Below are 55,297 nucleotides of genomic sequence, written 5' to 3' on the forward strand. Positions count from 1 at the left end.
CGCGGTGGGCAGTGCGCTGCTGCAGCGCTACGGCGCCGGCTTCCCGTGGGGCACGCTGGCGGTGAACCTGGCCGGCGCCTTCGTCGGCGGTTTCCTGCTGGTGTGGATCGAGGGTCGCGGCGCCAGCGCGCCGTACTGGCGGGCGCTGCTGATCGTCGGCCTGGTCGGTGGGCTGACCACGTTCTCCTCGCTGATGATGGAAAGCATGGTGTTCGTGCGCAACGGCCGCCTCGGCATGGTGCCGCTGTACCTGGCGATCACCCTCGCGGCGGGGCTGGTGCTGGTGTTCGCCGGCGCGCGCACCGCCGCGGAACTGCGGGCACCGACGGTGACCGCCGACCGCTGAGTAAAGCGGGTGCCTAGCCCAGCAGGGCGGCGCCCACGCCCAGCGGCGGCGCCAGCAGCGCCAGCGGCACGATCAGCCGTGGCCGGTACGGCAACAGGCCCAGGGTCAGCAGCGCCGCGCTGGCGCTGAGCGAGCCCACCCACAGCACCGGGCCGATGCCCCAGCCGCGCGCGGCCACGCAGCAGGCGAACGCCGCGCCCAGCAGCAGCCAGCCCGCGGCCTGCAGTTGCCGCAGGCGCGGCGCGGATGCGCGCTGTGCGCCGTAAAGCTCGAGCTGGTGCTTCTCCATGCCCAGGCACAGCGCGACGAAGCCGGAGAAGGCCAGGCACAGGCCGAGCAAGGTCATGCGCCCTCCGTGGCCAGCACCGGCTTGCCCGATCCGCCGCGCTCGCGGGCGCGGCGTTCGGCCGCCGACAGCGGCGGTTGCCAGCGCTGCATGCGCCGCGCGGCCAGCGCCAGCGCGATACCGAGGAACAGGCAGACCAGGTCGAACCCGGCCAGTGCCCAGTCGCCGGCCAGCAGGCTCACGCCCAGGTGAGCCTCGGTGGTGAGGGCGTTGAGCAGCGGCAGCAGGCCGAACAGCGCCGCGCCCGCGTACAGTTGCCAGGCCCACATCGCGCGCTTCGGCCACACCTGCGCGGCGACCAGGGCCGCGGCCCAGGCCAGGAAGAACACCGCCGCTTCGCTTTCCGGGCGCGATTCCAGGTGCAGCGGCAGCAGCCGGTTGCCCCAGAAATAGGCGGCGAAGGCGATCGGCAGCCCGGCCACGGTGCCGATGTTGAGCGCGTCGACCAGGCGCAGGCCCAGACCGATGCGCCCGGCCTTGGCGTGCTTGGGCCGCTCCTTGACCGCCCACAGGATCGCGCCGCTGGCCACCATCAGGCAGCCGAGCAGGCCGCAGCCGAAGAACAGCCAGCGCAGCCAGGGACCGGCGAAGTGCGCCAGGTGCAGGCCGTACAGGGTGCTGCGGGTTTCCGCGGCGGCGCCGAGTTCGCCGCTGCGGCCCAGGATCTGCCCGCTGGCCGCGTCCAGCAGCAGCGAGGGCGTGGTGTAGCCCAGGCGCTGGCCGTCGCCCTGGCGGATCTGGATGGCGGCGGCAGCGTCGCCGGCGTTGTAGACAGTGAAGCCGGCGATCGGCGCCTGCGCGCCCCATTCGCGGCGGGCCACGTCCAGCAGTTGCGCGATCGGCAGCATGTGGCCGGGCGTGCCGCTGGCTTCGCGCAGGTTCTGCGGCTCCTGGAAGGCCTCGGCGTAGAACGCCTGCTCGGCGTCCGGATAGGCGGTCTGGATGCCCCAGGGCAGGTACATCAGCATCAGCGTGACCAGCCCGGTGTAGGTGATCATCGCGTGGTAGGGCAGGGCGAGCACCGCGCTGGCGTTATGGAAGTCCAGCCACGAGCGCTGGCCCTTGGCCGGGCGGAAGGTGAAGAAGTCCTTGAAGATCTTCTTGTGGGTGATCACGCCGCTGATGATCGCCACCAGCATGAACATCGCGCAGAAGCCGACGATGTAGCGCGCCCACAGCGCCGGCATGTAGTGCAGGTCGAAGTGCAGGCGGTAGAAGAAGTCGCCGCCGCGGGTCTCGCGGGTCTGGCTGGCCTCGCCGCTGACCGGGTCGAGCAGGGCGCTGCCGAACAGTTCCTTGCGACTCGGGCGGGTGCCGTCGGTCGGCGGCGGATTGCGCCAGAACAGGTCGGTGAACGGCGCGCGCGGGTTGGCCAGCGACACGAACCACTGCGGCGACCGTGGCGCCTCGCGCTGCAGCAGCGCCACCGCGCGTGCGGCCACCACGTCGGTGCTCGGCTGCGTACGCGGCAGTTCCGGACGCATCCACTGGCTGATCTCGTTGCGGAAATAGCTGGCGGTGCCGGCCATGAAGATCAGCAGCAGCACCCACGACACCAGCAGGCCGCTCCAGGTGTGCAGCCAGGCCATCGATTGGCGGAATCCCTGCTTCATGGCGCGTGCTGCTGCAGCCAGGCGATGGTCAGCGCCATAGGTGCCAGCAATGCCGCGATGCCCAGCCAGGCGCGCCCGGCACTACGGGCGGCGAACGCCCACAGCGCGGTGCAGGCGCAGACCAGGATGCCCAGCATCATGCCGCTCAACACCGCCTGCGCGCGCGCCGATGGCCACAGCATCGGCAGCAGCACGGAGGTGGCCGCGGCCAGCGCATAGCCGCCGACGATCGCGGCCAGGGTCCGCGCCAGCACGCCCAGCCAGGGCGGCAGCCCGCGCGAGGCGGCGGTGGGCGGCGTGGAGAGGCGCGGCGGCGCTGGCGGAACTGGATGCATGGGGGCCCGTCGGGAGAGGCACCGGCTTGGCGACAGGGCTAGGCGGAGCGGAATGGCAGCGAGAGCTACCGGTTAGTTAATGATACGCATTCCTATTTTCGGCGCAATGTGCAGGTGGATCGGCACTGCGGCGTCTGCAGGGCGAGCCCGGTATGCCCGGCTTGGTCGGTGGCATCGGGGGCAGGACTCCTGCACCATCGGTCCTGCCATCGGACTGCCTGGGGACGTCATGAAGATTCTGGTCGTCGACGACTACCGCACGATGCGGCGCGTCATCCGCATGCTGTTGGGCCAGCTCGGCTATGACGACGTTATCGAAGCAGCCGACGGCGAGGCGGCGCTGGCCGCGATGCGGGCGGAGAAGATCGGCCTGGTCATTTCCGACTGGAACATGGCGCCGATGACCGGGCTGGAGCTGCTGCGGGCGGTTCGCAGCGACGCGAAGCTGAAAAGCACGCCGTTCCTGATGACGGTCACCGAGGGGCGCAGCGACAAGGTGATCGAGATCCGCGAAGCCGGTGTCAGCGGCTACATCGTCAAGCCGTTCAATGCGGACATGCTGAAGGAGAAGATCGCGTCCGCGCTGTGAGTGGACCGCGGAGCGCAGGTGCGATCTGGTGCTCGCATCAGTGTGGCGTGGCGGCCGCTGCGCCTGTTTTTGCGACCATCGCCTCGGCGGCGGCGATCTTCTGCGTCACCGCCTCGCGCAGTGGCGACGACGCCGGCAGCAAGGTCGACAGATGGCGCCAGTCGCCGGCCGCATCGGCATAGCGCTGCTGCTGGAAGGCGGCGATGCCGTGCATCCACAGCGCCCGCTGGTTGTCCGGCTGCTGCGCCAGCACCCGGTCGAGCATGGCGCGGGCGGCGCTGCCGACGGTGAGATCGGCGCGTTGCGCCATGTCGGTCTCGGCCCAGCCGAGCAGGGCTTCGACATTGTCCGGAGCGATTCGCAGCGCCTGCGCATAGGCCTGCTGCGCTTCGTGCGGGCGCTGCGCCTGTTGCGCATCCCAGGCCTGCTGCAGCCAGCCTTGCAGCAGTTGCGCGGTCTGGTCCGGCGCGGGCGGCGGCAGCGGTTGCAGTGGGACGCCGGCCAGGGCCGCGGGTGTGCCGATGCGCCAGTACAGGCCGGCGCCCAGCAACGGCAGCAGCAGCGCAAGCAGCAGCGCGACGCCGCGTTGCCGACCTGCGCCGGAACGCTGGACGAGCAACGGGCGCAACACCGCGAACAGGGCAATGCCCAGCATCGCGGCGGCGGCGAGCAGAAAGCCGGGCGTCACCAGGCGTCCTCCGCTTCCACTCCCGCCGTCGCGGTGCCAAGGGCGCGGCGGCGTTGCCGCAGCGTCGCCAGCACCATCGCGGCGCCACCCAGCAGCAACAGCGCCGGCCCGAACCACAGCAGCCAGGTGCCCGGCGCCAGCGGCGGGTCGTACAGCACGAAGGCCGAGTAGCGATCGACCATGTATTGCTTGATCTGCGCATCGCTGCGCCCGGCCTGCAGTTGCGCGAACACCTGGTGGCGCAGGTCGCGCGCCAGCGTCGCGTCGGAATCGGCCAGGTTCTCGTTCTGGCACACCAGGCAGCGCAGCTGCGCGGTCAGGTGCTGGAAGCGCTGCTCCTGCGCGCGGTCCTTGAAGGGGAGTGGGTCCACTGCCTGGGCGAAGGCCGGCAATGCACCGCCCAATAGCCACAGCAGCACCAACAGCCGCCACCACGGCGTGCGCCTGCGCGTCCGTGCGACCAGCACGCTCATCGACGTGCTCCGTCGAGCGCGGCAATCGCCGGACGCAGTTCGTCGGCCAGCACCTGCGGCGTCAGTACGCCGACGTGCTTGTAGCGGACCACGCCGTCGGCATCGATCAGGAAGGTTTCCGGCGCACCGTACACGCCCAGGTCGATCGCCCGCTGGCCATCGGCGTCCACCAGCACCAGCGCATACGGATTGCCGCGCTGCGCCAGCCAGTCGGCGGTGTCGTGCGGCGCGTCGCGGTAGGCGTAGCCGACCAGGGGCACGCCCAGTTGCCGTGCCTGCGCCATCAGCAGCGGATGCTCCTCGCTGCAGGCCATGCACCAGCTGCCGAACACGTTGAGCAGATACGGGCGGCCGCGCAGTTCCTGGCTGCCGCTGCGCAGGTCCGGACGGTCCAGGCGCGGCAGCGCGAACGCCGGAACCGGCTTGCCCAGCAGCGGCGAAGGGACCTCGCGCGGGTCGTGGCTGCGGCTCCACCACAGGCCGAATCCGAATAGCGCGGCCAGCAGCGCGAACGCGGCCAGCGGCAGCAGCCGGCTCATGGTACGGCTCCGGCAAGCGCGGCCGGCGCGGTAGCGCTTGTCGCAGCCGGCTGCGCACGCAAGCGGCGCGCGCCGGCGCTGACGAAACCGCCGAGCATCATCAGCAGGCCGCCGGCCCAGATCCAGCGGATGAAGGGCTTGTCGTACAGGCGCAGAGTCCAGCCGTATTCGATGTGCTGGTCGTCGACCGGCTCGCCGAGCGCGACATACAGGTCGCGCAGCACGCCGGCGTCGATCGCCGCCTCGGTCTGGATCCGCTCGCTGCTGTACAGACGCTTCTGCGGATGCAGCACCGCCACGACGGCGCCGTCGCGCAGCACGCTCACCGTGCCTTGTTCGGCCTTCCAGTTGGGGCCATCGATCAACTGCACGCCATCGAAGCGAAAGCTGTGCGCGCCGATCTGCGCACTCTGACCGGGGTCCAGGCGCACATCGCGTTCCACCGACAGGCTTTCCGACAACAGCACGCCGGCCACGAACACCGCGACCCCGGCATGCGCCAGCAGCATGCCGGCCAGTTCGGCGGGGAAGCGCCGGCCACGCGGCGCGCTGCGCCAACGGGTCAGCGCATACAGGGCGGTGCCGACGCCGACCCAGGCCGCGGCGGCGACGCCGGCCACCGCACGCAGCGTGCCCGCGCTCAACAGCCATGCCAGCAGCGCGCAGCCGAGTGCGGCCAGCCCGGCGCGCGCGGCCACCGCGCGCAGTGCGCCGGGTTCGGTGCGGCCCCAGCGCAGGTACGGACCGAACGGCAACAGCAGCACCACCGGCAGCATCAGCAGCGGGAACAGCAGGCCGAAGTAGGGCGGCCCGACCGAGATCTTGCCCAGCCGCAGCGCATCGCCGAGCAGCGGGAACAGCGTGCCCAGCAGCACCATCGCCGCGGCCACGCTGAGCATCAGGTTGCCGACCAGGATCGCGGTCTCCCGCGACAGCGCGGCGAACGGCTTGCCCGCGGCCAGACGTGGCGCGCGCAGTGCGTACAGCAGCAGCGAGCCGCCGACCACCAGCACCAGGAAGCCGAGGATGTACAGGCCGCGGCGCGGGTCGGCGGCGAAGGCGTGTACCGAGGTCAGCACGCCCGAGCGCACCAGGAAGGTGCCCAGCAACGACAGCGAGAACGCCAGGATCGACAGCAGCAGGGTCCAGGCGCCGAGCGCGCCGCGCTTCTCGGTGACCGCCTGGGTGTGGATCAACGCCGCGCCGACCAGCCACGGCATGAAGCTGGCGTTCTCCACCGGATCCCAGAACCACCAGCCGCCCCAGCCCAACTCGGCATAGGCCCACCAGCTGCCGGCGACGATGCCGGCGCTGAGGAAGCCCCAGGCGACGTTGGTCCACGGCCGCGCCCAGCGCACCCAGGCCTGCTGTTGCTCGCCGCCGAGCAGGGCGGCGATGGCGAAGGCGAAGGCCACCGAGAAGCCGACATAGCCGGTGTACAGCACCGGCGGATGCAGCACCATGCCCGGGTCCTGCAGCACCGGATTGAGCTCGCTGCCGTCGCGCGGCATCGGTGAGAGCCGCACGAAGGGATTGGAGGTGAACAGGACGAAGGCCAGGAAGCCGCTGGAGATCAGCCCGAGCACGCCGAGTACGCGCGCGGCGAACGCCTCCGGCAGGTGCCGGCCGCTGCGCGCCAGCGCCACCGTCCACAGGTTGAGGATGGCGATCCACAGCAGCAGCGAGCCTTCGTGCGCGCCCCACACCGCGGCCAGCCGGTAGTACCAGGGTTGCGCCAGGTTGGCGTTGGCAGCGACATAGCGCACCGAGAAATCCAGTTGCAGCAACACGTAGCCGAGCAGGCCGAAGGCCAGCCAGGCGAAGCCGGCCTGGGCGTAGGCGGCCGGCCGCGCCACCGCCATCCAGGCGCGCTGGCCGCGCCAGGCGCCGAGCAGCGGCAATACGGCCTGCACCAATGCCAGCAGCAGGGCCAGGATCAGCGCGCACTGGCCGAGTTCGGCGCTCATCGCGCGTCGTTCCCGGCGCGGTGGGGCGCGATCGGCCTCATGGCCGTGCCGTCGCTGCAGCGGCCGCCGCGGTGTTGCCGACGTGGGCGCGCTCGGCATGCGCCTGCGCCATCGCGTCCTTCAGTTCCTGCGGCATATAGGTCTCGTCGTGCTTGGCCAGCACCTCGGTGGCGACGAAGCGCGCGCCCTGCATCGAGCCGGTGGCGATCACCGCCTGGTTGTCGCGGAACAGGTCGGGCAAGATGCCGGTGTAGGCGACCGCGGTGGCACCGGCCTTGTCGATCACGGTGAACTGCACCTGCAGCGCATCGGCGCTGCGCGTGATCGAGCCGGCCTTGACCATGCCACCGAGCCGGAACACCCGGTAGTCCCGGGCTGCGCCGGCCTGCACCTGGCTGGGCGTGAACAGGTAGCTGACGTTGTGCTGCAGGGCCAGCACGAACAGGCCGGTGGCCAGCGCCGCGGCGCCGAGCAACAGCAGCACCAGCAGCAGGCGGCGCTTACGGGTGGGATGCATCGTGTGCTCCGTTGGTCGCAACGTTGCCGCGGGCACGGCGTGCCTGTTCGCGCGTTACTTGCGCACGGATGTCGGCGAGCAGGCAGCGCTGGCGGCGGCGCGGCAGCAGGCTGTCCAGGAGCAGCACCAGCAAGGCCAGCGCGTACGCGCTCCACACGTAGACGGCGTAGCCGCCCATCGCCCAGAACCCGCTCATGCCGCGTGTTCCGCGGGCAGCGGCACGACATCGGCGGGCGCCGCCGGCACCGGCGCGGCCTGCAACGCGATCGCACGCACCCAGGCCTTGCCGCGCTCCAGCGCCAGCAGGTCGGTGCGCATGCGCCCGCACAGGCTGGCGACGTAGTAGCACTTGCTGGCGACCACGCCGGTCAGCAGCGGCCACAGCATCGACAGCGGCATCTTCGACGGGCCCAGCACGCGCACCGTGGAGCCCTGGTGCAGGGTGTTCCACCACACCACCGAGTAATGCACGATCGGCAAGTTGATCAGTCCGACCAGCGCCAGCAGCGCGGCGGCGCGCGCGCCCTGGCGCGGATCGTCGATGGCACGGTGCAGGCCGATCACGCCCAGATACAGGAACAGCAGCACCAGTTCCGAGGTCAGCCGCGCGTCCCAGGTCCACCAGGTGCCCCACATCGGCCGGCCCCACAGCGAGCCGGTGCACAGGGTGACGAAGGTGAAGGCCGCGCCGATCGGCGCCGAGGCCATGCAGGCGATTTCCGCCAGTTTCACCCGCCACACCAGCGCGACCAGGCCGGCCAGGCCCATCGCGGCGTAGACGAACAAGCTCATCCACGCGCACGGCACATGCACGAAGATGATGCGGTAGGCATCGTGCTGCTGGTAATCCGGCGGCGCCAGCACCAGCCCGCCGTAACCCGCCACGGCGCCGAGCAGCAAGGCCGCGGCCAGACTCCACGGGCGCACGGCGCCGGCCGCGCGGTAGAAGGTCGGCGGCGCGCCGAGCCGGTGCAACCAGAGCGGGATCCAGGAACGCATGGTGGCCTTCAGCGGGCGAGGGGCGCGCTGCGCGGCAACGCCTGTACCGCGGCGGCGGCGTCGACCTGCAGCAGGCCGTCGCGCGTGCGGCTGGTGCGCAGCAGCAGGTCGTGCACGCTGCGCGCGTCCAGTTGCGGCGCCAGTGCCAGCAGCAGCGCGACCACGCCGCTGACGTGGGCAGTGGCCATCGATGAGCCGGAAGTGAAGTCGTAGCCGCCGTTGGGCTGGGTGGTGAGGATGTCCTCGCCCGGCGCGCTGAGCACGCCCGCCGGCGCCGGGGCGGCGGCACTGCTGCGCACCACGATCACCCCGGGAATGCCGTCGGGAAACCCGTCCAGGCGGCCGTTGGGCGGCATCGCCGCGACCACGATGCGGCCCTCGCGCAGCAGCTGTTCCAGCAGCTTGCGCAGCAGCGGGTCGGCCGGGCCGCCGAGGCTGAGATTGATGATGCGGGTGCGGGTGTCGCCGATCGCCGCCAGCGCCTTGGCCAAGGTGAAGGAGTTGCAGCCGGCGCCGGCGCCGGGGCGCTGCGGATACCAGCAGGCCTTGTACACGTCGAGCATCGCCTTCGGCGCGATGCCGACGATGCCCAGGTGGTTGTTGCTGCCGGCGGCGATGATGCCGGCGACCTCGGTGCCGTGGTGGTCGCGGTTGAACGCGCCCGGGTCGGCGGCGACCAGGTCGCGGGTGTTGCGCAGGCGCCCGCGCAGGTCCGGGTGCGCGGTGTCCACGCCGGTGTCGACGATCGCCACGTCCACGCCCTGGCCCTGGCTAAGCGCCTGCGCGGTGGCCGCGTTGGTCGCGGCGAAGCCGCGCTGCATGTCCACGTAGGGATCGTTGTAGCGCAGCGGCTGCGCCGGTGCGGCCGCAGCCTGGCTGTCGGTCGAATAGGTGCCGAAGTCCTGCAGCGGCTGCGACAGCGCCACCCGGTCGTCCTTGGCCAGTTGCGCCAGCAGCGCGGCGCGGTCGCTGCCCGGCGCCGGCTCCAGCACCACGCAGTACAGCCCCAGCGCCTTGATCGGCCAGCCGGCGACCTGACGCAGGCCGTAGCGCTTGTTCAGCGCGTCCAGGGTGGCGACCGCCTGGGTGCCGGCGCCGTAGTAGCGGGCGGAGGCGTAGCCGAGCAGGTTGGAGCCGGCGTGGCGGCTCGGCGCGGCCATCGGGTTGGCCACGGCGAGGACGATCTGGCGCTGGCTGTCCAGCGCCGGCGACGGATCCAGGCTGGGCGCCTTGGCGTCCGTGGCGGGCGCCGGATCGGCGACGGCCGCCGGCGCGGCATGGGCGCAGGCGCCAAGGCCCAGGCAGGCGAGGAGCAGGCTGGCGAGACGCAGCTTCATGGCGCGGCGATCGGCTCCGCCAGGCGGATGCCGGCGGTGGCGCGCAACTGCTGCACGCTGCGCTGCGGCTGCGCCGGCGACCCGGCCTGGGTCGGCACCACGGTGTAGGCGCCGGCCGCGTTGGGGCCGCCGATCACCCGCAGCTGCAGCTTGCGCAACAGCGCGTCCCAGTCGGCCAGGGTCATGCGCGCGTCCGGCACCACCCGGATCGCGTCGGCCGCCAGCGGCTGCGCGGCATCGCTGAGGGTGCGGTAGGCGGTGCTGCGTTCGTGCTCGGCGGACAGGCGCATGCCCAGCACGCCCAGGCCAACCGCCTGCAGCAGCGCGGCGGCGACCAGCGCCCGCGTGGTCCAGCTGGCGCGGCCGCGCTGCGGCGGCGCCTGCGGAACCGGCGCGTCCAGGCGCTGCAGCAGGCGCTGCAGCCCGGCCTCGGCGTCCACCGGCACGTCGCTGGGCAGGGTCATGGCCATGCGCAGGCGGCTCTGCTGGGCGAACTCGGCGCTGCAGTGCCGGCATTTGGCCAGGTGCGCGACCAGCCACTCGTTTTCGGCTTCCGTGGCGCTGTCCTGCAGCACCCACGGCATCAGGTCCCAGGCATGCGCGCACTCGTTGCCCGGCTCGTTGAAGCCCGTTTTCATCACGCGCTCTCCGTCAGCGTGGACGCATCGCCGGCCAATCCCGGCAACACGTTGCGAAGTTTGACCCGGGCGTGGAACAACCGGGCTTTGATGGTGCCCACCGGGCACTGCATGATCGCGGCGACCTCTTCCAGCTTGTGGCCGAGGCCGTAGACCAGTTCCACCACCAGGCGCTGGTCGGCCGACAGGCGTTCCAGGCCCTTGCCCAGCCAGTCGCGCAGCTCGCGGTCCTCGTCCGGGTCGGCCGCCGCGGCGTGGTCCTCGGCGGCCACGCCGTCGTCGATGGCGTCGTCGCTGTGGTGGCGGATCGCCTTGAGCCCGCAGCGGTAGGCGATGCCCATGATCCAGGTCGAGACCTGCGAATCGCCGCGGAAGTCGCCGGCCTTCTGCCAGACGATCCAGAAGCAGTCGTTGATCGCTTCCTCGATGATGTCCGGGCGCCGGGTCAGCCGCGACAGGAACCGGCACAGGCGCCCGTGGTAGGCGCGGTACAGGCGGGTCAGCGCCTCGCGGTCGCTGGCGGCCATGCGCCGGAGCAGCATGCGGTCGGTGGCATCGCCGAGCAGGTCGGTGTCGTTCATGGGGGCAGGTGTGGCAACGGGCACCGGTATGTGCCGGGGCGGCACGGAAAGGTTGCGCTGGCCTCAGAAGCTGCGGGAGACGCTGGCCACCCAAGGCCACAGGCCGCGGTCGGCATAGCCGGTGCGGGCGTTGCTGAACACACGGTCCACCTCCAGGCTCCAGCGCCCGGCGTTCCAGATCAGCCCGGCGTGGCCGTAGCGATAGTGCGCCGTGTACTCCAGTCCGTACAGCGACGGCGGCGCCTGACTGACGCCGGCGCCCACCGACAGCGACAGCGGGCCGGTCAGCGGCTGGTGCGCGGTCAGGTCCAGCGCCCCGTACCAGCGCTGCTGCAGGCCGCTGTCGGGCATGCGGAAGGCGGCCAGCGACAGGCTCAGGCGGTCGCGGTAGCTCCAGCCCAGGCTGACCTCGTCGCGGTTGAACAGGCGGTTGGCGCGCGCGCCGGGGTAGCGGTACAGCAGCGCCTCGGCCTGCAGTTGCCAGCTGTCGGACACGGTCCAGCTGCGCGACAGGCCGAGGCTGCTCATCAGCACCGTGCCCGGCGCGTCCAGCGCCACGCTGGCCGAGCCGCTCAGCGACCAGCCCGGCGCCGGCAGCCAGAACAGCGCGCCCTGCAAGGTCGGGGTCGCGCGGGTCACGGCGATGCCGCGGTCGACCAGTTGCGAGCTGATCCCGGCGGCGCCGCCGATGTCGCCGGCCGTCGCCGCCGGGGCGTGCAGGGCGGCCAGCGCCAGGGCCAGCGCCGCGCCGGCGCACGGATGCACTGACCGCCGGGCCGCGGTGCCGGTCCTGCAACGCTGGGCGACGGCGGGTGGCCGGGACGAGGCACCGCGGACGGCAGGCAAAAAACGCACGGTGACTCGATGCTCGCAGGTCAGGAATCGGGCACGGGCGCGGCACGCTGGCCGGCCCGTCGGGCGCCGAATATGACCGGATCGGGCAGCGAGTTCAATGCAGGCTGTGCAGGTAGGCGATCAGGTCCTGCAACTGCTTGGCATCGTCCAGGCCGTCGTACTTCATCTTGCCGCCGGGCAGCGCCTTGGACGCCGGTTGCGAGAGGTAGCTGCGCAGCTTGTCGTCGCTCCAGGTCCACTGGCTCTGCTTCATCGCGTCGGAATAGGCGTAGTCCGGGACGCTGCCGGCGCGGCGCCCGGCCACGCCGAACAGGGTCGGGCCCTTCTTGTTCTTGGCCGGCGCGGCGCTGTGGCATTCGGCGCATTCGCTGGCGAACACGCCGGCGCCGGGCATGCCGCCGGCGGCCCGTGCGGACGGCGCCACCACGGCGGCCAGCGGCATCAGGCCGGCCAGCAGGGTGCACAGGGAGAGGGCATGGGTGCGTTTCATGGGGGAAGCTCCGTGCGGGGGAATCAGAAAGCGAGGCTCAGGCTCAGCGCGAACTGGTTGAGGTCGCGCGGGCGGGTGACCGGGGTGGCCCCGAACACGTTGCTGGTGCTGCCGTTGAACTTGCTGAAACGGAACCAGGTCGCGGACAGGCGCAGGTTGGAGATCGACGAGTAACTGTCGTCCTTGCCGAACGGTGCCCACGAGGCGCTGATCAGGTTGCTGGTGGTGTCCGGCGCACCGTACGGGCGGTAACGGAACGGATCGTCCGAGCCGGTGTTGATGAAGTGCGCCAGCAGCAGGCTGTAGCTCTGCTTGTAGGTGTAGTTGAGGCTGATCGACTGGTCGCGCACGCTGGCCCGGCGCGGGCCGGCCAGGGCCGGGTTGGTCGGGTCGATCAGTGCGCTGCCGTAGCGGCGGCGCTCGTAGATGTTGAGGTAGCCGAGCTTGAGGATGTGCTCGCGGGTGCCCAGGAACTGATAGTTGAGGTCGTAGCCGAGGTCGGTGAAGTCGTCGCGCGGGCCGGTGCTGCGCGGCAGCTGCCGGCGCGTGGTCAGCGCGACCACGCCGGCCGAGAAGAACTGCCGCTTGAGGTCCTTCATGTAGCTCAGGCGCAGGTAGCCGGTGTCGCTGAGCTTGCCGGGATCGCCGCCGATGGCGTAGCCGAGATCGTCCTGGGTCGACACCGGCAAGGCGGTGTAGGTGCCGACCTCGCCGTACCAGTTGCGGTCGTACAGGCCGTAGACGCTGGTGCCGATCACCCGGTTGGACAGCGACGACTGGTTGAGCAGGGTGGTCGAACTGGCATAGGCCGAGGCCGGACCCAGGCCGGAGGCGTTGGGCAGCATGCCGATCGGATCCTGGCTGCCGGGATTGTTGTTGACGCTGATGCCGAGCAGGGTGTCCTTGCCGCCGAGCTGGAAGCTCTTGACCACCGCGCGCAGGTCCACGTTGTCCAGGCGCGTGGTGTAGTCGTTCTTGCCGTTGTTGGTCCTGGCGACCTTGACGTAGCCGCCGACGTTGTCGGTGATGCGTCCGGCCAGGTACAGGTCGGCTTCGCTGAAGCGGGTGCGGCTCTCGCCGCGCGCCGGCACGCTGCGGGTGGCGGTGAGCTGGGCGGAGACCGGGATCTTGGTGCCGTTGCCGTCGCTGTCGGTGTAGCCGCCGAGCTTGAAGCGCATGCCGTACGGGGTCAGCGCCGGGCCGTAGGCGCCGATGTGGCAGTCGGCGCAGGACGAGCCGGTCTGCCGCGCGAATGCCGGCACCGCGGCCGCGCGCGGGCTCAGCACCAGCAGCAGCGAACCGAGCGCCGACCACAGCAGCGCCTGCTCAGCGCCGCGCGTCCTGTCGCTGCGGGAGAAGGTGGAGGGGGACGACGGGGCCTGGTGCATGCGGAAAGTCCTTTGGCGGGCGGGTGGGGGCGGCGACGGACGCAAACGGGGAAGGAAGACGCGGTTCAGCGGCGGCGCAGGAACGGCAGCATCCGTTGCAGCACCGCGTCGCGGCGGACGAGGTGGTGCCACAGCGCCGCGCCGATGTGCAGCAGGATCAGGCCGAGCAGCAGCCAGGCCGCATCCACGTGCCAGGCGCCCAGGGTGTCGGCGAGATCGGGATCGGGCGCGACCAGCTCCGGCAGCGTCGCGCCGAACAGGTGCACCGGCTTGCCCATCGATTGGCTGAGCGCCCAGCCCAGCACCGGCAGGGTCAGCAGCAGCGCGTACATCACCACGTGGGTGGCGCCGGCCAGCAGGCGCATCAGCGCCGAACCGGCCTCCGGGTCGTGGCGCTTGCCCAGGCGCATGCGCAGCACGACGCGCAGGCAGAACAGGCCGAGCACGAACAGACCGAAGTGGCGGTGGCCTTCCAGCAGCCACTGCCGCCACATGCGGCCTTCGACCTCTTCGCGCAGCAGGATCAGCCCCGCCGCCAGCACCAGGCACAGCACGGTGAGCCAGTGCAGCCACACCATCGGCCGCGGCAAGGCGGCCGGCGCGGCGGCATGGGACACAGGTGGTTTCGGAGCGGCCTGCGTGGGCGAGGTCATGGCGGTACGCGGTGTCCTTGGGGCAACGAAGTGGGGCGCAGCCCGATGCCGGCGGGGCATCGCGGCAGCGGTGGTCGTCGATGGGTGCCGGCGCTGCGGCGAAAGGTTGCGTCGCGCGGCGCGTCGGCCTCGCGCAACCTTTCCGCAGACCCGCGGCACTCAGCCTGGACACTCCGATGTGGAGCCCGGTCGGGCACTCTGATGGCAATCGAACGAATCCAGTTGCGGACGCACGGCGATGCGCGCGGGCAGCTCGTGGCGTTGGAACAACAGCGCGACGTGCCTTTCGACATCCGCCGCGTGTACTACCTGTTCGCCACCCGCAACGGCGTGCACCGCGGCCAGCATGCGCACCGCCATCTCAACCAGTTGGCGGTGGCGCTGCACGGTTCGGTGTCGTTCCTGCTCGACGACGGCAATGGCCCGATGCAAGTGGTGCTGGACGATCCGCGGCAGGGCCTGCTGCTCGGCAGCATGGTCTGGCGCGATCTCTACGACTTCAGCGAGGACTGCGTGCTGATGGTGCTCGCCGACCAGGCCTACGATCCCACCGACTACATCTTCGACTACGACGAGTTCCTGCGCGAAGCCGCGGGCCTGCGCCGGCAGGAGGCCTGAAGCCATGGCACGTCCCCTGGTCATCGTCGGCGCCGGCGAACTGGCGCAGATCGCCTGCGAATACTTCACCCACGACAGCGACTACGCCGTACTGGCCTTCAGCGTGGAGCGCGACTACCTGTCCACGCCGACCCTGGCCGGCCTGCCGGTGGTGGCCTACGAGGAACTCGAGCAATGCTATCCGCCGTCGCAGGTGGAGGTGTTCGTGGCGATTCCCGCCAGCGGCCTCAACCGGTTGCGCACGCGCTTCTACCTGGACGCCAAGCGCCGCGGCTACCGCATGGCCAGCTACGTCAGTTCGCAGGCCTTCGTCTGGCGCAACGTGGAACTGGGCGAGCACTGCTTCGTGTTCGAACACAACGTGCTGCAGCCGTTCACTCGCATCGGCGCCAACTGCATCCTGTGGAGCGGCAACCACGTCGGCCACCGCACGGTGATCCATGACCACGTGTTCGTGGCCTCGCATGCGGTGATTTCCGGCTACTGCGAGATCGGCGCGAGCAGCTTCGTCGGGGTCAACGCCACGCTGAGCGACCGGGTCAAGGTGGCCGCCGACAACGTGATCGGCGCCGGCGCGCTGCTGACCCGCGACACCGAGCCGGGACGCGTCTACGTCGGTGCGCCGGCGCGGGCGGTGGCCGGCAAGTCCAGCTTCGACGTGGACCTGTGAGGCACATGTTCGCCTGGCACAAACGTGGTCTTGTCTTCGATACCGCACGCGATGGCGTCGGCGGCTGGATGCGGCATTCGGCGCTGACGCCCACGCCGCTGCGCCTGGATGCCGAGCGTCTGCGCATCTACGCCGGCTTTCGCGACGACGCCGGCGTCAGTCGCATCGGCTACGTCGACGTGCGCGCCGACGATCCGACCCGGGTGCTGGGCGTCAGCGCAGCCCCCGTACTGGACATCGGCCGCGACGGCTGTTTCGACGACAACGGCATGATCCTCGGCGACGTGGTGCACGGGCCGGACGGTCTCTACATGTTCTACGTCGGCTTCCAGCAGGTGGCGAAGGCCAAGTTCCTGGCCTTCACCGGCCTGGCGGTGTCCACCGACGGCGGCGACACGTTCCAGCGCCGCCAGGACACGCCGCTGCTGGACCGCGCGCCGGGCCGCAGCACCATCGCCGCGGTGCATTCGGCGCGCTATCGCGCTGGCCGCTGGCAGCTCTGGTACGCGGTGGGCGACGACTGGGAATGGCTCGGTGGCACGCCGTATCCGCGCTACCACATTCGCTGCGTGGAGACCGACGATCTGCAGGCGATCCCGCGGCAGGACACGGTGTGCCTGCAGTCGCAGGGCGACGAGTACCGCATCGGCCGCCCGCGAGTGTACCGATGCGATGGCCGCTACCTGATGCTGTTCACCCACGGCAGCCGCGGCGGCGCCTATCTGCCGGGCATGGCAATCAGCGACGACGGCCGCCACTGGCAGCGCTGCGACGCGGCGCTGGGCCTGCCGCTGTCGGCCGATGGCTGGGATGCGCGCACGCTGTGCTATCCGGCACTGATCCGCCATGATGAGCGGCTGTTGCTGTTTTACAACGGCAACGACATGGGCCGCGACGGCTTCGGCGTGGCCGAGGCGGTGCTGCCCGCTGGCACCGTCTGGGAGGATGACGATGCTGTCGGTTAGGGCCTACACCGCGGCCGACGCACCGCTGTGGGATGCCGTGGTGGAGGCCTCGCGCAACGGCAATCTGCTGCACCGGCGCGGCTACATGGACTATCACGCGGCGCGCTTCGTCGATGCCTCCTTGCTGGTCGAGGACGCTGGCACGCCGGTGGCGGTGTTCCCGGCCAACCGCGACGGCGACGTGGTGACCAGCCATGCCGGACTCAGCTATGCCGGTCTGGTATCGACCCACGCGCTGCGCGCGACGGCGACGCTGGAAGTGTTCGAGCGCATCGCGGCGCATTACCGCGACGCCGGCGTGCGCACCCTGCTGTACAAGGCGGTGCCGCATCTGTTCCACCGCAGTCCGGCAGAAGAGGACCTGTACGCGCTGCATCGGTTCGGTGCGCATCTTGACCGTCGCGACCTGTCCTCGGCGGTGCCGCTGCGCGTGCCGCCGCGCTTCGCTGCCGCACGCAAGCGCTCGGTGGCCAAGGCGCGCCGCGCCGGGCTGCACGTGCAGCGCGTGGACGACCCGGCGCCGCTGCATGCGCTGCTGGGCCAGGTCCTGCAACGCCACGACGCGCGTCCGACCCACAGCCTGGACGAACTGCGCCTGCTGCGCGCGCGCTTCCCGGCGCAGATCGTGCCGTATGAAGTCCGCGACGGCGGCGAGCTGCTGGCCGCCACGCTGGTGTACGACTTCGGCCACGTCGTCCACACCCAGTACCTGGCCTGCTCGGAGCAGGGCCGCCGCGCCGATGCGCTGAGCCTGCTGCTGGCCGAGTTGATCGAACAAGTCTACGCGCAGCGCGACTTCCTCAGCCTGGGCATTTCCACCGAGCAGCAGGGCCAGGTGCTCAATGCCGGCCTGGTCGAGCAGAAGGAGCGCTTCGGCGCGCGCGCGGTGGTTCACGATTTCTACCGTTGGGAGTTGCAATGAGCCTGCCGCCAGCCAGCGTGCCGTTCCTGGATCTGCGGGCAAGCAACGCGCGCTATGCCGACGAGCTCAAGGCCGCAGCGGCACGGGTGATCGATTCGGGCTGGTATGTGCTCGGCGAGGAGCTGGAGGCGTTCGAGCGCGAGTTCGCCGCGTACTGCGGCACGGCCCACGCCGTCGGCGTCGGCAACGGCATGGACGCGCTGACCCTGATCCTGCGCGGCTACCGTGCGCTGGGCCGGCTGCACGAAGGCGACGAGGTGCTGGTGCCGGGCAACACCTTCATCGCCAGCTTCCTGGCGATCAGCGAGAACCGGCTGCGGCCGGTACCGCTGGAGCCGGAGGCGGGCAGCTTCAATCTGGATCCGGCGCAGGTGGAGCGGGCGATCGGCCCGCGCACCAGGGCGATCCTGGCGGTCCACCTGTACGGACAGCTGGCCGACATGGCCGCACTGCGTGCCATCGCCGAACGCCATGGGGTGCTGCTGCTCGAGGACGCCGCGCAGGCGCATGGCGCGCGCCGCGACGGCCGCCATGCGGGCAGCTTCGGCGACGCCGCCGGCTTCAGCTTCTTCCCCGGCAAGAACCTGGGCGCGTTGGGCGACGGCGGCGCCGTGACCACCGACGACGACGAACTTGCGACGCAACTCCGCGTGCTGCGCAACTACGGCTCGGACATCAAGTACCGGCATCTCGTGCAGGGCGTGAACTCGCGCCTGGACGAGCTGCAGGCGGCGCTGTTGCGGGTCAAGCTGCGCCACCTAGACGCCGATATCGCCGCGCGCCGCGCGATCGCCCAGCGCTACCTCGACGGCATCGCGCATCCGCAGATCGCCGTGCCGCAGGTGGCCGACCCGGCGGCGCATGCCTGGCACCTGTTCGTGGTGCGCTGCGCGCAGCGCGACGCGCTGCAACGGCATCTACAGGCCCAGGGCGTGCACTGCCTGGTGCATTATCCGACGCCGCCGCATCGGCAGCCGGCCTATCCGGAACTGGCCACCCTGCAGTTGCCGCTGTGCGAGCGCTTGGGTGCGGAGGTGTTGAGCCTGCCGATCGGCCCGACGCTGGACGCTGCGGCAGTGGCGCAGGTGATCGATGCCTGCCAGCGTTTCGGGGGTGTGGCGGCATGAACGTGCTGCGCAGCGGCGTGTACAGCGGCGTGGCCACCGCGGCCAAGCTGCTGTCCGCGTTGCTGGTGCTGAAGCTGGTGGCGGTGTACGCCGGCCCGGCCGGGGTGGCCCGGCTCGGCCAGTTCACCAGCCTGATGTCGCTGCTGGCGGTGGTGGCAGGCGGCGGCATCGGCGCCGGCGTGGTCAAGTACGTGGCCGAGTACCGCGACGATGCACCGGCACTGACCCGGCTGCTCGGCAGCGCACTCGGCTACGCCTGCGTCGCTGCGGTCGCGATGGGCGTGGCCGCGCTGCTGTGCAGCCGCCTGATCGCCGAGCGCCTGCTCGGCGATGCGCAGTACCAGCCGCTGATCTGCGTGCTGGCGGTGGCGCAGCTCGGCATTGCGCTGGCCAACTACATCCTGGCGGTGGTCAACGGTTTCATGGACGTGCGTCGGCTGGCCTTCGTCCAGGTCAGCGGCGCGGTGCTGAGCGTGCTGCTGGTGGCCGCGCTGGCGCACGGCATGGGCCTGTCCGGGGCGCTGCTGGGCCTGGTGCTGGGGCAGGTGGCCTGGCTGTGCGCCGGCGTGCCGGCGCTGCGACGCAGCCCGTATTTCCGCCGCGAGATGCTGCGCATCCGTTTCGATCCGGCGATGGTGCGGCGACTGGCCGGCTTCTCGGTCATGACCCTGGCCTCCGCGCTGCTGCCGCTGCTGGTCAACATCGGCGTGCGCGATCATCTGGCCGGCCAGTTCGGCTGGCAGCAGGTCGGTTACTGGCAGGCGGTGAGCCGCGTCTCCGATGCCTATCTGCTGTTCTTCACCAACGCCATCAACGTCTACTACCTGCCCAAGTTGGCGGCGTTGCATACGCGGCAGGCGCTGTGGCAGGAACTGCGCGGTGCCTATCGCTACGTGCTGCCGGCGGTGCTCCTCGCCGCAGCGGCGGTGTACCTGTGCCGCGACTGGATCACCCGACTGCTGTTCTCGGCCGATTTCGCCGCTGCATTGTCGCTGTACGCGCCGCAACTGCTCGGCGACGTGCTCAAGATCGCCTCCTTCGTGCTGTCCTACCTGATGCTGGCCAAGGCGATGACGCGGCTGTTCGTGCTCTCCGAATGTCTGTTCGCCGCCAGCTACCTTGGCCTGGTGGTGCTGTTCACCGCGCGCATGGGCCTGATCGGCGCGGTCTACGCGTTCGCCTGCAACTACGCGCTGTACCTGGCGTTCAACATGCTGGTGGTGCGCCGCTACCTGCGAGGACTGGGCTGATGGACGCAACGTATACCCCGCCAACGCTGCCGCTGGTGTCGGTGCTGATTCCGGCCTACAACCACGCGCGCTTCGTGCAGCGCTGCCTGGACAGCGTGCTGGAAGACCCGTACCCGAACAAGGAGCTGGTGATCGTCGACGACGGCTCCAGCGACGGCACCGCCGAGCGCATCGCCGAGTGGATCGCGCAGCACGGCGACAGATTGCACGTGCGCTTCTGGCCGCGCGAGAACCTCGGCATCGCCGCCACGCTCAACCACCTGGTGGCGATGGCGCGCGGCGAGTTCCTGCGCCTGGGGGCCAGCGACGACTATCTGCTGCCCGGCGGGCTGGGCGTACAGGTGGCCTACCTGAGCGCGCATCCGCACAAGGCCGCGGTGATCGGCGACGCCATCGTGGTCGACACCCAGGGCCGCACCGTGCACCAGAGCAGCATGCGCGACCTGCACGGCGTGGACAAACGCCTGTACCTGAGCGAGGCCGGCATCCGCCGCGCGGTGATCCGGCACTGGGCGGTGAGCGGGGCGGTGGCGCTGGTCCGGCGCAGCGCGCTGCAGCCGGGCGCCGAATGGGACGAGGGCCTGCGCATCGAGGACTGGGACTTCTTCCTGCGCCTGGTCGCGCGCGACGCGCTGGGTTTCCTGGACGTGGCGGTCTGCGCCTACCGCGTGCACGACCACAACGCCAGCCGCACCCGGCACCTGCCCAGCCGCCTGGCCAACCTGGCCGAGTCGCGACAGGTGGCGCTGCGCCGCGCGCGCTTGTTCGATCCGGCCTGCCGCACCCTGCTGCACGCGCAGGCGCACTACATCGCCGCGAAGATCGCGTTCCTGCGGCGCAGCCCGCTGGCGCTGGGCGGACACCTGCTGGCGCATGCGTGGCTGTCGCTGTTGGCGCGGCTGCGCCAGGGCGGCCAGCCTGCGCTGGCCGAGCGCGCGTGAGCCGGCTGCTGCGCCTGCCGTCGGCGTATTTCGGCCTGCCGCTGCTGCTGAGCTGCGCGCTGACCTTGCTCACCTTCGACCTGCCGCCGGGCTATCTCGCCGGCATCGCACTGCTGGCCGCCGTGGCGCTGGCGACGCTGGGCCTGGATGCGCTGCTCGGCATCCGCCTGCCGCCGCTGGCGGCGTTCCGGTCGCGCGAGTACGCCGGCACGCGCGAGGCCTTCGTCGCGCTCGGCCTCGCCGCGGCGGTGGGGCTGTTCTGCCTGCTGGACCTGCTGCTGTTCCCGATCCCGTTGCTGCACAACCCCTCCGCCTACGCCGACCTGAGCCCGCTGCAAGCGCACGTGCGGCATGTGTCGAACATGTGCTGGATCCTGCCGCCGATCGGCCTGCTGTGCGTGCGCGAGCGCAGCGTGCGCAACGCGCTGCTGCTGGCTGGCTTCGCGTTCCCGGTGTTGGTGATCGACCGCAACCGCCTGTTCGCGGCAGTGTTCAGCGTCGGCCTGTTGCTGTTGCTGCGCCGCGACCCGGCGCGGCCGTTGCCGTGGAAACGGGTACTGGCGCTGCTGTGCGCCGGCGCCGCCGCGTTCTCGCTGTTGGGCACGCTGCGTTCCGGCTCGCTGGATTCGGTGGCGCTGCCGTTCGGCGCGCTGTACCGGGCCGCGCCGCAGGGCATCAAGTGGCTGCTGCTGTACATCGGCGCCGGCCCGTACAACTTCGGCGCGCTGCTCAGCAAGGGCTACGCCAACGCCAGTTTCCTGATCAACCAACTGGTGCCGCTCAGCGGTTCCATCGCCACCGCCGGGACCGGCATCCCGCTGGATGCGCCGAACATCAATGTCGGCACCGAGTTCCTGCCGTTCCTCCTGGCCGGCGGCCCCGGCATCGCGCTGGCGGCGATGCTGGCGCTGTACGCGTCGCTGCTGTGGAGCGTGCGCCTGCTCGGACGCGGCGTGGCGCTGTTCAACCTGCTGGTGTTCCTGCGCATTGCCTATGCCTGCGTGATGTCGCCGTTCGCGCCGCAGGCATTCACCTGGACCAATGCCGGCTTCGTCGCGCTGTGCCTGCTGTTGCACGCCTGCAGCGCCTTGCTGCCGAACCGCCGCGCGCCCGCCGCGGACGTGGCCCTGCCTTCCGTTTCCTCGAGATTCCCGCTGCCATGACCGACACCGCCATGCCCCAAGACGAAATCTACCTGCTCGACCTGTGGCGGATCCTGCGGCGCGAATGGCGCTGGTGCCTGCTGCCGCTGCTGCTGGCATTGGCGCTGGCGGCGTTGTTCCTGCACGGTGCAACCCGCCAGTGGCAAGCGACCGCCTGGGTACAGGTCGGCGAGTTCGGCCCGACCCCGGCCGGGCGCGACCCCAAGCTGGAGCCGTTCCAGCGGGTGATCGACCGGATCAAGACCCGGCAGTTCCAGGAACAGGTGCTGCACAGCGCCGGCGTGGCCCTGGACAGCCGCCAGGCCGCGCTGTACCGCGACAGCCTGAAGCTGGATCCCGACCCGTATGCCAACCTGATCCAGTTGACCCTGCGCGCGCAATCGCCGCAGCAGGCGCGACAACTGGCCACGGCCACCATCGCGCAGTTGCAGGCGCTGCACCGGCGCATCCAGGCCGGTCCGCTGCAGCAGGCCACGGCGCGGCTGCAGGAGCTGGCCGCGGACATCGCCGCCACCCAGGCTGAGCGCGACCGCCTGCTGCAGCAGCAACGCGAAGGCCGCGGCAGCGTCGAGCAGCAATTGCTCGGCAACATGCTGCTGTCGGAGAAGACCACCACGCTGCGCGGCCTCAAAGCCGAGCGCGAGGATCTGCTTGGCCGGCTCGGCACGCGCTACACCTACGACACCTCGGCGCCCTGGGAGACCTACGTGCCGCCGCGCGCGGCGTTTCCCAACCCGGTGCTGGTGCTGGCGGTGGCGCTGCTGGCAGGGCTCGGCGGCGGCGTACTGGCCGCGGTGGCGCGCAATGCGCTGCGCCGGCGGCAGGCGCGGCCGACAGGGGCGAGCGTCGCCGCCGCATAACAGCAGCTCGTCGATTCAACCAAACGGCGCTGCCGCCGCACCTACCTGCAGTACCGCGCGCTCGATGCGCGCGGATTCCGACAAGGGCAGGGCAGTGGAGAGGTGCAGGTGACAGCGAATGGCAAGGCGGGTGCAACGGCGCACACGACCACTCTGGACCCGGTGCGGTTGCTGGACACGCAGCGCGCCTTCGACAGCGTGGCCGCCGATTACGACGGCCCGCGCGGCAACAACGCGCTGATCCAGCGCATGCGCACCACCCTGTGGGACACGGTGGCGACGCAGTTGCCGGTCGGCTCGCGGCTGGTCGATCTGGGCTGCGGCACCGGCCTCGATGCGCACGCCTTCGCCCAGCGCGGCTACCGCGTGCTGGCCACCGACTGGTCGCCGCAGATGGTGGAGCGCACCCGCGCCCGCGCGCAGGATCCCAGTCTGCGCGGCCGGCTCAGCGTGGCCCATGTCGGCATCCAGCAACTGGATCTGCTCGACGGCGAGTTCGACGGCATGTACTCCAACTTCGGCCCGCTCAACTGCGCGCCGGACCTGCCCGACGTCGCGCGCCACTGCGCACGGCTGCTGCGCCGCGACGGCCGCCTGGTGTTCTCGGTGATCGGCCGCCTGTGCCCGTGGGAGCTGGGCCACTACCTGCTGCGCGGCCGCGTTCGCCGTGCCGCCGTCCGCGCCGCACGTGGCGCCACCGCCGTGGGCATGAACGGGCACACGATCTGGACCTGGTACTACTTCCCACGCGAGTTCTACCGCGCGTTCGCGCCGCATTTCGCGCTGGAGTCGTACCGCGCGCTCAGCCTGTGCCTGCCGCCGCCGTACCTGGTCGACCACTACCAGCGCCATCCGCGCCTGGGCGAGGCGCTCGGCCGCCTCGATGACCGCATCGGCGGCTGGCCGCTGCTGCGCGACATGGGCGATCACTTCCTGATCGTGCTGCGCAAGCGCTGAGCATGACCGCGTCTGCCGCCCCCATCGACCTCTGCCTGGAGGGTGCGCGCGTCGCGCACGCCTGTGGGGCGGTGCACGCGCCGCTGGCGCTGCGCGCCGGCCGGATCGCCGCGGCGGCCACGCCGGCCGCGCTGCGCATCGATCTGCACGGGCAATTGGTGCTGCCCGGCTTGATCAACGCCCACGAGCATCTGCACGTCAATGCGGTGCCGCCGCTGCCGCAGGCTGCGCCGTTCGCCAACAGCTATGCCTGGATCGACGCCTTCGCCGCGCATTTCCGCACGCCGGCGGTGACCGCCGCGCTGGCCCTGCCCAAGTCGCTGCGGCTGCGCCATGGCGGGTTGAAGAACCTGCTGGCCGGGGTGACCTGCGTGGCCCACCACGACCCCTGGCATCCGGCGCTGGATGCGGCCGACTTCCCGGTGGCGCTGCTGCGCGAGTTCGGCTGGAGCTACACCTTGCACGGCCCCGACTACGGACCGCCGCTGGCACAGAGCTTCGCCGCGGCGTCCGCCGCCGGCTGGCCGTGGATGATCCACCTGGCCGAAGGTACCGACGCGGTGGCCGCCAGCGAACTCGCCGAGCTGGAGCGGCGTGGCTATCTGGCGGACAACACGGTGCTGATCCACGGCGTGGGCCTGGGCGCGGACGACGTCGCCCGCGTGCTCGCCTGCGGCGCGGCGGTGGTGTGGTGCCCGAGCAGCAACCTGACCCTGCTCGGACGCACCCTCGATCCGCAGCGCCTGAGCGCGGCCGGGCGCCTGGCGCTGGGCAGCGATGCGCGGGTCAGCGGCGGCCGCGACCTGCTCGAGGATCTGCGCCTGGCTGCCGCCCACGGCCTGGACCCGACCCAGGCACTGCGCCTGGCCACGACCGCCGCGGCCGACATCCTGCGCATGCCGGATCGCGGGCATCTGGCGACGGGCGCACACGCCGATCTGCTGATCGTCGCCGACCGTGGCGGGGCGCCTGCCAACAGCCTGGTCGGGCTGCCGCGCAGCGCATTGCGCGCGGTCGTGCGCGACGGGCGGCCGCGGATCGCCGATCCCGATTTCGCCGCGTGGTTCGCTGCCGCCCGCGTGGACACGGTACCGGTGACGCTGGACGGGACCCCCAAGCTGCTCGCAGCGGAGCTGGCAGACCCGACGCTGCTCGCGCTGGAGCCGGGCCTGGAACTTCACGTTGCGCCACCGCGTTCACACACGACACAACTGTCGCAGGAATGCACGGCATGAGCGGCGTCCCGACCCTCGATCCGCTGACCGCCTATGCGCTGTGGGCGGACAGCTACCCGGCGCAGGCGCACAACCCGGTGATGCAGGCCGAACAGCGCGCCATGCTGGCCTTGCTGCCGCCGTCGTTGCGCGGCCAGCACGTGCTCGATGCCGGCTGCGGTAGCGGCCGCTACCTGCTGCATGCGCTGCAGCGTGGCGCCGGCCACGTCACCGGCGTGGACCTGTCGCCGCAGATGCTGGCACGCGCCGCGCAGGAACTGAGCGACGTCTATACCGGCCGCTACGCGCTGCACGAAGGCCGCCTGGAGGCCTTGCCGCTGGCCGATGCCAGCACCGACCTCAGCATCTGCGCGCTGGCGCTGGGACATCTGCCGCAGTTGCCGCTGGCCCTGGCCGAGTTGCGCCGCGTCACCAGGCCCGGCGGTTGGGTGCTGTGCAGCGACGTGCATCCGATCGGCCCGGCGCTGGGCTGGCGCCGCGACTTCAAGGCCGGCGGCCAGCGCTACGCGGTGCGCCACACCCAGCACCTGTACAGCCACTGGCACGCCGCCTGCGCCGCGCTCGGGCTGGCCATCGACGCGGTCAGCGAACCGATGCTTGACCCGGCCGACATCCCCGCCGGTGCCCATTTCGATCCCGCTGCATTGCAGGTGCCGGTGGCCCTGGTGCTGCGCCTGCGGCGCCTGCCGTGACCCCCGTCCTGCGTCCGCACCGTATGTCCTCCACATCGAACACGCTGCTGGTCAATCCCACCATCACCAAGCCGTCCAGCGCCCGTTTTCCGCTGTCGCTGCTGAACCTGGCGGCGTCGCTGGATCGCACGGGCGACAGCCGCATCATCGACGGCAACGTCGACCGCGACTTCATCGACCGCAGCCTGCAGGCGCTGCAGGAGCAGCGCTTCGATGCGGTGGGCATCAGCGTGATGGGCGGGCCGCAACTGGCACCGTCGATCGCACTGTCGCAGGCCATCCGTGCGCGCTTCCCGGCGCTGCCGATCGTCTGGGGCGGCTATTTTCCCACGCTGTACCCGGACACCGCGCTGGCCGCGCCGTACGTGGACTACGCGATCCGCGCGCAGGGCGAGGACACCTTGCCGGAACTGCTGGCCGCCTTGCGCGGCGAGGGCCCGACGCTGGCGCAGGTCGACGGGCTGTCCTGGAAGCACGACGGCGCCGTGGTGCACAACCGCAACCGCGCGTTCCAGCGCGGCGACGCGTTGCCATCGCTGCCGTACGAGAAGCTCGGCGAACCGCGCCGCTATCTCGGCCGCACCTTCCTCGGCCGCCGCACCGCCTCCCACCAGGCCGCGCTGGGCTGCCGTTTCCGTTGCACCTTCTGCGGGGTGGCGGCGATGTTCGGCGGCGCCACCGCCTTGCCGACCGCGGCCCGCCTGGAGCGCGAGCTGGGCTATCTGAAATACGGCCTGGGCGCGGACTCGATCCAGTTCTTCGATCACAACTTCTTCGACCGCGAAGCCGACATGATCCCGCTGCTGGAGGTGATGGCGAAGCTGGAACTGCCGTGGTGGTGCTACGCCCGCGCCGACGCGCTGCTCAACCTGTCCGAAAGCACCTGGAAGCTGGTGCGCAAGAGCCGCCTGCGCATGGCCTACATCGGCGCCGAGTCGCCGAGCGGGGCGATGCTCAAGGAGATCCGCAAGGGCACGCGCCCGGACCAGACCCTGGAAGTGGCCGAACTGTGCCGGCGCAACGGGGTGATTCCGGAGCTGTCGTTCATGGTCGCGCCGCCGCAGGACAGCGAACGCGAGACCGAGCAGACCTTCGAGTTCATCCGCGAGCTGAAGCGGATCAACCCGCAGTCGGAAATCATCGTCTACGTGTACACGCCGCTGCCGGAGAGCAGCCGCCACGAGAGGGACCGCGGCCGCCGTGCCGGCACGCCCTTGCTCGACCGCGACGGGGTGCCGGTGCAGTTCCCGCGCACGCCGGAGGAGTGGGCCCAGCCGCAGTGGGTGGACTACGCCTGCCACGCCGATGCGCCCTGGCTCACCGATGCGCTGCGCCAGCGCATCCGCGATTTCGTCACCGTGCTCCGCTGCCGCTATCCCACCGCGCAGGACCAGCGCTCGCCGGGCTGGGCCAAGCGCGGCCTCAGCGCGCTGGCCGCGTGGCGCTACCGCTACCGGCGCTACGACCGGCCATGGGAACTGAACCTGGCCAACCGGCTGGTGCGCCTGCACCGGCCGCAGGTATCCGGGATCTGAGCATGGACGGCAACGTCGACCGCGCCGTGCATGCCGTGCAACTCAACTTCGTGCCGTTGCCGGACGGGGTGACGCCGGAGCAGGCGTTCGCGCTGTGGCCGTCGCTGGCCGACATCGCCGAGGCGGTGGCCAGCGCCGGCACCCGCGTTTCGGTGATCCAGGCCGCCGCGGTCGATGCGCAACTGCAGCGCAACGGCGTGAACTATCACTTCGTGCGCCGTGCCGAGACCGGACGCCGGCGCCATCTGCGCCGCCTCGCCACGCTGCTGGCCGAGCTGGAGGCCGACGTGGTGCACGTGCACGGCCTGCAGTTCGCGCGCGAGGCGGCGACGCTGGCGCGCTGGCGGCCATCGCGGCCGATCCTGCTGCAGGACCACGCCAACCGTCCGCCGCGCTGGTGGCGGCGGCCGCAGTGGCGGCGCTGGTACGCCGCCGCCGCCGGCATTGCCTTCACCTCGCTGGAGCTGGCGCGCGGTTTCGTCGGCGCCGGACTGTTCGCCGGATCCACGCGCCTGTTCGCCATTCCCGAATCCAGTTGCCGCTTCACTCCCGGCGAGCGCGATCAGGCGCGCCGCGACAGCGGGCTGCATGGCGCGCCCTGCGTGCTGTGGGTCGGCCATCTGAGCGAGGGCAAGGATCCGCTCACCGTGCTCGACGGCGTGGCCCGCGCCAGCGAGCAGCTGAGCGGGATGCAGCTGTTCTGCGCGTTCGGCGATGCGCCGCTGCTGCCGGTGGTGCAACAGCGCATCCAGGCCGATCCGCGGCTGGCCGGCCGCGTGCACCTGCTGGGCCGAATGGAGCACGCGCAGATCCAGACCCTGATGCGCGCGGCCGACCTGTTCGTGTCCGGCAGCCTGGGCGAGAGCTGCGGCTACGCGGCGCTGGAGGCCTATGCCTGCGGCACGGTGCCGGTGTTGACCGACATCCCGGCGTTCCGTGCGCTCAGCGACGGCGGCCGGGTCGGCGCGCTGTGGCCCTGCGGCGACGCCGAACGCCTGGCCGCCGCGCTGCTGCGGGCCTCGCGCGACGGGCCGTCGCGGGCGCTGGTGCGCGCGCATTTCGATGCGCAGCTATCGTTCGCGGCAGTCGGCCGGCGCTGGGCGCGCGCCTATGCGCAGTTGCTCGGTGCCACGTCGCGGAGCGCGGCATGAAGCTGGCGCTGGTGGTGCCGGGCGGCGTCGACCGCAGCGGCGAGTACCGGGTGATTCCGGCCTTCCTGAGCCTGATCGAACGCCTGGCGCGCGTGCATGAATTACACGTCTTCGTGCTGCACCAGGAACCGCTGCCGGCGCAATGGGACCTGCTCGGCGCGCGGATCCACAACATCGGTGCGGCGCGTACGCGCTGGCGGGCGATCGCTGCGATCCGCGCCGAGCACCGCCGCGCGCCGTTCGACGTGGTGCAGTCGCTGTTTTCCGGCCACTGCAGCCTGATCGCGGTGGCGGCAGCGCGCTGGCTGCGGCGGCCGAGCCTGGTGCACATCGCCGGCGGCGAACTGGTCGCACTGCATGCGATCGGCTACGGCGGCCGGCGCAAATGGCAGGGGCGGCTGCGCGAAGCGCTGGTGTTGCGCCTGGCGAGTGCGGTGACCGCCGCCAGCGCGCCCATCCTCGACAGCTTGCGGGCGTTGGGCATCGCCGCCGAACGCGTGCCGCTGGGCGTGGACCTGCGCGCCTGGCCACCGCGCCCGCCGCGCCCGCGCGGGGAGGGTCCGGCGCGGCTGTTGCACGTGGCCAGCCTCAATCCGGTGAAGGACCAGACGACCCTGTTGCGCGCACTCGCTGCGCTGGCCCGCGCCGGGGTCGACTTCCGCATCGACTTGGTCGGCGTGGACACCCTCGACGGCGCGATGCAGCGCCTGGTCGCCACGCTGGGCCTGAGCGCGCGCGTGCGCTTCCTCGGCTTCAAGACCCAGCGCGACCTGCGGCCGCTGGTGGAGGCGGCGGATCTGCTGGTGTTGTCGTCGCAGCACGAGGCCGGGCCGCTGGTGTTGCTGGAAGCGGCGGTGGCCGGCGTGCCGACCGTGGGCACCGCGGTCGGGCATCTGCAGGAGTGGGCGCCGTCGGCGGCGCTGGCGGTGCCCGTGGGCGACTGGGCCGGGCTGGCCGATGCGCTGCGCCAGGTACTCAGCGACGACGACCTGCGCCTGCGCCTGGCCTGGGCGGCGCAATGCCGGGCCTTGCGCGAGGACGCCGACTGCAGCGTGCGCGGCTTCACCGCGCTGTACCAGCGCCTGTGCGCACCGCGCCGCACCGATGAGCGGCGCGCGGCGCAGAACGGTTGACGCGCAGCGCGGCGTGCCGGCGCTTCGCCTTTAAGAGGGCATCGCGTTTTGTCGTAGGAGAGGCTTCAGCCGCGATGTGCGCCGCCCCAACGGCTGTCGCGGCTGAAGCCGCTCCTGCGACGGTCGTTTACTGCGCGCTCTAGGAGGGCGCGCGTCACTCCGACGACGGCGCATAGCCCTGCAGCGCGGTGCGCACCGCGTACAGCGTGTCCATGCGCGGCACCGGACGCAGCAACCGCTGCAGCACGCGGCGGCGCTGCGGCAGGCGCACCCAGTCCTGGCCCTGCAACCACAGTTGGGTCCGGATCATCTCGGCGCGTTCCTGGCGGCTTTCCGCCGAGGGCTGCAGGCGCTGGCGCAGATAGTCCAGCACCTCGCCGCCCGAACGCGCCCATTCGATGCCCGGCAGTGCCGGCAGCCACAGTTGCGAGCACGACGCCGCGGTCAGGTCCAATCCGCGCGCGCACAGCCGCAACAGCGGCGGACACTGCGCGCGCAATTGCTTGAGCACCGCCGACGGAATCGCCGCGCGGTAGTAACGCAGCATCAACCGCAGCGGCGGCCATGCCCACCAGGCGTCGGTGCCGGTCAGCATCTGCCAGTCGCTGGCGCGCATGCGCGGAGCGAGCAAGGCCAGGTCGTGCAGGTGCATCAGCCGCAGGCTGCGGCTGCACAGTCCGCCGGCCGCGTGCAGCAACAGGTGGCGCATCAGCGCGCCGTTGCTGGGGTAGGGATTCAGGCCGGGCCTACCGTCGCCCGGCAGGAGCTGCGTACCGAGGTCGACCGTGCGCAGCGGCAGGCGCTCCTGGATGCGCACGTGCAGTTCGATGTTGATCGGCGTGTCGCGGTGCTCGCCCAGGCCACCCACCGCCTGCGCCTGCGCCGGACGGAAGGTCTGGTGCTTCCACTGCGCGAACTCGGCCACGTAGCCCAGCGCGGCGAGCAAAGTCGCGGCACGCTCGGCGTCCTCGGGGCGCACCAGCAGGTCGATGTCGGCCATCGGCCGGTCGCCCGGCCGATACAGGCCTTGCGCATGCAGCGCCGCGCCTTTCAGCGGCACGATCGCCAGGCCGGCGGTCTGCGCCAGGGCGTCGATTCGCTGCAGCAACGCCGCGATGCGCTGGTAGCGCTGTGCCACGTGCTCGCGTTGCCCCACCAGGAACGCGCGCCACGGCCGGTCCGGCCATTGCGAGCGCTGGCTCAGCAGTGGCGCCACGCCGTGCGCGACCGCCGCCGCTGCGGCCAGTTGCCAGTGCAGGCCGCTCCAGTCCGGCATCGGCGCACCGGGGCGTGCCAGCTCATGCGCCAGGGTTTCGGTAGCCAGGCGCAGGCCACGGCCGATGCGCCGCAACGGCAGGTGTGCCGGCGTCGCCGCGGCTGCCGCTGTCAGCAGGTCGGCCGCCACGGCCTGTGACGAGGGCGTCGCCAGGTCGCTCATGAGCGCTGCACCAGCGGGATGCGGCGGCTGCCGCCGGCGGCGACCGCCTTGGCCGCCGGCGCTGGCGGCGCGTCGGTCCGATGCTCGGCTTCGCGCGCGATCAGCGCTGCCCAGTCGGCGTCCAGCGCCGCCCAGTCCTGCGCGTGCGTCGGTGCCGGGCGCGCATCCTCGCGGCATTGCAGGTCCACCTGCCGGTGCAGCAGATCGCGTACCTGGCGGTAGAACGCCGAGTCGTAGGCGCCACGGAACATCATCGCCAGGTCGTCGCTGTCCTGCCAATGGGTCTTGCGCCCGAGCTGGTCCTTGACCTGCTGGTAGAACACGGTGCCGGGCAGGGGATAGGACACGCTGACGCCGATGTCGTCCGGGCGCGCCTGCGCCACCAGCCGGCGCGTGGCGAGGATGTCGTCGAGTTGTTCGTCCAGGTAGCCCAGCTGCAGGAAGAAGCCGACGCGGATGCCCTGCGCGCCCAGCCGCTGGCGCGCGGCGATCACGCCGTCCACGTCGGTGCCCTTGGTCATCTTGTCGAGGATGCGCTGGCTGCCGCTCTCCGCGCCGATCCAGGCCTCGCGGCAGCCGGCCCGTGCCAGGGCGGCGGTCATGCGCTCGCTGCACAGGTCGGCACGGGTCTGGATGGTGAAGGGCACCGCGCCGTCGGCGGCGGCCAGCGCATCGGCGAAGTCCTCCACCCAGTCCACGTGGAAGCCGAAGATGTCGTCGGCCATCCACACATGGTCGGGCGCGAAGCTGCGCTTGAGCTGGGTCATCTCCGCGGCCACGTCCTGTGCCTCGCGGCGCTTGTAGTGATTGCCCCAGATCGGCTTGGCGCACCAGTTGCAGCGGAACGGGCAGCCGCGCGAGGCGGCCATGTTCAGACTGAAATGGCCGTGTCGCTGCTGCCAGAACGCGCGGTAGCGCGGGATATCCAGCAGGTCCCAGGCCGCCGTGACCGACAGCCGCGGATCCGGCGGCCGCGCACCGATCTGCGCACGCTTGAGTTGCGGCAGCACCGCGCTGGCCACCTCGGCGAGGCCGGCCACCCAGCGCGCCGGGTCGATGTCCGGTTCCGCCTGCAGGCGCGCCACCAGATCCAGCAAGGCCGCGATGCCTTCGCCGATCAGCACCGCGTCGGCACCGGCCGCAAGGAACGCCTCCGGATGGTCCGAGGCGTCGGAGCCGGCGACGAGTACCCGGCTGCCGCCGGCGCGCGCCTCGGCGATCATCCGGCACGCGGCCTCGCGCATCCGGCTCAGGCACATCTTGGTGAGGAAGTTGAAGTTGTCCTCGTAGAACACCACCAGGTCCGGCCGCTGCGTGCGGACGGCGTGGTCGTAGTCCTCCACGCCCTCGGCCAGCATCGCGTCGAACAGCGTCACCTGGTGTCCGTGCTGACGCAGCAGTGCCGCCACCTGCAGCGTGGCCAGCGGCGGGTACGGCTTGCCGCGTTCCCATTGCTTGGGGTCGTAGCGCAGGAAGTAGGAGTGGCTGACCTGGATCTTGAGCATCGGCGAAAGGTCTCGTTCGGCGCCGCGGGGGAGGGGCGCATGCAGCGATGGCCGCGCGCAGGTGGCCGTGGCGGTAGGTGCCGGGGCTGCGCCGTTTGGTTGCGCGAAACACCGGCATGACCCCGCGCAACCTTTGGCCGCGGCAGGCGCACCCACGCTGCATCCACCCAAGCGACCCTTCTCCGATGCAGCGATCGACCGTGCGTGTTCTGGACGTGGCAACAAGCGACCACGCCACGCCAGTCGTCACTTCGGGCGGTGCCTGCGATCCGTTCCACACCCAGCTGCGGCGCCCCCACACCCTCAGCAAGCAACTGCTCGGTGGACGCTTCCACTTCGAGAGCAACAGTCCGGCGCTGCTGGCCTTGGTGGAAGCGGCATTCGGCGCGGTGCCGGCGCATCGCCTGCCGGAGAGCGCCGCATTCCGTATCGAACTGACCCTGGTGGACCGCGGCGACGCGCCCTACGCGCTGGCAATGGAGCCGCCGCCGGTGCAGACCCATTCCGGCGCGGGTGTATTGAGCGGGGTGATCGATGCGCACAACTACGTCGTGCTGGTGCCCGAGCAGCGCAGGGCGCTGGTGGTGGTGTCCGAGGACATGCTCGTGCACGCCTACCACGTGCGTTACGAACTGATCGAGTTCGCCGTGTTCGTGCTTGCCGCGCACGGCATGCGCCTGGTGCCGCTGCACGGCGCCTGCGTCGGCCGCGACGGCCGCGGCGTGCTGCTGCTCGGCGGCAGCGGCGCCGGCAAGTCGACCCTGGCGCTGCACAGCCTGCTGCGTGGGCTGGAGTTCCTTGCCGAGGACGCGTTGTTCGTCGCCCCGCACTACCTGCTCGCCACCGGCATCGGCAACTTTCTGCATCTGCGGCCGGAACTGTTGCACCTGCTCGATCCGCAGACCCGCGCCTGGATCGCCGCGGCGCCGATGATCCGCCGCCGCAGCGGCGCGCTGAAGCACGAGGTGGACATCCGCCAGGGCGAGGGGCGCCTGGCACAGGCACCGTTGCGGCTGGCCGCGGCCGTGTTCGTCTCGTCCACCATGGCCGCCGATCCGCAGCGGCTGCTGCAGGCGATGCCCGACGCGGACGTGGCTGCACGCCTGGCCGCGGACCAGCCCTACGCCGCAGGCCAGCCGCACTGGCCGTTGTTCGCGCGCCAGTTGCAGCGGCTGGGCGTGTACGAACTGCAGCGCGGCACGCATCCGGAGGCCTCGGTCGATGCGCTGCAGACACTGTTGGCCTGATCCCGTGCAAAACGTGACGGCGCCTGCGACGTGCATCGCCGACGCAGGGGAGTGCGGATGGCGCACCGCGTCGATGGTCCGCCGCATGGATACCCACCGATGAGCACACGTCCGGAACCGGCATCGCACTTGCTGCGCGCCTTCGTCGCCGTGCTCGGCCGCGGCGAACGCCTGCGCATTGCCGGGTACGTGCTACTGTCGCTGCTCGGCGCGCTGGCCGGCGCGCTGGCGGCGGTCGCGCTGGTGCCGCTGGTGCAACCCGGCCATGTGCTGACCCTGGCCGGCCACGCCTTGCCGTTGCCGACCGGCTTCCTCGCGCAGACCCTGCTGTTCGTCGCCGCCAGCAGCGGCTTCGCCCTGCTGCGTTGGTGGGGCACACGACTGGCCGCGGACCTGGCCAGCCGCCACGCGCTGGACCTGCGCCGGCAGGTGCATGCGCGGCTGCTGCAGGCGCCGCTGTCGGCCCTGGCCGACGCCAGCTCGGCGGAAATCGCCAACCTGCTCACCTACAACGTCGAGATCGTGGTGCAGGGCTTCAGCGCGCTGCTGCAACTGCTGGTGGCGGCGATCACCGCGGCGGTGAGCCTGGCCGCGGCGTTCCTGGTCTCGCCCATGCTGGTGCTGGCACTGCCGCCGCTGCTGGCGCTGGGCCTGCTCGCCTTCCGCATTGCCGGCCACGAACAGGCCCGGGTCAGCCGCGAGTACGTCGCCGACATGACCCGGCTGTTCTGGCTCAGCGAGGATTTCCCGCGGCGCCTGCGCCACGTGCGCTCGTTCGCTCGCGAGGCGCGCGAGCAGGAAGCCTACGAAGCGATCGCCGGTCGGCTCGCCTATGGCTACGCGCGCCAGCAGGCGCTGGTCGCCTCCGGCCGCCTGTTGCTGGAACTCGCGGCAGTGGCGGCCATCGCCGCGATCATGCTGCTGGCTGGGGTGTGGCACGGCATCGACCGCGGCGCGCTGATCACCGTCGGCCTGCTGCTGGGACGGCTGCTGCCGTACCTGGTCTCGACCCGGCAGAGCGTGCAGCAACTGCGCTCGGCCGCGCCTGCACTGGAATTGTGGCAGCGCTACGTGGCGCTTGGCACGCTGCCAACACCACCTGGCACCGTGGCGGCGCAGCCCAGTGCGGCGACAGCAGTGACGGCGCCGATCCAGATCGAACGCATCGGCCTGGCGCCGCCGCTGGCCGCGGTGGCCTTGACCGGTCTGGTCCTCGCGCCAGGCACACTGACCCTGATCAGCGGCCCATCCGGCGTCGGCAAGAGCAGCCTGATGGACGCGCTGGCCGGCATGGTCGCGCCACCGCAGTTCGCCGCGCACTGCGACGGCCGTGCGCTCGACTTCGCCGGCTATCGCGCCGCGCTGCAGCCCTTGGCCTATGTCGCCCAGGGCGTGCGGCCCTGGCAGCACAGCGTGCGGCACTGCCTCGCCTGGGCGGCACCGGCCGCGAGCGAGGCCGCGATGTGGGAAGCGCTGCGCGACGTCGGCCTGGCCGCGCGCCTGCAGGGCGGCGCCGGCCTGGACACCGCCGCGCACGGCGCCGGCGCGCGCCTGTCCGGCGGCGAACTGCAGCGGTTACTGCTCGCCCAGGTGCTGCTGCGGCAACCGCGCGTCGCCTTGCTCGACGAAGCCACCAGCGCGCTCGACGCCGTCGCCGAACAGCAGGTCCTGAGCACGTTGCGGCGGCGGCTGCCGCAGACCGCCCTGGTCGCGGTCTCGCACCGCCTCGGCCTGACCGCCATCGCCGACCAGTGCGTGATGGTGCAACGCGGGACCGTGTCGCCGCTGCTGTTGGCTGATCGGGCTTCCTGAGCCGACAGCATTCCCTCAGCGTCGCACTCATCAGCAGGGGCCGAACTCCGCTCAGCCCGCTACAGCCTACTGCTTCGTATGCGTCAGGCAGTCGGATATTTGGGACCAGCAGAAAAACAAAACCCCGCAAGCGGGGTCTTGTTCCTAGGCCATGCCATCTGGACAGGCAAGGCTAAATGGCCACACGCCCCCTACGGAATATCGCACTTCATCTTTCCATCCACGTAGTACGGCTTGGGGACGTCCGGATTCTGGCTGGTCTTTTCGAACACCACCTCGAACGAGTTGGGGTCCGGCTTGCCCTTGCGCTCAGTGCAGGCGTCCTGCAACTTCTTCTTGACCGCGGCGATGCCGGCGTCGCGGTTGGCACCGTCGGCGCTGTTGGTGAGATTGGCGACCTCGGCGAAAGCCGGCGAGGCGAGGCCCAACAAGCTTCCTGCGAACACGAGTGCGTGCAGCGTCTTCATGGCGTCTCCTTGTGTTGATGTCCGTACGCGGCGGGAGGCGTGCGTTGCGGCGCATGCGGCAATGCCCGGCGCCGCGGCCGCCCTCCAGCGCGGAGCTAGGATAGGGAGCGCTGGTTAAGACTTCGTAGGGATCGGCGCGCAAGACCGTCGCAGCAACATTCGACGGGTCAACGCAGCGCATTGACGCGGCGCTGGATCTTCGGGCCGAGCACATGCTTTGACACGCGCCGGCTCGCCCATGGACGCACAGGCCGCGCAGGACGACTCAGCGACTACTCGGTCCGCGGCGCCTCGTAGTTCTGCCCAGGCTGCAGCGTGGTGACGTAGGGGCCGTTCCAGTCGCGGTCGAAGATGCGCGTCAGCGTCTCGGCCGGTCCCTTGCCCTTGACGAACACCGAGGCGTCCACCGCGGTATTGAAGTAGCTCCATTCCCAGTTGCCGGTGCCGATCACGCTGCTGCGGTCGTCGGCCACCGCGTACTTGGCGTGCTCGACCCGCGCATACGGAATGAAGCCCTGTGGCGCCGGTGGCAGGCGGCTGAACTTCACCGCGATGTTCGGCAGTGCGGCCAGGCTTTTCAGATAGGCCTGCATCGGTTCGCGCAGCGCCCAGTCGGCGACGATGATGTGCACCTGCACGCCGCGGGCGGCGGCGTCGCGGATGGCGCTGTCGACCGGCGCCCACCAGCCCTTGGGCCCGAAGCTGCGGATCGCCGACAGCGTCATCACCTGGATGCGCAACGCATGCTGGCTGGCGCGGATCATCTCGACCAGGGCCGGCTCCTCGGCGCTGACCCACGCCGGCTGCAGCGCCGGCGGGCTGAACGCGGGGAAGGCGACCAGCGGCGCATCGCTGCCGGCATCCAGCAGCACCGGATCGGTGGCGGTGACCGGAACGAAGTCCGGCGGCTGCACGCCGCGCGCCTGCGCCTTGGCCAGATTGCCTTCGTCGGCCAGGCGCCAGCTGTAGTCGAAGCTCGCGGCGAAGGTCTTGGCGAAGCGCGCGTCATCGATGCGCGCGCCGATCTCATGGATCTGCTCCAGCGCCCGCCAATCCCAGTTCTGGCTGCCGACGAACACGCTGGCGTCGTCGACGATCATGTACTTGGCGTGCAGCACGCCGCCGGTCAGCGTATCGACCGGCAGCACCCGCACGGTGATACCCGGCACCTTGCCCAGCCAGGCGACGCTGTCCGGGTTCTTGGCCAGGAAGGTGTGGTCGACCAGCAGGTGCACCGCCACCCCGGCGCGGGCGCGCGCGGCCAGCGCGTCCAGCACTGGGGTCAGTCCTGTGCCGGGCTTCTCGGAGATGTAGAACGCGGCGATGTCGATGCGCTGCCTGGCCCCGTTGATCATCGCCAGCCAGGTCTGCTGGGTGCGTGGCACGCCGGGTTCGCCGTAGACGCTGGCCTCGGGCACGCTCTCGACGATCTGGAACTGCGAGGGCTGCGGCCGGGCCTGGGCGCCGGTGGCTGCCGACAGCAGCAGGCAGGCCATGGCGGCGGACAGGAAGCGGCGTGCGGGATGCACGCTGGCGATGGAAGCGAGAGGCACGTTGGGTGTCCTTGCGGGAGCGTGGGAAGTGGATGCCGGGCGGCGATGCGCGTGCATGCTACCGGCAGCTGTCGTAGCTTGGCAGCCTGCTTTGCAGCGCATGTGTCAGTGAGATGGTGACGGCTAAGTTGGCGTTCCCGTCCAGGGGCGTCAGCGCTTCAAGGCAGAGCGCGCCACCAATGCGCACGCAGGCCGCGGCCGACCTTCATCGCTTGACCACTCACGGTTCTGATTGGATCAGGGCGTCGCCATGCCGCGCCGTGCGGCGTTCGCAGAAGGAATGCATCGCCGTCCAACGGCACCGGCGACCGCGTCGTGCCGCGCGCGAGGGTTCAGGCGCGACCTTCGGCGAATGCGGACTGCGCCTGCGCAAACCACTGCAGCACCTGCTGGCGATGCGGCTCGCCCCAGCAGCGCACGAACTGCTGGGTGTGGTGGTCGGTGAGGTCGTTGAGCGCGGCGATGCGTTGCGCGACGTAGGCAGGCTCCAGTCGCAGGCCGCAGTCGACCTCGATGCAGTGGCGCCAGGCGGTGTAGCTGTCGGGAATGATGGAAGAAGACATGAAGATCCCTGGAGTTCGGCGCCCATCGCGGCACAGGGCCGCCGTGCGAGGCGCGTCGGTGGTGGCCGGATGCGAACCGCGGCTGACTGACGGCAACGGCAGGCTTGCGCCCGCGCTCGATAGTTCACTAATGTTATAGTGTAACTCAACCGATGCGCTGCATATGCGACCTGGCATTCCCCTGATCCTGTTGCTCCTCTCCGCCAGTTCGCCAGCCACCGCTGCGATCCGCCACCATGGCCCGCACGTGCACGGCCAGGCCAACCTGGAGGTCGCTGTCGACGGCACCGCCGTGGACGTGCAGCTCAGCGCGCCCGGCATCGGCATCCTCGATTTCGAACACCCGACGCGCGATGCCGGCGAGCGCCAGCGGCTGGAGGCCGCGGTCGCCACCCTGCGCGGTGCGGGCTGGTTGCAGTTCCCGGTCGCGGCGGCCTGTTCGTTGCGCAGCGCGCAGGTCACCACCGAGGGCTACGACGTGGCGATGGCCGATCCGGACGAGCCCGGTCACAGCCATGCCGAGTTCCACGCCCGGTACGCGTTCAACTGCACGCAGCCGGCGCGTCTGGATCACCTGCAGGTGCTGTTGCCGCAACGTTTCCCCGGGCTGCACACGGTGCTGGTCGATGTCGCCACCGCTGCGGGCCAGGGCCGCACCGAGGTGGTGCCCGGGCAGACCCGGGTGAAGCTGCCGGAATGAACCAGCACCACGTCGTCGAACTGACCGAGCTGCGCTTCGGCTATCCCGGCGCCGCCGCACCGGTGCTGGACATCGCATCGTTCGCGCTGCCGCGTGGGCAGCAACTGTTGCTGCGTGGCGCCAGCGGATCGGGCAAGAGCACCTTGCTGGCGTTGATCGCCGGCGTGCTGCAGCCCACGGCCGGCTGCGTGCGCGTGGCCGGGCAGGACCTGGCGGCCTTGCGCAAGGCCGCACGCGATCGCTTCCGTGCCGACCACTGCGGCGTGGTGTTCCAGCAGTTCAACCTGCTGCCGTTCCTGAGCACCCGCGACAATATCGCGCTGGGCCTGCAGTTCTCGGCGCGCCGCGGCCGGCTGGCGGCGGGCACGCAGGCGCTGGACACCGAGATCGAGCGGCTGATGGTCGCGCTGGGCCTGGACGTGGCGGCGCTATGGTCGCGACCGGCCGCGCGCCTCAGCGTCGGCCAGCAGCAACGCGTGGCCGCCGCGCGCGCATTGATCGCACGGCCGCCGCTGCTGCTGGCCGACGAACCCACCTCCGCGCTCGACCCGGTCGCGGCGCAGGCCTTCCTGCAGTTGCTGTTCGCCGAGTGCCGGCAGGGCGGCACCAGTTCGATCGTGGTCAGCCACGATCCGTCGATCGCACCGCTGTTCGACGCCCAGGCCGATCTGGCCACGCTCAACCGCGCCGGCGCCGGAGGTGCACGATGAGCCTGTTGAAGCTGGCCCTGGCCAGCCTGCGCAGCCGGCGCCTGGGCGTGGCCTTGACCGTACTGGTGATCACCCTGAGCGTGACCCTGCTGCTGGGCGTGGAGCGGATCCGCACGCAGGCGCACGAAGGTTTCGCCAGCACCGTGTCGGGCACCGACCTGATCGTCGGCGCACGCTCGGGCCCGGTGAACCTGTTGCTGTACTCGGTGTTCCACATCGGCGACGCCACCAACAACGTGTCGTGGAAGAGCTACCAGGACCTGAGCGCGATGCCCGAAGTGAAGTGGGCGGTGCCGCTGTCGCTGGGCGATTCCTACCGCGGCTACCGGGTGGTCGGCACCAGCACCGGCTTCTTCGAGCACTACCACTACGGCGCCAAGCATCCCCTGGCGTTCGCGCAGGGCAGGGCGTTCGACGATCTCTACGATGCGGTGATCGGCGCCGACGTCGCCGCCGCGCTCGGCCGCCACCTCGGCGACGAGATCGTGCTGACCCATGGCACCGGGCGCATCAGCCTGGCCAACCATGCCGACAAGCCGTTCCGGATCGTCGGCATCCTGCGCCGCACCGGCACGCCGGTGGACTCCAGCGTGCTGGTCTCGCTGCAGGCGATCGAGGCGATCCATATCGACTGGCATTCCGGCGTGCGGCTTCCGGGCCACCACGTCAGCGCCGCGCAGGCGCGGGCGATGGACCTGACCCCGGACACCATCACCGCCTTCATGCTCGGCCTGAAGACCCGCATCGCCACCTTCTCGGTCCAGCGGCGCATCAACGAGTACCCGGAGGAAGCGATGCTGGCGATCATGCCGGGCGTCACCCTGCAGCAGCTGTGGGGCACGCTGGGCACGGCCGAAGGCGCCCTGCGCATGATCGCCTCGCTGGTGGTGCTGCTCGGCCTGGTGTCGATGGTCGCGCTGCTGGTGGCCACGCTGCAGGAGCGCCGGCGCGAGATGGCGATCCTGCGCGCGGTCGGCGCACGGCCGCGCGACATCGCCTGGCTGCTGCTGTTCGAGGCCGGCCTGGTCACCGTGGTGTCGTGCACACTGGCGCTGCTGGCGGTGACCGCGGCCAGCTGGCTGGCGCGCGGCTGGGTGCTCGATCATTTCGGCCTGGCGATCAACCGTGTCGCGCCCAGTGCGGCGGAGTGGGGCTGGCTCGGCTGCGTGCTGCTGGCCGGCGTGCTCGCCGGCATCGTGCCGGCCCTGCTGGCCTATCGCCGCACCCTGGCCGATGGCCTGTCGCCGGAGCTGTGAGCATGACCCGCTGGATCCTTCCCTTGCTGGCGCTCGCACTGCTGTGCGGCTGCGGCCGCCAGCAACAAGCCCCCATCCCGGAAAAAGCGCAGGCGACAGCGGCGGCGCAGCCAGCACCGACCAAGGAAGCGGCGATCAACCCGCCACTGGGCGAGCCCGATGCCGACGGCTATCGCGAACTGGACTGGAGCGCGATGCTGCCGCCCGCCGAGCTGAAGGCGCTGGAAAACAGCGACGAAGCACCGGTCAACCACACCGGCAAGCGTGCGATGCCGCAGACCGGTACCTACAACACCGTGGCCGCCGTGCTGGCGCGCAAGGTGCGCCTGCCGGGCTACGTGGTGCCGCTGGACAGCGACGACGCCGGCCGCGTGCGCGAGTTCCTGTTCGTGCCGTACTACGGCGCCTGCATCCACGTGCCGCCCCCGCCACCGAACCAGATCGTGCATGTACGCCTGGACAGCCCGATCGACCCGCCCGACATGTACAGCCCGTTCTACCTGACCGGTCAATTGCGCGCGGAAACCCTCCACGGCGAACTCGCCGGCACCGCCTACACGATGGAGCAGGCGCACCTGCATCCCTATGAAAAAGGCTGATCGCCATTTCCTGCTGACTGGAGTGCTGTGCATGCTGGCGGGCTGCCACGGTGATGGCGGGAAGCCGCCGGACGCCACGCCGACACCATCACCGGCAGCAAAGCACACAACCGCAGCAGCCGACGCTGTCCCGGACACCGTCGAAAGCTGGGAACAACTGGCACCGGCCAACGACATCTACCAGCGCCCGCCGCCGCGGATCGGCACGGCGTGGCGAGGCGACGCCGCGGTGCTGGATCAGCCGGCGCCGGTCGACGATGGCCCCTCGGTGGTCAATGGCATGCCGATCGACCATTCCGGCACCCAGCGCGCCGCGCAGTTCGGTTCATCGCAAGTGGTGAAGGGCCTGGAAGGCAAGCGCTTCGCCCTGGACGGCTACGTGGTGCCGCTGGAAAGCGACGACCAGGGCAAGGTCAGCGAACTGCTGTTCGTGCCGTTCTATGGCGCCTGCATCCACGTACCACCGCCGCCACCGAACCAGATCCTGCACGTGGTGCTGCGCACCCCGATCGACGTACCGGAGCTGTGGGACCCGTTCCACCTGCAGGGGCGGCTGCATCTGGCCGACTTCAAGGCCGATATCGCCAATGCCACCTACGAGGCGGAGGACGCCACGCTCACCCCGGTGCAGGGCTGAGGGCGCGGTCCGATGCGCCTGAAGTCGCCGATGCGTTTGGCGATCGCGATCGCCGCCTGTGGCGTCGTCGTTGCCGGCGGCGTGCTGTTGGCATTGCGTACGCACGGGCATGTGGCACCGACACCGCGTGCTGCTGCGACCACGGCGATCCACCCGCCAACGGTGCCCGCATTTCATGTCGCGCCATTGTCCGAAGATGCCGCCGACAAGCGCATCACCACACTGCTGCACAGCGACGCCGCATTCGCGCGCGACGCCACATTCCTGATCGTGGCCAGCGTCCGCGAACGCTGCGCACCGGCCCATTCTGGCGAACTGGCGAAGATGGCCAACCGCGCCCGCCTGCCGATACTGGTCGCAACATCCGAGGTGACGACGCGCGAACCCGACCTGGACCATCCGATCTACCAAGCGATCCAGCGCACCGCCGCCGCTGCGCCCTGCGGCCGCGCGCTCGACCTGACGGCGACCGGCCTGCCGCTGCAACTGGACCCAGAACGCTACGCGGCTGCGTTCCCCGACAGCTACTACCAACCCACGCTGGACACGGTGCCGCACGAGTACGCCGGCCAACCGCTGGGCGCCCGCGCGGAGCAGGAATGCCAGTCGATCGCCTACGCGGTGCTGCCGCTGGGCCGGGACGGCTGGCAGTGCAGAGCGCTGTGGTCCGGCATGCGCCCGCGGATCGTCAAAGCCTGCGAACAAGCCCGTAGCGAAGGCGGGCAGGGGGCAGGTGAGGCGATTCCGCCGGAGGTCGCGAACCGGCTGACGCCGATGGTGGCTGGCTTGCTGGAGAAGTTGCCGGAATCCTGTCGCTGAGTGCGTGTGCCCTTGCACTTGAGAAGCTAACAAGTGCGAACGGCAAGAGTTGGCCAAGACAGAAGTTCGCGGAGTAGCTGATTAGGGCGGTTTCCAGTCCACGTTGTTGCGTTGTGCCTTACGTTGACGTGCCCCCGAACACCTGCAATCGCACCTGGATGAACTCCAGCAACGCCCGAACCCGCGCAGTGACCGAATGACGGTGACTGTAGGCGCCAAGCAATTGCAGCGGGGCAGGGCGTAGATCCAGCGGCACTTCCTGCAACCTGCCTGCGGCAAGATCTTCTTGGCACGGATAGGCCGCGACGATCGCAAAGCCGAGACCTTGGCGCGCGCCGGCCACCGCAAGTTCCCCGCTGTTGACGCGGTAGCGGCTGCGCACAGGCACCTTCACGATCTCACCCGCGGGATCGAGAAACTGCCAGGGCTGACCCTTGAGTGCGCTCACGGTGGTGATGCACGGCAGGGACTTGAGTTCGCGCACATGGCGCGGCATTCCGGTCTGGGCCAGTAGCGCGGGGGACGCGACCACGATGCTGGACAAGGTCGCCAGTTCGCGGGTGATGAACGCACTGTCATCCTGACGCCCGCGGTGGAAGACGATGGAGAGGTCCATGTCTTCCCGCAGCACCTCCAGTCCGGTGAGGCGCGTGTCGCATTCCAACTCGATGCCCGGATGCAGGCTGCAGAATTCCGCGAGGATCGGCGCGAGCAACCTGGGTGCTTCGTTGGGCATACACATCCTGAGAGGCCCCTTCAATTCGCCTTGTACTGCGCCGAGCTCCTCCTCCGTGGAGAGCAAAGCGTCGAGGAGCGGCTTGGCACGCGCATAAACCAGCCTCCCGGCTTCCGTCATGCGCAGATGGCGCGTGCTGCGTTCCAGCAAGCGCACGCCCAGCCTGCGCTCCAGTGCCGCGACATGACGGCTGACGTTGGACGACGGCAAGGCCAGCAGGCGCCCAGCCCCGGAAAAGCTCTGCGCGTCGACGACGGCCACATAGACGCGGACTGCATTCAGATCGAGGTTGGTGCGCACTATTGTCCCAAATAGGGTATGAAACCCCGCCATTTTCGCATGCTAGTTGGCGGAATTGGCGAGGTCCAAGATGCACTCCCGTCCAACGGCTGCCCTTCAACGGCACGCCTGGACCAATTGAATCGGGATGCATCGGCATGGAGATCGGAATACTGGGTGGCGGCATCGCAGGCTTGAGCGTGGCCCTTGCGTTGCACAAGCAGGGGCACACCGTCTGCGTCTATGAACGCCGGAGCGGGCCGGCCACCATGGGCGCTGGCGTGACGCTTTGGCCCAACGCGGGCTTCGTGTTGCAGGAGCTCGGATTGTTGGAGGATGTCGGGGCAGTGGGCGGTCGGCCAGTGTCGGTACACCGCAAAGACGCAGCGGGTAACGCGCTGGGAGGCCTGGACATCACCCTGCTGGACCAACTCATGGGCTACCCGACCCACACGATCCTGCGCCGCGACCTGCAGGCGGTACTGCTCGACCACGTGGCACGCGCTGGTATCCAGGTGGAGTTCGGGCATCGGGCGATAGCGATCGATCTGGATGCCGGCGGCAAGGCCGTGGCACGGTTCGAGAACGGAAAGAGCATCTCTCCGGATCTGCTCATTGGCGCGGATGGCCGCATGGGCTCGGTGGCGCGCAAGTTCGTCGCCGGGGACAACACGCCCATCTACCAGGGGTTCGTAAACTGGATCGGCGTTGCACAGGGCAATGGCCCGTTGGTGAGCGACATGGCGATTCACGATTACTGGGGGTCTGGCGATCGTTTCGGTTGCGTGCCGATCCGGACGGATCTGGTGTACTGGGCCGCCGCGCAGGCGCGGCCATTGCCCGAGGCGACGCCAGCAGCGGAGATGCGCAAGGAAGTGATGGATCTGTTTGCAGGATGGCGCGAGCCTGTCGCCCGCCTCATCGAAGCCACGCCGGCGCACTCCATCCAACTGATCGCCGTGCACGACGTCGAGCCGCTGCACACGTGGAGCCGAGCAAATGTGCTGCTCGTCGGCGATGCGGCGCACGCGCCACTGCCGACCTCGGGCCAGGGCGCCTGTCAGGCCCTGGAAGACGCTTGGCATCTGGCACGGTGCCTCGACGAGGCCGGCGGTGCGCTGGATCGAGCATTACCGCGTTTTGCCGCAATCCGCGGACCCAAGACCACCAAGCTGGCAGAGCAGGGCAGAATGTTCGCGCGCGGCCTTTTCGCCCAAGACCCCGAAACCTGCCGCCTTCGTAACGAGCGCGCCAAGGCGTCCGATCCATTGCGTGATGCGCAGGCCATGGCGGCGGGATGGTCGCAGGGGTTGCCGATGGCGGACTGCATTGACGGCACGCCGGCGAACGGCGCTGGCAGTCTGTATCGCCTGTAAAAGATAGTCTTGATCCGAGTGTCGCGTGGCATCTGCGCTGCAGGAAGCATTTCCACCAAATCCGGGCCTCCATTTCATTGGGTTGCTAGGTCATGCTGATCAAAGATCTTCCACTGCGCTGCCCCTGTTGTGGCTACAAAACGCTTGTCGAGGGAGTGGCATTTGAGATTTGCACCGTGTGTTTCAGGGAGGATGATGGCCAAGATGACGATGATGCTGATGCTGATGAGGTACTAGGTGGCCCGAATGGCAATCTCAGCGTTACACAAGCGCGAGCGAACTATCAGCAAATTGTCGCCTTTCGGAGACAGGGCCTGTCTTATGTACATCCGCCTTAGGTGAAGAAATGTAGAATGAGGGCCTAGTCAACCCGGCTTCCCGGCTAGGCTTACGGGGTGGGGAATGGGTCTATACCAAGAACAGACCCTGAAATGATAGATAATTCGGATCTAAACCAACAACAACATCATGACAGCCTTGAACAAGCCAATGCCATCAGTGCAGCCGCCAAGCGTCAAGTCGCTCTTTCTTCAAATGAGGTACGGAGATCAACCAATATCTACAGGCACAGGCTTCGTAGTGAAAAACGGGTCTTCTGCGTTCCTTCTGACAAATCGTCATAATTTAACTGGGCGTCGGAATGATTCCGGCGAACTGCTCTCGAAAACGGGCGGAATCCCAGATAATGTCCTCGTTTATCACCATCTTTCAGGGCGTCTTGGCGCTTGGGAGGGCAGGGTTGAAGCGCTCTTCACCGAACAAGGACAAAAACGCTGGAAAGAACATCCACTGCATGGTGCGCGTGCAGATGTGGTGGCGTTGCCGCTCACCAACATCGAAGGAGTCGACCTATATCCCTACGAACTGACAGAAGAACCAAGAATTGCGATCGCCCCTGGAGACATTATAAGTGTTGTTGGATTTCCATTCGGAATGTCTACGGGCGGACTTCTTCCGATATGGGCAACAGGATTCATTGCCAGTGAGCCGCAGGTGAGCATAAACAACAGTGATCTCCCAGTTTTTTATATTGATTGCCGAAGCAGGCAAGGGCAATCTGGATCTGCAGTAGTTGCTCATCGGTCAGGCGGAATGGTGAGCATGGAGAACGGGGTTGCAGCTATCTTTGAAGGGCCAGTGACACGCCTCCTTGGAATTTACAGCGGGCGTATCAACAATGAGTCGGATATCGGCATTGTTTGGCGGACCGCTGCATTGCATGGTCTAGTCCAGGATACGAGGGAGTTCCTTGCGACGTCAGTCCCGCAATCTATCAATAAGTTGAATTGGTAAAGCCTAATTTTCTCGCATGACGAAAGCTATTCACAGGCTAAGCGAACTGTGCAGCCGCTTCTGGCCATCGGGGTTCCGACCCAAAGCAGACATCAAACTGGCGCCAGGGGGCTAAGGCCGTTCAACCCAAGCAACTCTCTATCGTCGTCGCTCATTGGATTGTCAATAGCATGACGAATTCTGCGTTGGCACCACTCGTAAAAGTCGGGATGCTCATACTGCAGTTGCGCCTGTCCTACTTCGTTGAGATGGATCCTGTAGCAGTATCGAACCGGGCCAATAGTAAGCGTGGAATGGAAAGCTTCGGGCGCGTGAGATTGCGGATTACCTGTGACGATCAGGCCGCCATGGGCGGCGTAGCTATGGATCGCACCATTCTCTTGTAGACGGCGGTAGGCGACGTCGGCATCTACGCAAAGCAAAACATAGTTTTTATCACTTATGCCTATGGCGAAATCTGCAATCGGTTGGTAGAAGGTTGCGCCCACCTCTGCTAAGTGACAACACATAAGCTTCGCGAAATACCTGAAAACATCCAAATAAAGTGTTCCGCCATTGGCATTGAAGCGGGGGTCTTCATACACCTTTGCGGGATCCCCCCCCGCTTTCAAGAGTTCCAAGGCCAATCCTCTAAATGCATCAAATGCCAAATCGGCCGGCTGAGTTCTCGCGTTATTACAGGTTCCGCATATGCGAGCGGAAAAGTGAAACTGCTTCGAGCTTGGGCTCTGTGCGTGGCGATAGCGTTCGCCTGGGCGCCCGATAACCATCGGCTGCGCCCCAAACTCACTACGAAGCGCGGCCGCCTTGACCTTATGCTCGCCTGAAAGCGCCCCGGTAGACCCGCATAGGCAGCATTGGCCAGTAAGAGGCGGGGCAAATGTATCCATAGCTAATCTCCGATTGCTTGCCGGAGCACCTCTTTTAAGCTTACCTTGAGGTGAAAATTAAAAGGAGTGGCTCGCTCTATTGCCTGTAAGCCCCAAGGGCGATAATGCGTAGACTCGGAAGTCTTGAAGACCCACGCCGGCGCGCGGCAGTGACTGACCATAGCAGTGGCCACATGGGTGGGCAACACACCGCGACGCTTGGCCATGATGTTGCGGAACTCCTGCGCCTGCAGGATCAGGAGCGACCACCAGACCAGGTCGCTGGAGCGAAGCTCCCGGCCCTCAGGCGTGGCCAGGACGTTGCCGCGCACCTGGAAGCCGGTCCAGTCGGGACCGAGCAGCTTGCCGCCCCTGAGAACGCGCATGAGCTTGTATGCGGTATAGGGGATGCGTGCTCGAGCGGACTCCCAGTTGGAGACCGTGCGGACGCTGACGCGCAGGAGCTTGGCGCAGTCGGGGATGCTCAGGCCGAGAGTGATGCGGGCGGTGCGGAACTGCTCAGCGTGGTGGCGGATCTGCAACGGGGATGGCCGGCCGCGCCCCCGTCCGGGGACAGGTACAATTTCGCATAATGTATCTTATGTAAAATCCCTGAAGTAGAAGCAGCCCCCAGACACCATCAGACCCACCAACCTCACCGCACCGTCACCAACCCCTGCGCCCCCGCCCACTGCTGGATGTCGTCACGGCGGATCGCCGCGGCCATCAGGCCGGGGAATGCGTCCGGGGTGCAGGCGAACGACGGCACGCCTAGCGCCGCCAGCTTGGCGGCCAGGGCGCGGTCGTAGGACGGTGTGCCTTCGTCGCTGAGGGCCAGCAGCACGACGAACTGCACGCCGGATTCGACCAGTTCGCGGGCACGCGCCAGCAGCCGCTCCTCGACGCCGCCTTCGTACAGGTCGGAGATCAGCACCAGGATGGCGTTGTGCGGTTCGCGGATGATGCCCTGGCAATAGCTCACCGCGCGGTGGATATCGGTGCCGCCGCCCAGTTGCACGCCGAACAGCAGGTCCACCGGATCGTCCAGTTGCTCGCTCATGTCGACCACTTCGGTGTCGAACACGACCAGGCGCGTGGACACCGCCGGCAGCGAGGCCATCACCGCGCCGAAGATGCTGGAATACACCACCGAGGCGGCCATGGAGCCGCTCTGGTCGATGCACAGCAGGACTTCGCGTTGCGGCTTCCTGGCCTTGCGGCCGTAGCCGACCAGGTCCTGCGGCACCACCGTGCGCAGTTCCGGCTGCCAGTGCCGCAGGTTGCTGCGGATGGTGCGGTGCCAGTCGATCTCGGCCAGCCGCGGGCGGCGGTTGCGGCGCGCGCGGTCCAGGGCGCCGGTCACCGCCGAGCGCATCGGTTCCTCGAGCTGGCGCAGCAGGCTCTCCACCACCTGGCGCACGACCATGCGCGCGGTGTCCTTGGTCTGCGCCGGAATCACCTGGCTCAGGCCGATCAGGTTGGCGACCAGGTGCACGTCGGGCTGCACCTGCTCGAGCATTTCCTTTTCCAGCAGCATCTGGGTCAGATCCAGGCGCTGCAGGGCGTCACGCTGCATCACCTGCACCACCGACGAGGGGAAGTAGCGGCGGATGTCGCCCAGCCAGCGGGCCACATTGGGCGAGGAGGCCCCTCGCCCGCCGCGGCGCCCCAGGCCGCCTGGGCCGTCGGGCTCGTACAGCGCGGCCAGCGCCTGGTCGATGCCCTGCAGCGGCTTGGGCAAGGCGCCGCAACTGGATTCGGCCTCCTGCCCCAGGATCAGGCGCCAGCGCTGCGCGCGCGAGGTGGGCGTGTCGGGTGTGGATGGCGTGTCGGTCATGCGGGCAATCCCAGCAGTTCGCGCAGCATCGGCACCGCGCGCTCGGCGCGGGCAAGGTTCCAATCGGGGACGACAGCGGCCTCGGTTTTCTCCACCGGCGCCTGGCGCACGCGCGTTCCCAGGTCGCGGCGGTCGGCGGGCTGGAAGGCGGCGAAGGTGCGCCGCACCAGCGGCAGCACGCGCACCAGTTGCGCCTCGTCCAGCGCCACGACCCAGGCGTCGATCATCTGCCACACGGCATCGTCGTGCAGCAGCACGGTGGCGTTGCGGTTGAGGAAGCCGTCCAGCCATTGCGCGGCCTGCAGCGGTTCGGCGCCCGGCGACAGGTGCTGCTGCAGCTGCAGGTGCACGGTGGTGCCCTGCACCGCCTGGGTGTCGAACAGCAGCCGCAGGGCGACGCCCTGCAGCAATGCGTTGCATGCCGGCGACAGCGCCACGCGTTGCAACGCTTGTTGCCAGTTGGCGCTGCCGTCCGCATCGCCGCGCAGGCCGATGGCGCGATCGGAGTCCAGGACGACGCTGCGCGCCTGCTCGGCGCGGGCCTCGTCGAGGCTGGACAGCGCCAGGGTCAGGCCGATGACCGCGCGCGCCAGCATGCTGTCGAACAGGTGCGCGACCTGGCGGCCCTCGGTCTGGCGGACATTGCCGTAGCGGTACACGTTGGCCAGCGGCGGCAGCGCGCCAAGCAACGCCAGCGGGTCGGCATCGGTGGCGGCGCGGGCCTCGAGTTCGGCGGCGATCGCGCTGACCGCCTGCGGCAGGTCGGCCAGCAGCACCTGGTCCACCAACGCGGACAGCGCAGGCAACGCCTCGGCCTTGCGTGCCTGCGCGATGGCCATGCTGGACGCGGCATCGGCCAGGGTCTGCCCGTGGCGGCTGGCTTGCACCAGCTCCACCAGGAACTGCGGCTGCCAAGCCAGTTGCCAGATTTCGTGGAAGGTGCCGCGTGCGGACTGCCCGGTGCGCGCCAGCCGGCCCCATTCGATGCCGATCAGGCGCAGCCGATGCAGCAGATGGCTGCGCGCCAGATCGGTGTCCTTGCGCAGGTCCAGATCCAGGGTCTTTTCCAGCGCTTCGGGTTTCAGGCGCAGGCGCTTCTGCTGCGCCTCCAGGTCGCGCTGCAGCGGCACCGCCGGCACGCTGTCGGGTACCTGACCCAGGGCGTCGCCGACCATCAGGCGCTCGCGGATGAGCCGCATGGGCGCATCGTCGCCGTTGCAGATGACCGCGCGGCTGGCTTCGGCGATGTCGTCCAGGCCCGGGGCCGGATGACCACGCAAGGCAGCCAGGGTGTCGGCCAGGCGGGTCGCCTCGATCAGGTGCGCCGACGAGCAGTCGAGTCCGTGCTCGCGCAACAGGCGCCCCACCCGCGCATACCAGCCGACGGCGCGTTGGTCGTGGACGCCACTGCTGCGCCACAGGTGGTCGTACCAGCCCGGCGCTTCCACGCCGGCGCCGTAGCCGCTGTCCATGCTCAGGTGGCGATAGGTCCATGGCACCCAGGTGCTCTGCGTCTTGCGCTTGGGCATGGCCTTGAGCAGGCGGCTGTCAGCGGTGGCGCTGTTGGCGCGCAACGCGGCCGGCTGCAACGCCGGCACATGCCAGGCGCCACAAACCACCGCGACACGCGTGAACGCCTTACTGGCGCTGCGCAGCGCGCTGCGCATGTGGGCTTCGCGCACGGCCTCGTGTTCGCCGCGCAGGCCGGGATGCTCCGGCGTGTGTTCGCGCACGGCGGCCATGGCCTCGGCGATGGCATCGAACAGCCCCTGCCCGTCGCCCCGCTCTTCCACCATGTGGTTCCACCAGGCCTCGCCGTCGGCATGGCCGGTGGCGCGCGCCAGCCAGTCCAGCGGATCGGACGGGCGCACCTCGGCGCGCTCGTCCTCGGGTGCGTCGGCGTCGTCCTGTAACGGTGGCAGCGTATCCGCCGGTTCCGACGTTTGGTCTGCAGGCGCAGCCACGCGCTCGGCACGCGCCTGCGCCTGCCATTCCAGGGTCAAGGCCGGCGGCACGTCCATGAAGCGCACCGTCACGCCGTTGCGCAACGCCCAGTGCATGGCCTGCCATTCCGGGGAGTACGCCGCATACGGATGGAACACGGCCAGTTGCGGATCGTCGACGCAATAGGACAGCAGGGCCACCGGCGGCTGCATGCCCTCCTCCAGCACGTGCGGCAGCAATGCTTCGGTACCTGCCGGCCCTTCGATCAGCACGCAGTCCGGCTGCAACGCCGTCAACGCGGCCACCAGGCTGCGCGCGCAGCCGGGACCGTGGTGGCGAATGCCGAACAGGGAGATGGCTTCGCTCATCGAGGCCGGCTCGCTCAGGCCTGCTCGCGGAACGCGCGATACAGGTCCTTCCAGTCCTCGCGCTCCTTCACCACGGTTTCCAGGTATTCCTTCCACACCAGCGCGTCCTGCACCGGATCCTTGACGATGGCGCCGATCATGCCGGCGGCCATGTCGCCGGGGCGCAACACGCCGTCGCCGAAATGGCCGGCCAGGGCCATGCCGTTGTTGATCACGGAAATGGCCTCGGCGGTGGAGAGCGTGGCGGTCGGGCTCTTCAGCTTGGCCTTGCCGTCTTCGGTCACGCCATTGCGCAACTCGCGGAAGATGCGCACCACCCGCGCCACTTCCTGCAGCGCCGGCGGCTCGGCCGGCAGGTCCAGCGCCGCGCCCATTTCGGCCACGCGCTTGCGCACGATCGCCACTTCGTCCTCCTCGCTGGACGGCACCGGCAGGATCACGGTGTTGAAGCGGCGCTTCAGCGCGCTGGACAGTTCGTTGACGCCCTTGTCGCGGTTGTTGGCGGTGGCGATCACGCTGAAGCCGCGCACCGCCTGCACTTCGCTGCCCAGCTCCGGGATCGGCAGGGTCTTTTCCGACAGCACGGTGATCAGCGCGTCCTGCACGTCGGCCGGAATGCGGGTGAGCTCCTCGATGCGGGCGATCTTGCCCAGGCGCATGGCCTGCATCAGCGGGCTCGGCACCAGCGCCTTCTCGCTGGGCCCGTTGGCCAGCAGCTGCGCATAGTTCCAGCCGTAGCGGATCTGCTCTTCGCTGGTGCCGGCGGTGCCCTGTACCAGCAGCGTGGAATCGCCGCTGATCGCCGCGGTCATGTGTTCGGACACCCAGGACTTGGCGGTGCCCGGTACGCCGAACAGCAGCAGGGCGCGATCGGTGGCGATGGTCGCCACGGCCACTTCCATCAGGCGGCGGTCGCCGATGTACTTGGGGCTGACCACGAAGCCGTTCTCCAGCGTGCCGCCGAGCAGGTAGGTCACCACCGCCCAGGGCGACAGCTGCCAGTTGGCAGGCCGCTGGCGGTTGTCCTGGCGGCGCAGTTCCTCCAGTTCCTCGGCATATTGGTGTTCGGCGTGCTGGCGCAGGACGGCAGTGCTCATGAGGTCTCCAGTGGAAGGCGTGAGGATCAGGATGCGGCGTGCAGGGTCCGGCGCAGGACCAGGAGCTGGCGGGCCTGCTGCACGCAATCGAGCAAGGCGGCGCTGGCGTCCGCCGGCGGATCGGCCACCTGCACCCGCGGCAATGCGGATGGATGCAGGACGGCGAGCAGTTCCAGCAGCGCGTCGCGCAGCAGATAGTCGTGGCGCAGCATCGGAGCGCCGAACAGCGAGCCCAGGTCTGTCGCCAGCGACTGCGAATAGGCGGCGCTCAAGTGCTGGCCGTGGGCGGTGCCGGCCAGCACCTCGCCGAGCAGCGCCTGCCGCTGCAGTTGCGCGGTACTCGGCGGCCAGTAGCGCTCGCGCCGCTCCGGCGGCAGCAGGGCCAGCAGCTCGCTCGGGCTGCGCTGCCGTTGCTCCACGTCGAGCAGGGCTTCCACCCAGGCCGGCTCGCTGGCGTCCACCTGCTCCAGCCAGGCACGCAGCAGGGCGGCGTCCCACTCCGTGGTGCGGGACCAGGCCAGCACCTCTTGCGGGGTCTTCTCCAGCGTGCGGCACCACCAGGCGAGCGGCAACTGCCGCGCCAGTTGATAGAGCCACCAGGCGCGCTCACCGAGCGCGTCGCTGTCGGGCCGCTTGCTGTCGATGGCCGCCTCGTTCCACCTGGCATCGGCCGCCCTCGGCGCCTCCAGGGTCCAGGTCACTCGGCGCAACAGGCCGGTGCGCTGCTGTTGCAATACCGCCGACATCTGCGCCTGCAGGTACTGCGCGTGCGCGGTGGACGGCAACCGCGCCAGCATCGGCCCGGCCAACTGGCGGACCTCGCGGCTGCGGTCCTTCAGCAATTGCTGGAGGAACGGCGCATCGGCCTCGCACAACTGCGGCTGCAACGCATCGACGCAGGCGGCGCGTTCACGTGCGGACAGTTCCTTCTGCGCGTCCTGCAGGTGCTGGCGCGCGCCGTCGGGGTCGGACGCGCGCAACTGCCGCAAGGCCAGCAGGCGCGCATCGAACGTGCCCTCCTCCCAGATCCGCGCCAGATCGGCAGGCGTCTGCGCCGCCGCTACCGCATCGGCGGCGTAGGTCCACTCCGTATTGCGCGCCGCGAGCCAGCGACCACGCGCCCCCAGCACCGGGCGCAATGCGCCCCGCAGCGCGCTCAGGCGCGCGCCTGCGTCCAATGCCTGCGGCAGTACTGCGACCGGCAGATGCTGGCCGCGTGCGGCCAGTTGCAGGCAGCCTTCGTGGCGAAGGCGTTTCAGCCACGCTGCGGGCTGCGCACTGGCGAACAGCGCCCGCAACAGCGGCACCCAGGCATGGTCTGCGGGCAGCGCTTGCGGATCGGGCGGCGCGGGCGGCGGTAGCGGCAGTGGCGCGCCGAGACGCAGCGCCGCACGCCGGCAGGCGGCCAACGCGCCCACCTGCAGGCTGTAGCCCAGTGCGGCATCGTCCTGCGTGGCGATGGCGGCGAGCACCTCGCCGAGTGCGCCATCGAGGGCAATCCGTTGCGGGCGATCGATGCCCAGCAGCGCCGGTTTCAACCAGGCCTCGTTCATGCCGCGCTCCTTTCCCAACGCTCGCCCTGTGCGTTCCACGCGCTGAGCGGCCACAGCGTGTCGCCGTCCCACTCGCCCATCAGGCAGACAGGATGACCGCCGGCGAACGCGAGCAACGCCCAACCCTGCATCGCGGGCAGCTGCAACGGCAGGCTGCCTTCGCTGTGCTGCGCCCGGACGCTGCGGCCGTCGTGCGCGATCTGCGCCTCCTGCAGACGCATCGGCACCTGCGGCAGCCATGGGTTGAGCGCATGCGCACGGGCGGCGGCGTCCAGGGTGTCGGTGCGCGGCAGCGCGGCGCCGGCCTCCACGCCGGGATCGAGTTCGCCCGGCACGGCGCGCAACGGCACCGTACCCGGATGGAAATGCAGGCAGCCGGCATGCACATGACCGTTACGCCAATGCTGCTCCCATCCGCGCCCGCCGTGGCTGTAATCCTGCAGCAGCGCGGGGCGGCCGCTGTCCAGGCCCTGCAGCCACACCCGGCGTTCCAGCAGATTGCTCGGCTGCTCGATCAGGTGCTGGCCCTGCACATGCCAACGATCGTGCACCGCCTCGCCTTCGCGTAACACCGTGTCGCGTTCCAGCGGCCAGCCCAGCGCGGCACGCAGGTCCGCCTGGCGCGCGGCACTGAACTCCCCGGCGCGCGGCACCGCCTGGACCAACAGTTGCAGGAGGCCGAGGCGTTCGCCGAGGTCGGCGAGCTGCGCGAGATCGCGGCTGCCCTCGCCCACGGCGCGCTCCAACTGCGCGGCCAGGCCGGGAGCCTGCGCATCGACCATGCGCGCCATCATGCGCCGCGCGTCCTGGTCGAATTCCGCGCCCAGATTGGCCAGGCCCTGGCGGAACTGGTCGGCGATCCAGCGTTGCAGTTCGGCCGCGCCGGCCTGCATGCGCGCCCAACGCGCCTGTTCGCGCCTGGCCGCCGCCGCGGCCTGGACCTGCGGATCGGGCGGCGGCTTGCTGGCGGCGACTTCCTCCTTGCGCGCCGCGCGTTCGCGACGTCCCTGCATCCATTCCTCGACCCAGGCCGGGCGGGTGCCCGGCACGCAGCGCGGGTTGCCGT

General features: G+C 69.8%; 57 protein-coding genes (1 of these 57 cut by a window edge). 27 read left to right on the plus strand and 30 right to left on the minus strand.

Annotated features, from left to right (window positions below; translation table 11 throughout):
• On the plus strand, nt 1–346 hold a 346-nt coding region (gene crcB / locus CEK69_RS07240; protein WP_152244726.1), incomplete at its 5' end, for a fluoride efflux transporter CrcB.
• Nucleotides 347–359: 13 nt separating this feature from the next.
• Here crcB and CEK69_RS07245 read toward each other — a convergent pair.
• Genes CEK69_RS07245 through CEK69_RS07255 form a run of 3 tightly spaced genes read right to left on the minus strand, consistent with a single transcriptional unit; the run spans nt 360 to nt 2,640 of the window.
• On the minus strand, nt 360–692 hold the full coding sequence (locus CEK69_RS07245) for a DUF3325 domain-containing protein (protein WP_152244728.1): 333 nt from the start codon (nt 690–692) through the stop codon (nt 360–362).
• Nucleotides 689–2,305 carry a PepSY-associated TM helix domain-containing protein gene (locus tag CEK69_RS07250; RefSeq protein WP_152244730.1) on the minus strand — a complete coding sequence of 539 codons (1,617 nt, stop codon included), beginning with the start codon at nt 2,303–2,305 and terminating at the stop codon, nt 689–691. Before CEK69_RS07250 ends, CEK69_RS07245 begins: the two co-directional genes overlap by 4 nt.
• A complete protein-coding gene (locus CEK69_RS07255; protein ID WP_148828702.1) occupies nt 2,302–2,640 on the minus strand; it encodes a DUF3649 domain-containing protein in 339 nt (112 codons plus the stop codon). The genes CEK69_RS07250 and CEK69_RS07255 overlap by 4 nt, the downstream gene beginning before the upstream one ends.
• Nucleotides 2,641–2,869: 229 nt before the next feature.
• Between CEK69_RS07255 and CEK69_RS07260 the strand changes: the two genes are divergently transcribed.
• Nucleotides 2,870–3,229, plus strand: a complete 360-nt coding sequence (locus CEK69_RS07260; protein WP_152244731.1) for a response regulator — start codon at nt 2,870–2,872, stop codon at nt 3,227–3,229.
• Nucleotides 3,230–3,266: 37 nt separating this feature from the next.
• On the opposite strand, the gene CEK69_RS07265 is transcribed toward CEK69_RS07260, so the two are convergent.
• The 14 genes from CEK69_RS07265 to CEK69_RS07330 form a co-directional block, all read right to left on the minus strand.
• A complete protein-coding gene (locus CEK69_RS07265; protein ID WP_152244733.1) occupies nt 3,267–3,917 on the minus strand; it encodes a tetratricopeptide repeat protein in 651 nt (216 codons plus the stop codon).
• Entirely contained in the window at nt 3,914–4,390 is a 477-nt protein-coding gene (locus CEK69_RS07270; RefSeq protein WP_152244735.1) for a cytochrome c-type biogenesis protein, read from the minus strand. The genes CEK69_RS07265 and CEK69_RS07270 overlap by 4 nt, the downstream gene beginning before the upstream one ends.
• Nucleotides 4,387–4,929 (minus strand): DsbE family thiol:disulfide interchange protein, encoded by a 543-nt coding sequence (locus CEK69_RS07275; protein WP_152244737.1) that lies wholly within the window; start codon nt 4,927–4,929, stop codon nt 4,387–4,389. Before CEK69_RS07275 ends, CEK69_RS07270 begins: the two co-directional genes overlap by 4 nt.
• Nucleotides 4,926–6,896 (minus strand): heme lyase CcmF/NrfE family subunit, encoded by a 1,971-nt coding sequence (locus CEK69_RS07280; RefSeq protein ID WP_152244739.1) that lies wholly within the window; start codon nt 6,894–6,896, stop codon nt 4,926–4,928. Before CEK69_RS07280 ends, CEK69_RS07275 begins: the two co-directional genes overlap by 4 nt.
• Nucleotides 6,897–6,933: 37 nt before the next feature.
• Nucleotides 6,934–7,413 carry a cytochrome c maturation protein CcmE gene (ccmE, locus tag CEK69_RS07285; protein WP_017914417.1) on the minus strand — a complete coding sequence of 160 codons (480 nt, stop codon included), beginning with the start codon at nt 7,411–7,413 and terminating at the stop codon, nt 6,934–6,936.
• A complete protein-coding gene (gene ccmD, locus CEK69_RS07290; RefSeq protein ID WP_152244741.1) occupies nt 7,397–7,609 on the minus strand; it encodes a heme exporter protein CcmD in 213 nt (70 codons plus the stop codon). The genes ccmE and ccmD overlap by 17 nt, the downstream gene beginning before the upstream one ends.
• Nucleotides 7,606–8,412, minus strand: coding sequence for a heme ABC transporter permease (locus CEK69_RS07295; RefSeq protein ID WP_152244743.1), 807 nt, complete (start codon nt 8,410–8,412; stop codon nt 7,606–7,608). The genes ccmD and CEK69_RS07295 overlap by 4 nt, the downstream gene beginning before the upstream one ends.
• 8 nt (nt 8,413–8,420) lie before the next feature.
• Nucleotides 8,421–9,749: a S8 family serine peptidase gene (locus CEK69_RS07300; RefSeq protein ID WP_152244745.1), complete on the minus strand. Its 1,329-nt coding sequence runs from the start codon at nt 9,747–9,749 to the stop codon at nt 8,421–8,423.
• Nucleotides 9,746–10,387, minus strand: coding sequence for a zf-HC2 domain-containing protein (locus CEK69_RS07305; protein ID WP_150409100.1), 642 nt, complete (start codon nt 10,385–10,387; stop codon nt 9,746–9,748). The genes CEK69_RS07300 and CEK69_RS07305 overlap by 4 nt, the downstream gene beginning before the upstream one ends.
• A complete protein-coding gene (locus CEK69_RS07310; protein ID WP_017913785.1) occupies nt 10,387–10,968 on the minus strand; it encodes a sigma-70 family RNA polymerase sigma factor in 582 nt (193 codons plus the stop codon). The genes CEK69_RS07305 and CEK69_RS07310 overlap by 1 nt, the downstream gene beginning before the upstream one ends.
• A 63-nt stretch (nt 10,969–11,031) precedes the next feature.
• Entirely contained in the window at nt 11,032–11,733 is a 702-nt protein-coding gene (locus CEK69_RS07315; protein WP_226975076.1) for a hypothetical protein, read from the minus strand.
• A 184-nt stretch (nt 11,734–11,917) separates the two neighbouring features.
• Nucleotides 11,918–12,313 carry a c-type cytochrome gene (locus CEK69_RS07320; protein ID WP_043092007.1) on the minus strand — a complete coding sequence of 132 codons (396 nt, stop codon included), beginning with the start codon at nt 12,311–12,313 and terminating at the stop codon, nt 11,918–11,920.
• 23 nt (nt 12,314–12,336) lie between these two features.
• On the minus strand, nt 12,337–13,701 hold the full coding sequence (locus tag CEK69_RS07325; RefSeq protein ID WP_152244747.1) for a cytochrome C: 1,365 nt from the start codon (nt 13,699–13,701) through the stop codon (nt 12,337–12,339).
• A gap of 65 nt (nt 13,702–13,766) precedes the next feature.
• Nucleotides 13,767–14,279 carry a cytochrome b/b6 domain-containing protein gene (locus CEK69_RS07330; protein WP_043092009.1) on the minus strand — a complete coding sequence of 171 codons (513 nt, stop codon included), beginning with the start codon at nt 14,277–14,279 and terminating at the stop codon, nt 13,767–13,769.
• 276 nt (nt 14,280–14,555) lie between these two features.
• Here CEK69_RS07330 and CEK69_RS07335 point away from each other — a divergent pair, with 276 nt between their 5' ends.
• From CEK69_RS07335 to CEK69_RS07405, 15 genes are all read left to right on the plus strand, one after another.
• Nucleotides 14,556–14,972: an FdtA/QdtA family cupin domain-containing protein gene (locus tag CEK69_RS07335; RefSeq protein WP_150409103.1), complete on the plus strand. Its 417-nt coding sequence runs from the start codon at nt 14,556–14,558 to the stop codon at nt 14,970–14,972.
• A 4-nt stretch (nt 14,973–14,976) separates the two neighbouring features.
• Nucleotides 14,977–15,642 carry an acetyltransferase gene (locus tag CEK69_RS07340; RefSeq protein ID WP_152244749.1) on the plus strand — a complete coding sequence of 222 codons (666 nt, stop codon included), beginning with the start codon at nt 14,977–14,979 and terminating at the stop codon, nt 15,640–15,642.
• Nucleotides 15,643–15,647: 5 nt separating this feature from the next.
• Nucleotides 15,648–16,607 carry a hypothetical protein gene (locus CEK69_RS07345; protein WP_152244751.1) on the plus strand — a complete coding sequence of 320 codons (960 nt, stop codon included), beginning with the start codon at nt 15,648–15,650 and terminating at the stop codon, nt 16,605–16,607.
• A complete protein-coding gene (locus tag CEK69_RS07350; RefSeq protein ID WP_152244753.1) occupies nt 16,594–17,529 on the plus strand; it encodes a GNAT family N-acetyltransferase in 936 nt (311 codons plus the stop codon). Before CEK69_RS07345 ends, CEK69_RS07350 begins: the two co-directional genes overlap by 14 nt.
• Nucleotides 17,526–18,656 carry a DegT/DnrJ/EryC1/StrS family aminotransferase gene (locus tag CEK69_RS07355; protein ID WP_152244755.1) on the plus strand — a complete coding sequence of 377 codons (1,131 nt, stop codon included), beginning with the start codon at nt 17,526–17,528 and terminating at the stop codon, nt 18,654–18,656. The genes CEK69_RS07350 and CEK69_RS07355 overlap by 4 nt, the downstream gene beginning before the upstream one ends.
• Entirely contained in the window at nt 18,653–19,906 is a 1,254-nt protein-coding gene (locus tag CEK69_RS07360; protein WP_152244757.1) for an O-antigen translocase, read from the plus strand. Before CEK69_RS07355 ends, CEK69_RS07360 begins: the two co-directional genes overlap by 4 nt.
• Entirely contained in the window at nt 19,906–20,847 is a 942-nt protein-coding gene (locus CEK69_RS07365) for a glycosyltransferase (protein ID WP_152244759.1), read from the plus strand. The genes CEK69_RS07360 and CEK69_RS07365 overlap by 1 nt, the downstream gene beginning before the upstream one ends.
• Nucleotides 20,844–22,010, plus strand: a complete 1,167-nt coding sequence (locus CEK69_RS07370; RefSeq protein WP_152244761.1) for a hypothetical protein — start codon at nt 20,844–20,846, stop codon at nt 22,008–22,010. The genes CEK69_RS07365 and CEK69_RS07370 overlap by 4 nt, the downstream gene beginning before the upstream one ends.
• An 11-nt stretch (nt 22,011–22,021) precedes the next feature.
• Nucleotides 22,022–22,870, plus strand: a complete 849-nt coding sequence (locus CEK69_RS07375) for a Wzz/FepE/Etk N-terminal domain-containing protein (RefSeq protein ID WP_152244763.1) — start codon at nt 22,022–22,024, stop codon at nt 22,868–22,870.
• Between the two features lie 108 nt (nt 22,871–22,978).
• Nucleotides 22,979–23,827, plus strand: coding sequence for a class I SAM-dependent methyltransferase (locus tag CEK69_RS07380; RefSeq protein WP_152244765.1), 849 nt, complete (start codon nt 22,979–22,981; stop codon nt 23,825–23,827).
• Nucleotides 23,828–23,829: 2 nt separating this feature from the next.
• A complete protein-coding gene (locus tag CEK69_RS07385; protein WP_152244767.1) occupies nt 23,830–25,062 on the plus strand; it encodes an amidohydrolase family protein in 1,233 nt (410 codons plus the stop codon).
• Entirely contained in the window at nt 25,059–25,754 is a 696-nt protein-coding gene (locus CEK69_RS07390) for a methyltransferase domain-containing protein (protein ID WP_152244769.1), read from the plus strand. The genes CEK69_RS07385 and CEK69_RS07390 overlap by 4 nt, the downstream gene beginning before the upstream one ends.
• 23 nt (nt 25,755–25,777) lie before the next feature.
• Nucleotides 25,778–27,289 (plus strand): radical SAM protein, encoded by a 1,512-nt coding sequence (locus CEK69_RS07395; protein WP_152244771.1) that lies wholly within the window; start codon nt 25,778–25,780, stop codon nt 27,287–27,289.
• A gap of 2 nt (nt 27,290–27,291) precedes the next feature.
• Entirely contained in the window at nt 27,292–28,440 is a 1,149-nt protein-coding gene (locus CEK69_RS07400) for a glycosyltransferase family 4 protein (protein ID WP_193313924.1), read from the plus strand.
• Complete coding sequence (locus CEK69_RS07405; protein WP_150409116.1) at nt 28,437–29,573, plus strand: glycosyltransferase family 4 protein; 1,137 nt, start codon at nt 28,437–28,439, stop codon at nt 29,571–29,573. The genes CEK69_RS07400 and CEK69_RS07405 overlap by 4 nt, the downstream gene beginning before the upstream one ends.
• Before the next feature lie 154 nt (nt 29,574–29,727).
• On the opposite strand, the gene CEK69_RS07410 is transcribed toward CEK69_RS07405, so the two are convergent.
• On the minus strand, nt 29,728–31,011 hold the full coding sequence (locus tag CEK69_RS07410) for a nucleotidyltransferase family protein (RefSeq protein ID WP_152244773.1): 1,284 nt from the start codon (nt 31,009–31,011) through the stop codon (nt 29,728–29,730).
• Nucleotides 31,008–32,516 (minus strand): radical SAM protein, encoded by a 1,509-nt coding sequence (locus CEK69_RS07415; RefSeq protein WP_152240452.1) that lies wholly within the window; start codon nt 32,514–32,516, stop codon nt 31,008–31,010. The genes CEK69_RS07410 and CEK69_RS07415 overlap by 4 nt, the downstream gene beginning before the upstream one ends.
• Nucleotides 32,517–32,701: 185 nt before the next feature.
• On the opposite strand from CEK69_RS07415, the gene CEK69_RS07420 reads away from it, so the two are divergent.
• Nucleotides 32,702–33,763: a serine kinase gene (locus CEK69_RS07420; protein WP_152244775.1), complete on the plus strand. Its 1,062-nt coding sequence runs from the start codon at nt 32,702–32,704 to the stop codon at nt 33,761–33,763.
• 99 nt (nt 33,764–33,862) lie between these two features.
• Nucleotides 33,863–35,575 carry an ABC transporter ATP-binding protein gene (locus tag CEK69_RS07425; protein WP_152244777.1) on the plus strand — a complete coding sequence of 571 codons (1,713 nt, stop codon included), beginning with the start codon at nt 33,863–33,865 and terminating at the stop codon, nt 35,573–35,575.
• Nucleotides 35,576–35,766: 191 nt separating this feature from the next.
• On the opposite strand, the gene CEK69_RS07430 is transcribed toward CEK69_RS07425, so the two are convergent.
• From CEK69_RS07430 to CEK69_RS07440, 3 genes are all read right to left on the minus strand, one after another.
• Nucleotides 35,767–36,042, minus strand: coding sequence for a hypothetical protein (locus CEK69_RS07430; RefSeq protein WP_017910537.1), 276 nt, complete (start codon nt 36,040–36,042; stop codon nt 35,767–35,769).
• A 272-nt stretch (nt 36,043–36,314) separates the two neighbouring features.
• On the minus strand, nt 36,315–37,595 hold the full coding sequence (locus tag CEK69_RS07435) for a phospholipase D-like domain-containing protein (RefSeq protein ID WP_226975077.1): 1,281 nt from the start codon (nt 37,593–37,595) through the stop codon (nt 36,315–36,317).
• Between the two features lie 332 nt (nt 37,596–37,927).
• Nucleotides 37,928–38,158: a hypothetical protein gene (locus tag CEK69_RS07440; RefSeq protein ID WP_152244779.1), complete on the minus strand. Its 231-nt coding sequence runs from the start codon at nt 38,156–38,158 to the stop codon at nt 37,928–37,930.
• Between the two features lie 190 nt (nt 38,159–38,348).
• Between CEK69_RS07440 and CEK69_RS07445 the strand changes: the two genes are divergently transcribed.
• Genes CEK69_RS07445 through CEK69_RS07470 form a run of 6 tightly spaced genes read left to right on the plus strand, consistent with a single transcriptional unit; the run spans nt 38,349 to nt 42,879 of the window.
• A complete protein-coding gene (locus tag CEK69_RS07445) occupies nt 38,349–38,858 on the plus strand; it encodes a DUF2796 domain-containing protein (RefSeq protein WP_052250733.1) in 510 nt (169 codons plus the stop codon).
• Nucleotides 38,855–39,568 (plus strand): ATP-binding cassette domain-containing protein, encoded by a 714-nt coding sequence (locus CEK69_RS07450; RefSeq protein WP_017916600.1) that lies wholly within the window; start codon nt 38,855–38,857, stop codon nt 39,566–39,568. Before CEK69_RS07445 ends, CEK69_RS07450 begins: the two co-directional genes overlap by 4 nt.
• Before the next feature lie 2 nt (nt 39,569–39,570).
• Nucleotides 39,571–40,824, plus strand: a complete 1,254-nt coding sequence (locus tag CEK69_RS07455) for an ABC transporter permease (protein WP_193313929.1) — start codon at nt 39,571–39,573, stop codon at nt 40,822–40,824.
• Between the two features lie 2 nt (nt 40,825–40,826).
• On the plus strand, nt 40,827–41,423 hold the full coding sequence (locus CEK69_RS07460) for a DUF3299 domain-containing protein (protein ID WP_017913712.1): 597 nt from the start codon (nt 40,827–40,829) through the stop codon (nt 41,421–41,423).
• Complete coding sequence (locus tag CEK69_RS07465; protein WP_226975078.1) at nt 41,410–42,060, plus strand: DUF3299 domain-containing protein; 651 nt, start codon at nt 41,410–41,412, stop codon at nt 42,058–42,060. Before CEK69_RS07460 ends, CEK69_RS07465 begins: the two co-directional genes overlap by 14 nt.
• 30 nt (nt 42,061–42,090) lie before the next feature.
• Nucleotides 42,091–42,879 carry a hypothetical protein gene (locus tag CEK69_RS07470; RefSeq protein ID WP_226975079.1) on the plus strand — a complete coding sequence of 263 codons (789 nt, stop codon included), beginning with the start codon at nt 42,091–42,093 and terminating at the stop codon, nt 42,877–42,879.
• Nucleotides 42,880–42,997: 118 nt separating this feature from the next.
• On the opposite strand, the gene CEK69_RS07475 is transcribed toward CEK69_RS07470, so the two are convergent.
• A complete protein-coding gene (locus tag CEK69_RS07475; RefSeq protein WP_152244783.1) occupies nt 42,998–43,915 on the minus strand; it encodes a LysR family transcriptional regulator in 918 nt (305 codons plus the stop codon).
• Nucleotides 43,916–44,052: 137 nt separating this feature from the next.
• Here CEK69_RS07475 and CEK69_RS07480 point away from each other — a divergent pair, with 137 nt between their 5' ends.
• Both CEK69_RS07480 and CEK69_RS07490 read left to right on the plus strand, forming a co-directional pair.
• Complete coding sequence (locus tag CEK69_RS07480; RefSeq protein ID WP_152244784.1) at nt 44,053–45,270, plus strand: FAD-dependent oxidoreductase; 1,218 nt, start codon at nt 44,053–44,055, stop codon at nt 45,268–45,270.
• Between the two features lie 477 nt (nt 45,271–45,747).
• Entirely contained in the window at nt 45,748–46,563 is an 816-nt protein-coding gene (locus CEK69_RS07490) for a serine protease (RefSeq protein ID WP_193313925.1), read from the plus strand.
• Nucleotides 46,564–46,655: 92 nt separating this feature from the next.
• Here the strand turns inward: CEK69_RS07490 and CEK69_RS07495 are convergent, their stop codons facing one another.
• The 7 genes from CEK69_RS07495 to CEK69_RS07525 all read right to left on the minus strand — a co-directional run.
• Entirely contained in the window at nt 46,656–47,183 is a 528-nt protein-coding gene (locus CEK69_RS07495) for a hypothetical protein (protein WP_226975080.1), read from the minus strand.
• Between the two features lie 272 nt (nt 47,184–47,455).
• A complete protein-coding gene (locus tag CEK69_RS07500; protein ID WP_152244790.1) occupies nt 47,456–47,974 on the minus strand; it encodes a VC1465 family Xer recombination activation factor in 519 nt (172 codons plus the stop codon).
• Nucleotides 47,975–48,087: 113 nt separating this feature from the next.
• Complete coding sequence (locus tag CEK69_RS07505) at nt 48,088–49,269, minus strand: VWA domain-containing protein (protein WP_152244792.1); 1,182 nt, start codon at nt 49,267–49,269, stop codon at nt 48,088–48,090.
• A complete protein-coding gene (locus tag CEK69_RS07510; protein ID WP_152244794.1) occupies nt 49,266–51,581 on the minus strand; it encodes a DUF5682 family protein in 2,316 nt (771 codons plus the stop codon). The genes CEK69_RS07505 and CEK69_RS07510 overlap by 4 nt, the downstream gene beginning before the upstream one ends.
• A gap of 14 nt (nt 51,582–51,595) precedes the next feature.
• On the minus strand, nt 51,596–52,678 hold the full coding sequence (locus tag CEK69_RS07515; RefSeq protein WP_017910372.1) for an AAA family ATPase: 1,083 nt from the start codon (nt 52,676–52,678) through the stop codon (nt 51,596–51,598).
• A 26-nt stretch (nt 52,679–52,704) separates the two neighbouring features.
• Nucleotides 52,705–54,231, minus strand: coding sequence for a DUF5691 domain-containing protein (locus tag CEK69_RS07520; RefSeq protein ID WP_152244796.1), 1,527 nt, complete (start codon nt 54,229–54,231; stop codon nt 52,705–52,707).
• Nucleotides 54,228–55,297, minus strand: partial view of an SWIM zinc finger family protein gene (locus CEK69_RS07525; RefSeq protein WP_152244828.1) — the 3' portion only. The gene runs 262 nt beyond the window's last position; only the last 1,070 of its 1,332 coding nucleotides appear in the window; the start codon falls outside the window, past its right edge; the stop codon is at nt 54,228–54,230. Before CEK69_RS07525 ends, CEK69_RS07520 begins: the two co-directional genes overlap by 4 nt.

The sequence above is a fragment of the Xanthomonas sp. LMG 12462 genome, from assembly GCF_009192885.1.
Lineage (GTDB): Bacteria > Pseudomonadota > Gammaproteobacteria > Xanthomonadales > Xanthomonadaceae > Xanthomonas_A > Xanthomonas_A sontii.

Excerpts from the sequence above, each read along its gene's own strand:
- CEK69_RS07420 (WP_152244775.1), top strand. The coding sequence starts at position 32,702 with ATGCAGCGATCGACCGTGCGTGTTCTGGACGTGGCAACAAGCGACCAC.
- CEK69_RS07260 (WP_152244731.1), top strand. The coding sequence starts at position 2,870 with ATGAAGATTCTGGTCGTCGACGACTACCGCACGATGCGGCGCGTCATC.
- CEK69_RS07515 (WP_017910372.1), bottom strand. The coding sequence starts at position 52,678 with ATGAGCACTGCCGTCCTGCGCCAGCACGCCGAACACCAATATGCCGAG.
- CEK69_RS07350 (WP_152244753.1), top strand. The coding sequence starts at position 16,594 with ATGCTGTCGGTTAGGGCCTACACCGCGGCCGACGCACCGCTGTGGGAT.
- CEK69_RS07295 (WP_152244743.1), bottom strand. The coding sequence starts at position 8,412 with ATGCGTTCCTGGATCCCGCTCTGGTTGCACCGGCTCGGCGCGCCGCCG.
- CEK69_RS07505 (WP_152244792.1), bottom strand. The coding sequence starts at position 49,269 with ATGACCGACACGCCATCCACACCCGACACGCCCACCTCGCGCGCGCAG.
- CEK69_RS07465 (WP_226975078.1), top strand. The coding sequence starts at position 41,410 with ATGAAAAAGGCTGATCGCCATTTCCTGCTGACTGGAGTGCTGTGCATG.
- CEK69_RS07305 (WP_150409100.1), bottom strand. The coding sequence starts at position 10,387 with ATGAAAACGGGCTTCAACGAGCCGGGCAACGAGTGCGCGCATGCCTGG.
- CEK69_RS07275 (WP_152244737.1), bottom strand. The coding sequence starts at position 4,929 with ATGAGCCGGCTGCTGCCGCTGGCCGCGTTCGCGCTGCTGGCCGCGCTA.
- CEK69_RS07410 (WP_152244773.1), bottom strand. The coding sequence starts at position 31,011 with ATGAGCGACCTGGCGACGCCCTCGTCACAGGCCGTGGCGGCCGACCTG.
- CEK69_RS07480 (WP_152244784.1), top strand. The coding sequence starts at position 44,053 with ATGGAGATCGGAATACTGGGTGGCGGCATCGCAGGCTTGAGCGTGGCC.
- CEK69_RS07345 (WP_152244751.1), top strand. The coding sequence starts at position 15,648 with ATGTTCGCCTGGCACAAACGTGGTCTTGTCTTCGATACCGCACGCGAT.
- CEK69_RS07250 (WP_152244730.1), bottom strand. The coding sequence starts at position 2,305 with ATGAAGCAGGGATTCCGCCAATCGATGGCCTGGCTGCACACCTGGAGC.
- CEK69_RS07400 (WP_193313924.1), top strand. The coding sequence starts at position 27,292 with ATGGACGGCAACGTCGACCGCGCCGTGCATGCCGTGCAACTCAACTTC.
- CEK69_RS07300 (WP_152244745.1), bottom strand. The coding sequence starts at position 9,749 with ATGAAGCTGCGTCTCGCCAGCCTGCTCCTCGCCTGCCTGGGCCTTGGC.
- CEK69_RS07340 (WP_152244749.1), top strand. The coding sequence starts at position 14,977 with ATGGCACGTCCCCTGGTCATCGTCGGCGCCGGCGAACTGGCGCAGATC.
- CEK69_RS07325 (WP_152244747.1), bottom strand. The coding sequence starts at position 13,701 with ATGCACCAGGCCCCGTCGTCCCCCTCCACCTTCTCCCGCAGCGACAGG.
- CEK69_RS07335 (WP_150409103.1), top strand. The coding sequence starts at position 14,556 with ATGGCAATCGAACGAATCCAGTTGCGGACGCACGGCGATGCGCGCGGG.
- CEK69_RS07320 (WP_043092007.1), bottom strand. The coding sequence starts at position 12,313 with ATGAAACGCACCCATGCCCTCTCCCTGTGCACCCTGCTGGCCGGCCTG.
- CEK69_RS07510 (WP_152244794.1), bottom strand. The coding sequence starts at position 51,581 with ATGAGCGAAGCCATCTCCCTGTTCGGCATTCGCCACCACGGTCCCGGC.
- CEK69_RS07330 (WP_043092009.1), bottom strand. The coding sequence starts at position 14,279 with ATGGTGTGGCTGCACTGGCTCACCGTGCTGTGCCTGGTGCTGGCGGCG.
- CEK69_RS07245 (WP_152244728.1), bottom strand. The coding sequence starts at position 692 with ATGACCTTGCTCGGCCTGTGCCTGGCCTTCTCCGGCTTCGTCGCGCTG.
- CEK69_RS07405 (WP_150409116.1), top strand. The coding sequence starts at position 28,437 with ATGAAGCTGGCGCTGGTGGTGCCGGGCGGCGTCGACCGCAGCGGCGAG.
- CEK69_RS07395 (WP_152244771.1), top strand. The coding sequence starts at position 25,778 with ATGTCCTCCACATCGAACACGCTGCTGGTCAATCCCACCATCACCAAG.
- CEK69_RS07385 (WP_152244767.1), top strand. The coding sequence starts at position 23,830 with ATGACCGCGTCTGCCGCCCCCATCGACCTCTGCCTGGAGGGTGCGCGC.
- CEK69_RS07365 (WP_152244759.1), top strand. The coding sequence starts at position 19,906 with ATGGACGCAACGTATACCCCGCCAACGCTGCCGCTGGTGTCGGTGCTG.
- CEK69_RS07415 (WP_152240452.1), bottom strand. The coding sequence starts at position 32,516 with ATGCTCAAGATCCAGGTCAGCCACTCCTACTTCCTGCGCTACGACCCC.
- CEK69_RS07460 (WP_017913712.1), top strand. The coding sequence starts at position 40,827 with ATGACCCGCTGGATCCTTCCCTTGCTGGCGCTCGCACTGCTGTGCGGC.
- CEK69_RS07430 (WP_017910537.1), bottom strand. The coding sequence starts at position 36,042 with ATGAAGACGCTGCACGCACTCGTGTTCGCAGGAAGCTTGTTGGGCCTC.
- CEK69_RS07440 (WP_152244779.1), bottom strand. The coding sequence starts at position 38,158 with ATGTCTTCTTCCATCATTCCCGACAGCTACACCGCCTGGCGCCACTGC.
- CEK69_RS07470 (WP_226975079.1), top strand. The coding sequence starts at position 42,091 with ATGCGTTTGGCGATCGCGATCGCCGCCTGTGGCGTCGTCGTTGCCGGC.
- CEK69_RS07425 (WP_152244777.1), top strand. The coding sequence starts at position 33,863 with ATGAGCACACGTCCGGAACCGGCATCGCACTTGCTGCGCGCCTTCGTC.
- CEK69_RS07270 (WP_152244735.1), bottom strand. The coding sequence starts at position 4,390 with ATGAGCGTGCTGGTCGCACGGACGCGCAGGCGCACGCCGTGGTGGCGG.
- CEK69_RS07390 (WP_152244769.1), top strand. The coding sequence starts at position 25,059 with ATGAGCGGCGTCCCGACCCTCGATCCGCTGACCGCCTATGCGCTGTGG.
- ccmE (WP_017914417.1), bottom strand. The coding sequence starts at position 7,413 with ATGCATCCCACCCGTAAGCGCCGCCTGCTGCTGGTGCTGCTGTTGCTC.
- CEK69_RS07520 (WP_152244796.1), bottom strand. The coding sequence starts at position 54,231 with ATGAACGAGGCCTGGTTGAAACCGGCGCTGCTGGGCATCGATCGCCCG.
- CEK69_RS07280 (WP_152244739.1), bottom strand. The coding sequence starts at position 6,896 with ATGAGCGCCGAACTCGGCCAGTGCGCGCTGATCCTGGCCCTGCTGCTG.
- CEK69_RS07375 (WP_152244763.1), top strand. The coding sequence starts at position 22,022 with ATGCCCCAAGACGAAATCTACCTGCTCGACCTGTGGCGGATCCTGCGG.
- CEK69_RS07255 (WP_148828702.1), bottom strand. The coding sequence starts at position 2,640 with ATGCATCCAGTTCCGCCAGCGCCGCCGCGCCTCTCCACGCCGCCCACC.
- CEK69_RS07310 (WP_017913785.1), bottom strand. The coding sequence starts at position 10,968 with ATGAACGACACCGACCTGCTCGGCGATGCCACCGACCGCATGCTGCTC.
- CEK69_RS07360 (WP_152244757.1), top strand. The coding sequence starts at position 18,653 with ATGAACGTGCTGCGCAGCGGCGTGTACAGCGGCGTGGCCACCGCGGCC.
- CEK69_RS07355 (WP_152244755.1), top strand. The coding sequence starts at position 17,526 with ATGAGCCTGCCGCCAGCCAGCGTGCCGTTCCTGGATCTGCGGGCAAGC.
- ccmD (WP_152244741.1), bottom strand. The coding sequence starts at position 7,609 with ATGAGCGGGTTCTGGGCGATGGGCGGCTACGCCGTCTACGTGTGGAGC.
- CEK69_RS07450 (WP_017916600.1), top strand. The coding sequence starts at position 38,855 with ATGAACCAGCACCACGTCGTCGAACTGACCGAGCTGCGCTTCGGCTAT.